Source organism: Halomonas sp. DP3Y7-2 (assembly GCF_019800795.1).
Lineage (GTDB): Bacteria > Pseudomonadota > Gammaproteobacteria > Pseudomonadales > Halomonadaceae > Halomonas > Halomonas litopenaei_A.
Genome location: NZ_JAHVKJ010000012.1, coordinates 1 through 51,916, shown reverse-complemented (window position 1 = coordinate 51,916; position 51,916 = coordinate 1). Strand labels below are relative to the sequence as shown.

The following is a 51,916-nucleotide window of genomic DNA, read 5'->3' as shown; positions in this document are numbered from 1 at the left end:
TCAAACGTCTCGTTTGACGAGTCGCTTGCCTTGATATTTCAGTGACATTGTCACTGACTCATCGGCAAGCGCCCACATGAATTACCTGATCAATTTTTAAAGAGCGTGCTCTTGACTCTAGTGAGTTCAATGAGCGCCTCGCTATTGCCGAGCGCTTTGCTCAGCACCCTGCGAGGAAGGCGCATTCTACAGAATCGAAGCGTTTCGTCAAGCGCTTTCTTTTGCGTCCTGCAAGCGATGCTCACAGACTTCAAAAGAGAGCGAAGCGTGCCTCAGCGCATCCTTCGATGCCCTGTCGGCGACTCCGATCAAGTGGCTAGCATTTTACCGATTTCTCGTTGCTCGTCAAGCAGTGATTTTTCCGAGAAGCTTAAAAAGCCTTTTCAAATCAACTACTTTTACCACTCTTTACCGCCTGTGACGTTTGCTCGTCGCCGGCAGCGGATGCGTACTTTACGGATCTACTACCGGCTTGGCAAGGGATTTTTTTAAAAAATGTCAGGCGCTGTCCGAGCCTTCTTCACGATGGCTGAACGCAGGCGAAAACTAGCCGCTACAACCTACTCGATGCGGTCCTGAGGCACGCGCACCAGACCTTCCATCAGGATGCGTGCGCTACGACTCATGGTGGCCTCCTCGGCGACCCACTCATTCTCCTGCTGCATGACGCCTGCCCCTACCCGCAGCGTGCCGGAGGGATGACCAAAGACAACCGAGGCTCGCTCATTGCCGCCTCCGGCAGCGCGATTGACCAAGGTGCCAGGCACGGCGGCAGCCACACCAATAGCGACGGCAGCGGTTCCCATCATGGCGTGGTGCAGTTTACCCATCGACATCGCCCTGACCAGAAGGTCGATATCGCCGGCCTCTATCGACTTACCGCTGGACGCCGCGTAGCTCCTGGGAGGGGCAACGAACGCAAGCTTAGGCGTGTGCTGCCGATTCGCCGCGTCCTCTAGCCGGTTGATAAGCCCCATCTTGAGCGCACCATGCGCACGCAACGCTTCAAGCCGGGCTAGCGCAGCAGGATCCTCATTGATGTCTTCCTGGAGCTCGTCTCCCCGGTAACCGAGATCCGCGGCATCGACAAAGATCGTCGGGATGCCTGCGTTGATCAGGGTAGCGTCGATCCTCCCTCCGGCCACGATATCGTCAGGCACGCTGAGCTCGTCGACGACGTGCCCCGTGGGAAACATGCTGCCCTCCCCATCGGCGGGATCCTTGAAGGCGAGGTGAATCTCAGCGGCGGGAAAGGCGACGCCGTCCAGCACGAACTCGCCGGTTTCCTGCACCCGGCCGTTGCACACCGGCACACGGGAGACGATCGTCTTGCCAATATTGGCCTGCCAGATTCGCACCTCGACCTCACCATCATGGGGAATGCGCTCGGGCGCAATCATTCCACTCTCGATGGCGAAGGGGCCGACGGCTGACGAAAGGTTGCCACAATTGCCGCTCCAGTCGACGAACGGCTTGTCGATGGACACCTGGCCGAACAGGTAGTCGACGTCATGATCTGGTGATTCGCTGGTACTGACGATGACAACCTTGCTGGTGCTTGAGGTGGCGCCCCCCATGCCATCAGTGTGCTTGCCGTAGGGATCCGGGCTACCCACCACCCGCATCAACAAAGCGTCTCGGCTTGGCCCAGGGCGACGTGCAGATTCAGGAAGGTCGTCCTGGCGGAAAAACGTTCCTTTGCTGGTACCACCACGCATGTAAACAGCGGGAATACGAAGCTGCGGCAGGTTCGCCATGGTCACGCTACCTCCGACTCAAGAAAATCCTGAGCAAACCGCTGCAAGACACCGCCAGCACTGTAGATCGACAGCTCTTCAAAGGTATCGATGCGGCAGGTGACAGCAACGTCCTCGACCTCTCCATTCCCTCGCTGAATCTTGAGCGTCAAGCGGGCACCGGGCTGGATATCACCGCTGACATCAAAGGTCTCGCTGCCATCGATTCCCAGCGTCTTGCGCGTCGTTCCCGGCAGGAACTCCAGGGGGAGCACTCCCATGCCGATCAAGTTGGTACGGTGAATACGCTCGAACCCTTCTGCCACGATCACCTCGACGCCGGCCAGCCTCACCCCTTTGGCTGCCCAGTCTCGAGAGGACCCCTGCCCATAGTCGGCGCCAGCAATCACGATCAGCGGCTGCTTTCTCGACATGTAGGTCTCGATCGCTTCCCACATCCGCATCACCTCACCTTCAGGCTCGAGCCGAGTCAGCGATCCCTGCTTGACCTCACCGTCTACCACCGCCATCTCGTTTACCAGCTTGGGGTTGGCAAAGGTCGCGCGCTGGGCGGTGAGATGGTCTCCTCGATGGGTCGCATAGGAGTTGAAGTCTTCTTCCGGCAAGCCCATCTTGGCGAGGTATTCGCCAGCGGCACTGGTCGGCAGGATGGCGTTTGACGGCGACAGGTGATCGGTCGTGATGTTGTCACCCAGTACTGCAAGCGCCCTCAGCCCCGTCAGGGACCGCTCGGCTGCCAGCGCGCCTTCCCAATAAGGAGGACGGCGAATGTAGGTACTCATCTCACGCCAGTCATACAGCGGGCTGATCTCCTTGGACCTGTCAAACGTGGTGTCGAACATCGGAATGTAGACATCGCGAAAGTGTTCCGGCTTGACGCTCTCGGCAATGATCGCGTCGATCTCTTCATCCGCTGGCCACAGCTCCTTCAAGGTGATGGGGTTGCCCTCGGAGTCATGACCCAGCACGCCTTTTTCAATATCAAAGCGCACACTGCCCGCGATGGCGTAGGCGACCACAAGAGGCGGCGAGGCAAGGAATGCCTGCTTGGCATAGGGATGTATCCTGCCATCGAAGTTACGATTGCCTGACAGCACGGCCGTTGCGTACAGGTCACGCTCGACCACTTCTCGCTGAATCTCGGGATCCAGTGCACCGCTCATGCCGTTGCAGGTGGTACAGGCAAAGCCGACGATGCCGAAACCAAGCTGCTCCAGCTCACTCAGCAGGCTGGATTCTTCCAGATAGAGCTGTACAGCCTTGGACCCAGGCGCCAGCGATGTCTTGACCCAAGGCTTGCGCGTCAGGCCCAGCTCATTGGCGCGCTTGGCGAGCAGACCCGCCGCGATCACGTTGCGTGGGTTCGAGGTGTTGGTACAGCTCGTGATGGCGGCAATGATGACCGCCCCATCCGGCATTTGGCCAGGCGTCTCTTCATAGGGCGCCACAATCCCCCGCGCTTCCAGCTCACGGGTGGATACCCGGTTATGGGGACTCGAAGGACCGGCAAGAGTGCGCTCGACCGTGGACAGGTCGAAGTGCAGCACGCGTTCGTACTGGGCATCGACCAGACTGTCCGCCCACAGCCCCGCTTCCTTGGCATAGGTTTCGACCAGGGCGACCTGTTCAGGCTCCCGTCCGGTCAACCTCAGATAGTCCAGCGTCTGGTCATCGATGTAGAACATGGCCGCGGTGGCACCATACTCCGGTGTCATGTTGGAGATAGTGGCCCGGTCACCCAAGGTCAGATGCGCGGCGCCTTCACCGAAAAACTCCAGATAGCTTGATACCACCCGCTCCGATCGCAGGTATTCAGTCAGGGCCAGCACAATGTCTGTCGCCGTGATACCCGGCTGTGGCTTGCCGCTAAGCTCTACCCCGACGATATCCGGTAGACGCATGTAAGAGGCTCGACCCAGCATCACGCTCTCGGCCTCCAGGCCGCCCACACCGACGGCAATGACGCCCAGTGCGTCTACATGGGGCGTATGACTGTCGGTGCCGACCAGCGTATCCGGGAAGGCAACGCCCTCCCGCGCCTGAATCACCGGCGACATCTTCTCCAGATTGATCTGGTGCATGATGCCGTTGCCCGGAGGAATGACGTCGACATTCTCGAAGGCCTCACGGGTCCAGTTGATAAAGTGGAAGCGGTCCTCGTTGCGCCGATCCTCGACAGCGCGATTCTTTTCGAAGGCGCCCTCCTCGAACCCCGGATGCTCCACCGCCAGCGAGTGATCGACGATCAGTTGGGTCGGCACCACAGGGTTGACCTTAGCCGGGTCACCGCCCTTTTCGGCGATGGCGTCGCGCAACCCTGCCAGGTCGACCAGGGCAGTCTGTCCCAGGATGTCATGACACACGACACGTGCCGGGAACCAGGGGAAGTCCAGATCCCGCTTGCGTTCGATGAGCTGTGACAGAGATGCCCTGAGATCCTCGGGAGGACAGCGCCTGACCAGGTTTTCCGCCAGCACTCGGGAGGTGTAAGGCAAACGCTCATAGGCGCCGTCGGCGATGGCATTCACCGCTTCCCGGGTGTCAAAGTAGTCCAGCTCAGTGCCGGGGAGCGGCTTTCGGAAATCGGTATTCATGGCAGGAGTTCACGGTCGCTTGCACCATCGAATGCGGCTCGATGACACATGTTGTTAGAAGAAGCGGCAGGCAGAGTGCCTGCCGCTGCTGGCCGATATGCGAGTGTTGCGTCAATCGCGCTGCTCGATCGGCACCCAGTCAGAGTGTGCAGGCCCGGTGTAGTCGGCGCTGGGACGAATGATGCGGTTATTGTCACGCTGTTCAAACACGTGAGCGCACCAGCCGGTCACCCGCGAGCACACAAAGATCGGTGTAAACAGCTTGGTCGGAATGTCCATGAAGTGGTAGGCGCTGGCATGGAAAAAATCGGCGTTGCAGAACAGCTTCTTCTCACGCCACATGACCGCTTCAACCCGCTCCGACACCGGATACAGGAAGCTGTCGCCCACGTCCTCCGAGAGCTTCTTGGACCACTGCTTGATGATGGCATTGCGGGGATCGGACTCGCGGTAGATGGCGTGGCCGAACCCCATGATCTTTTCCTTGCGCTCCAGCATGCCGAGGATTTCCTGCTCGGCCTCTTCCGGGCTCCGCCAGTTCTCGATCATCGCCATGGCTGCCTCGTTGGCACCGCCATGCAAGGGGCCGCGCAACGAACCAATCGCCCCGGTCACGCAGGAGTGCATGTCGGACAAGGTCGAGGCACAGACCCGCGCAGTAAAGGTGGAGGCGTTGAACTCGTGCTCTGCGTAAAGGATCAGCGAGACGTTCATCACTCTGGCATGCAGCTCTGACGCGGGCGCATCGCGCAGCAAGTGCAGAAAGTGACCGCCGATGGACGCATCGTCTGTCTCGGTCTCGATACGCACTCCATCGTGGCTGAAGCGGTACCAGTAGCAGATGATGGATGGCAGCGCCGCCAGCAGACGGTCGGCGACATCCTGCTGCTGGCCGAAATCGGCTTCCGTCTCGAGATTGCCGAGCATCGATGCGCCGGTACGCATGACGTCCATGGGGTGGGCATCCGCCGGGATCTGCTCCAGTACGGTCTTCAAGGCATCGGGCAGACCTCGCAAGCTCTTGAGCTTGGCAATGTAGTCGTCAAGTTCACGCTGGTTGGGCAGCTTTCCCTTCAACAGCAGGTAGGCGACCTCCTCGAAGCGGGCCTTGTCTGCCAGCTCCTTGATATCATAGCCGCGATAGGTCAGCCCCGACCCACTCTGTCCCACCGTGCACAATGCCGTGGCACCAGCACTTTGCCCGCGCAACCCAGCGCCTCCGATCGGTTTGTCAGCCATGGCGTAGCTCCTTATGTCATCGTTGGACGTTGTTATAAAAAATGATTAAGCGTGATTGAGCGCGAAAGCGCGTCACCGCATCATCTGGCGAGCCGATGTGATGTCAGTCCTTGCCCTCGGCGAACAGCGCATCCAGCTTGCGTTCGAACTCGTGGTAGCCCAGCACGTCGTAGAGCTCTTCACGGGTCTGCATCATGTCCACCACATCGCGCTGGTGACCGTTGCTTTGAATACTCTGATACACCTGAAGCGCTGCTGCGTTCATCGCCCTGAAGGCTGAAAGCGGATACAGGACCAGACGACAGCCCACTTCGGCCAACTCCTGCTGACTGAACAGCGGGGTCGCTCCGAACTCTGTGATATTGGCGAGAATCGGTGCATCAACCCGAGCACAAAACGCGCGGTAGTCATCCAGGGTATGCACGGCTTCAGCGAAGATGGCGTCAGCGCCAGCCTCGATGCACGCATTGGCGCGCTCGATGGCAGCATCCAGCCCCTCTTTCTGAAAGGCATCGGTACGCGCGATCAAGTAGAAATCCGGATCGATGCGGGCGTCCGCCGCCGCCTTGACGCGATCCACCATCTCCTGCTGGGAGACGATGGCCTTGTTGGGACGGTGGCCACAGCGCTTCTGCGCCACCTGGTCTTCCAGATGCACGGCCGCCACGCCTGCACGCTGCATTTCCTTGACCGTGCGCGCGATGTTGAAGGCCCCACCCCAGCCAGTATCGATATCCACCAGCAGTGGCAGGTCACTGGCACCGCAGATGCGGTGGGCATCTTCCACCACATCATTCATGGTGGTCATGCCCAGATCAGGCAGACCGAAGGACGCATTGGCAACCCCCCCGCCAGACAGGTAAATCGCCTGGTGGCCTGCACGTTCGGCCAGCATCGCGGTGTAGGCATTGATGGTGCCGACGATGGGTAACGGCGTATGGGCGGCAAGGGCTGCGCGGAAGCGAGCGCCCGGCGTCATTGAGCTAGGGGATGTCATGCAAGTCTCCAATCATGGTGGGGTCGAAAAATAGGCCATCAGCTACCGAGGTCAGCACCGATGACCACATCGGGCTCGTCACGGCCTTCGAGAGAGGCGGCATAGCGGGCCATGACGTTCTCGCGGGAAGCGCTGACATGGCGTCGCATCAGCAGCTCGGCAAGCTCGGCGTCCCCTGCCTCAATGGCGTCGACGATACGGTGGTGTTCGACAAACGCCTTCTGCGGTCTGGCACCGCTGGCACTGAACTGAGTGCGATACATGCGCACCAGGTAGTAGAGGTCATCACACAGCAACGCCATGAGCATCCGATTGTGGCTACCGAGCACGATGCGGTAGTGAAAATCCAGATCGCCCTCGCGCTGGTAATAGGCTTCACCGCTGGCCAGGTCCGCCTGCTTCTCGTGCACGGCCAGGACCTCTCTCAGCCCGGCTATCTCGCTGGCCGTCATGTGCTCGGCCGCGATTCTCGCCGCCATGCTCTCGAGCGCCTCGCGTACATCGAAAAGCTCCATCAGCTCTTTCATCGACAGCTTGACCACCCGCGCCCCGACGTGGGGCACGCGCTCGATCAAGCGGTGCGCTTCAAGGCGGCGCATGGCTTCTCGCAGTGGGCCACGGGATATGCCATAGGCCTTCGACAGGCCCGGCTCGGTGATCTTGCTGCCAGGCGCCAGCTCACCACGGACGATGGCGTCCTGCAGCTGGTGGAAAACACGCTCTGCCAGGGTCCTGACTTCGGGGGGTACCACTATCTCGTGTTCAGCGCTGGTCATGGCTTGATTGTCGACAATAAATGGATAACAGGAATGTAAGACAGGCCAAAGACTGGGTCAATGCCCGGTAAGGACCACAACCTTAGCCATTGGTTGTAGACAATACAACCCAAGGTGTCAGCACGGTGACAAATGCAGCGTTGAGGCAACGCCCGCGGCAACAACGACAAGTGTTTGCGTTGGCCGTAGAATACGCAGCCTGCACTACCCGAGGCCCCGCATGAACGCCCAGCTAGACATCACGCCAATGCCCTATCAGCCCACGCCACTCGGCTATTTCGAGTCACTCCGCTCGAGACCTGGTGCTGTGCTGCTGGACAGCGGCAGGCCTAAGGCTCCCGGCGGGAGGTTCGATATCTTGACCAGTGATCCGCTCGATCAACTGGAGATCGACCCGCTGGGCAAGGCGTGGGATGCGGAAGGCAACCTTGTGACGGGCTCTCCCTTCGCCGCTCAGCAACGCCTGCTGGACCGATTGCCAAAGACAGACCTGGTCTCCGAGCTGCCCTTTCTCGGAGGCTTGATCGGCTATTGGAGCTATGACCTGGGTCGTCTTATCGCCGGAGTCAAAGGCCCGGCACGCGCAAGCACCCGACTTCCCCTGGCACGACTGGGCCTTTACGACTGGGCCTTGATTCAGGACCACGAGCAACAACGCAGCTATCTCGTTGCCGACGCGGCGCGACGTCAGCAGGTCCTCGCCTGGCTGCTCGAGCCTGCCGAAGACAGTCACTTCACACTGACATCCCGCTTCACCTCCAACCTCGACGAAGCGTCCTACCGCGACCGCTTTGAGCGTGTTCAGCACTACATTCGGGCAGGAGACTGCTACCAGATCAATCTTGCCCAGCGCTACTCGGCACGCTACCAGGGCGATCTATGGGGAGCCTACCGGCGCCTTCGAGCGGCGACCCCAACGCCCTTTTCCGGATTCATGTCGTGGCAAGGCCGTCACGCTGAACAAGGTCTCCTGTCGGTGTCTCCAGAGCGCTTTATCGAATGCCGGGAAGGTACCGTGGAAGCACGACCCATCAAGGGCACTCGTCCTCGTGGACAGTCGCCGGCCGAAGACTTGGCCCTCGCTGAAGAACTACGGCAAAGCGTCAAGGACCAAGCCGAGAACGTCATGATCGTGGACCTGCTACGCAATGACCTGGGGCGAGTCTGCGAAACCGGCAGTGTGAACGTTCCCCAACTGTGTGGTCTGGAAAGCTACGCCAACGTGCATCACCTGGTCAGCATCGTGAGTGGAAAGCTACCGCCACACACGCCACCGCTGACCCTGATGGAGGCAGCGTTCCCTGGGGGATCCATCACCGGGGCACCCAAGATTCGCGCCATGCAGATCATCGACGAACTGGAGCCAGACAGACGCAGTGCCTACTGCGGCAGCCTCGGCTATGTCGATGTTCGTGGCCATATGGACACGTCCATCGCGATTCGCACGGTGGTGGCCGATGACAAGCACCTGCATATCTGGGGAGGCGGTGGTCTAGTGGCCGATTCCGAGGCAGACGCTGAGTACACTGAGACCCGGGACAAGATTCGCCACCTGATGTCAGCCCTGGGCGATAGCAGCCATCAGGACTGACCCGCCCAAACCAATGGGAATAAGAACCCTTATCGCTAATCGATAAACGCTATATAAGAACCGAACCAATCGATATTGGGGCCGGACTAGCGCCTTTTGGTAGGGTAGCGGCAAAACACACACTGGAGGTCGCCGTGACGCCCTTTGACCCCAATGCCTTCGTCCTGGAACATGACCAGGCGACGCCCAAGAACATCCTGAAAGCCGCCTATGAGGCCTTCGGCCAGCTGACAGTCTCCTTCTCCGGTGCCGAAGACGTGGTCCTGATCGACCTGGCCCTCAAGGTGGCGCCCAAGGATAAGGTGCACGTCTTCTGCCTGGATACCGGACGGCTGCATGCGGAAACCTACGAGTTTATCGAGCGGGTGCGTGAGCACTACGCCATCGAGATAGACATCCGCTTTCCTGATCAGCAGGCAGTTCAGGACCTGGTTCGCGAGAAGGGCCTGTTCAGCTTCTATCAGGATGGCCACCAGCAGTGCTGCGGCATTCGCAAGGTAGCACCATTGCGTGAACGCCTGGCCGGACTCCCCGTCTGGGTCACCGGGCAGCGTCGCGACCAAAGCCCAGGCACCCGCTCCCAGCTGCAGATCGCTGAACGCGACACCACCTTCGGCAGTGAGTCATCACCGCTGTACAAGATCAATCCATTGACCCACTGGTCCAGTGAAGACGTCTGGAACTACATCCGCTCCTTCGATGTGCCTTACAACCGTCTGCATGAGCAGGGCTACGTCAGCATTGGTTGCGCGCCCTGCACCAGGCCCATCCTTCCCGGGCAGCACGAACGTGAAGGACGCTGGTGGTGGGAAGACCAGGGCGGCAAGGAGTGCGGTCTGCACGTCCTCAACCTGCCCCCGGTGGCCGCCAAGGATTAAGCATCCACCGGCACGAGCGTCGAGCTGAATCAAAAAAAGCGCCCTTCGGGGCGCTTTTTGGTGTCCTGCGGCTACGCTTCTGCTGCTTACGTCAGCGTACTGGCAGCTCGATACCCTCGAACAGGGTGTGCTCATGCCGGGGCCCTGCCGCCAGCGCCGCATCCACCAGATCTCGATCAAGGTGGTCGGCAAACTGTTTCAGGAAGTCATACATGTAGCCACGCATGAAGGTTCCTCGACGAATGCCGATCTTGGTGGTGGAACTGTCGAACAGATGACTGGCATCCAGCGCCACAAGATCATGATCCAGCTCTTCATCCACCGCCATGTGCGCCACAATGCCTACGCCGAGTCCAAGCCGCACATAGGTCTTGATCACATCGGCATCAGCGGCCGTCAGCACCACATTGGGCGACAGGCCCCGAGCCCTGAAGGCATCGTCGAGCTGAGACCGACCGGTAAAGCCAAAAACGTAGGTCACCAGGGGGTGTTCGGCCAGCTCATCCAGGCCCAGTCGCTCTACCCCCGCCAACGGATGATCGCGCGGCACCAGCACACAGCGATTCCAGCGGTAGCAGGGCAACAGCACGAGATCATTGAAGAGTTCAAGGGATTCGGTGGCGATGGCAAAGTCCGACTGCCCTTCACTCACCATCTGAGCAATCTGCTTGGGCGTCCCCTGCTGCATGTGCAAGGCCACGTCAGGATATCGCTGAGTGAACGACTGAATCACGGGAGGCAGACAATATCGGGCTTGGGTGTGCGTAGTGGCAATGGCCAGGCTTCCACGTCGCTCATCCGAATGTTCCTGAGCCACATCCTTGATATTGGCCGTCAATCGCAGCACCTGACCGGCCAGCTCGATGATCGCTTCGCCAGCCGGGGTGACTCGGGTAAGGTGCTTGCCACTGCGCGCGAAAATCTCCACCCCCAGCTCGTCCTCGAGCAGGCGGATCTGCTTCGAGATCCCTGGCTGGGAGGTGAACAGACTCTGGGCGGTCGCCGATACATTGAGGTTGTGGCGGGAAACCTCCCAGATGTAGCGCAGCTGCTGTAATTTCATGGCCGGAGCTTACCTCGCCCGAAGTCGTCGGATTGGTGCAAGAGAGATGCGGCAAGGCGCTCAATGGAGGTATCAGCCATGTTCGGCATGGCGTAAATGCCTTTTACGTACAATAGTTGCCATGGCAACGGACTCGTTCGTAAGAGGGGCCACCGCCGCCCGGCACATGCCAAAGCGCCATAAAGAACCCTGCGGTGATTACTTTATAGCATAATGAGATCGATTGCAGCGGTTCGTAAGCTGACTAAGAAACTATCGACCCAATATTTGCCAGCGTATTGGCCGACCGCTACCATCGTGCCACCGGACATGGCGGACATGTCCCCCATTCCGCTCGATGAAGCGCAACATATATGGAGAAACACATGGCTAACAATGTCGATGTCACCAATGCCAACTTCGAGCAGGAAGTTCTGCAGGCCGATTCCCCGGTATTGCTGAAGTTCTGGGCTCCCTGGTGCGGTCCGTGCAAGGTGATGGCACCGGTGGTCGATGAAGTCGCCGAAGAGCGTGACGGCGCCCTCAAGGTGGTCAGCATCAATGTGGACGACGCCCCTGAGATCGCCGCCGAGCAGGGCGTGCGCGGTGTGCCCACCGTCATGCTGTTCAAGTCAGGCGCCAAGGTTGCTTCCTTGGTGGGCGCTCAGTCGAAGTCTCAGCTGACCCAGTTCATCGAACAGAACGCCTGAGCAGCATGACCTGACGAGCGCCCGGCACGACACCGCCTGTGCAGGGCAAGTCAGTGCTGATACACCGAACCCGACGCCTGTGAACAGGCGTCGGGTTCGGTGCTTTTAGGCCTTCATCCCGGCATGCTGCCAGGCCACTCGCGCGCTTACTTGCGCAGCACGTAGCGCAGGATCTCCACCACCTGACCAGTGGTGGTCGCCCAAGCCTGAGCGTCAGCGTCGACCTCCTTGAGAGGGTGCACGATCTCTTCTGCGTGCAGGGTGACATAGGGTTTGCCAAGCGCCGCACAGTACCCCGCGTCGAAGGCCGCATTCCATTGCTTGTACTTGTCACCAAAGCGTACGATGACCAGGTCGCTCTCGCCGATCAGGGTTCTGGTGCGAATCGCATTGACCCGCGATGACTGATGGTCCCGCCAAAAGCCATTCCCAGGCACGCCGAGCATATCACCAGCTGCATCACTGGCATCATGGTCGGTCACCGGCTGGGTGAAGACGACGTCGAGCCCCGCCTCCCGGGCGCCCTGCTTGATCTCTTCACGCCAATCGGTATGTATCTCTCCAGACAGGTAGACGGTAAAGCTCATTGCATCGTTTCCTTTGTAGGGTGAGACCGGCTGTTTCAAGAAGGACACTCACCGCCTCATCCGAGGCAGGCCTCGCGAGCACGGCGCGGCCCCTCTTCTCTCTGAGCCGGCCAGCTGTTAATTTTATTCGGGTGGTGATGACGGGACATGGAGCGCCCTCTGGCTCAGCCATGATACCTGGTGGTCTGAACCACACAACCACGTGCCGACCGCTGACACTGCCTTCTTCATGGCCAGCACCGATGAGAGACGGCGACAAGGAACCTAGATGCAAGACACGGACCCCACTGACAACGCAGCACCGATGTCCTCGGCAGATACGCGCGAGATCAATCGTCGTCAGGGCCACTTCGCCAGCCAGGACACCTTCTGGCTGTTTGGCTACGGTTCGCTCATCTGGAAGGCCGACATCGCTTATCGCAAGCGTCGTCCCGCCCTCATTCATGGCTACAGCCGACGCTTCTGGCAAGGATCCCACGATCATCGGGGGACACCAGACGCGCCCGGGAGGGTCGCCACCCTAGTGCGTGAGGAAGGCGCATCATGCCTGGGCATGGCCTACCTGATCGGCCCCGAAGCGCTCAGCCCACTGGATTTGCGCGAGAAGAATGGCTATCTGCGAGCCAGTGTCACCCTGCACTTCGTCGACCATGGGACGAATGGCGATCAGCCCCGGAACCAGCACCAGGTCTCGGCCACACCTCAGACAGCAACGGGCTTGGTGTATATCGCCAGTAGTGACAACCCGGCATACCTTGGTGATGCACCGGTCGATCACATCGTCCAGCAGATCGCCCGATCCCACGGACCCAGCGGCCCCAACAGCGATTATCTGCTGAACCTCGCGGATGCGCTGAACGGTCTTGGCGGCGACGATGCCCACGTCTTCCAACTGGCACAGCTGTTACGCCAGCGAATGCGCCAGGCGGCCCCTCAGTCGTCTTATCTTGAGTGAGCGCCGCCCTGCCCTGTTCTCAGCAATTCGTTCTCCGAAAACCGTTCTCGAAAAACTGCTCTCGAAGCGTAGGCCTTGACCTGTTATCGCTGATCGGATGCCGCTGAACTGTCTTCGATGACCTGTCTTACATGAGCTGTCTTACATGGCTTCTTTCGATGATCGTTGGCAGTACACCGTGCCTTGACCGCATGGACCCCTCGCGGTGATCTGATCGACAATGCGCTTTACAGCAGCCCGAGCCCTGTCAGCCGACAGGCCGCTTCTGCCCTTTACTCGCTGGAGATCCCAGATGAGCGTCACTCTTGAAGACGTCAGACACGCCGCTGACGCCATTGGTAGCCACATCGTGCGCACCCCGTTGCTGCACTCTGCCACCCTGTCGCGACTGACCGGTTGCGAGCTGTATATCAAGTTCGAGAATCACCAGTTCACCGCTGCCTTCAAGGAACGCGGTGCGCTCAACCACCTGCTCGCCCTGACCGAAGCGGAGCGCAAACGTGGCGTCATCGCCATGTCAGCCGGCAATCATGCTCAGGCCGTGGCTTATCACGCTTCGCGGCTGGGCATCCACGCCGTCATCGTCATGCCGCGTCACACCCCAAACCTGAAGGTCAGCAATACCCGTGCTCTGGGGGCCGAGGTCCATCTGCAGGGAGATGGCGTTGACGAGGCAGGTGCCTACGCGGCGCGCCTGGCCGCCGAACATGACTACGTCTTCGTCCATCCCTACGACGATGAGAAGGTGATTTCAGGCCAGGGCACTATCGCACTCGAAATGCTGGAGGACGAGCCGTCGCTCGAGGCGCTGGTCATCCCCATCGGCGGTGGTGGGCTTATGGCAGGCAACGCCGTCGCGGCCAAGGGACTTAACCCCTCCATCGATCTTCTTGGCGTGCAGACCGCACGATTCCCTGCCATGCAGCAGGCCCTGGCCGGCGAGCCGATTCACTGCGGGCGTGCCACCATTGCAGAAGGCATTGCGGTGAAGCAGCCCGGCCAGATCACGCGGGAGCTGATCCGACAGCACGTCGGTGACATCCTGCTGGTCGATGAAGCGGATATCGAGCGCGCCATCCTGATGCTGCTGGAAATCGAGAAGACGGTGGCAGAGGGCGCTGGTGCCGCAGGACTTGCCGCGGTGCTGAGCCAACCCGAGCGTTTCCGTGGTCGCAAGGTAGGACTGGTACTGTGCGGCGGCAATATCGACATGCAGGCGCTATCGTCTGTGATTCAACGAGGACTGGTCAGGTCCGGCAGGATCGTGCGCGTGCGGGTCGGCATATCGGATGTCCCGGGTTCCTTGTCGGAGCTCACGCAGCTGCTGGCTGAGCAGCGCGCCAATGTCATCAGCATCACCCACCAGCGCACCTTTACCGACCTTTCCCTGCGAGCGACAGAAGTGGAGGCCACCCTGGAAACCCTCGGCAGTGAGCACACCCGCGACGTCCTGGCAGCGCTTCGCCGCGAAGGCTACGACCCGGTGATGCCCGCCAACGAAGTCCACCCCGATGAACGCTACGCCAGCGCTGGCGAGCCAAAGGATACCTCCCAGCGCTGAGCACGCAGCACTGCGAGTGCTGAGTCACTCGCATGGCTCCAGTGGCATAGCAAGTTGAATCGCCAGATGAATCGCCACTGGGGCACCCCTAACATCCCTCTGCCAGCATCACTCTCGCAACAGCCCCGCGGAGCGCAGTGCATTGCCTGTCGCGGGCCCCAGCTGGGCCAGCACGTCGAGCTGGACAGCCAGTTCGGTGACCTGCCCCGCCTGTGCCAGCTGTTCGACACGGGCAGCCTGAGCCTCGACCGCCTGACATCCCAGCGAGGCAGAGATCCCCTTGATATCGTGGGCCAGCTGCGCCAGCTGCCCGTGGTCACGCTGCGCCAGTGCGTCACGCATCTCTCCCAGCCGGCCTGGAAAGCGCTGCAGATAGCTGGCGATCATGCGACTGAGGGCCTGCGGTGAGAGCACCTGACGCAGCTCCTCTACGGCATCGCCCGACAGCAAGGTCTCGTCCACGCTGATCTGGGTTTCCAGCATCGGGGCCACGACCGTCGGCGTAAGAGCCTCACCGCCTGCCGCTTCAGCAGCATCGGCGTCAGCGCTGTCTGGCTGACCGTACTGACGCAGCATCTCGGCCAGCTCTCTTCGGGAGAATGGCTTTCCGATGACATCATCCATCCCCGCATCCAGGCAGGCACGATGGTGCTCAGGCATCACGTTGGCGGTGACCGCAATGACCGGCAGCCGCCGGACCCGACGCCCCTGCTCAGCCTGAGACTGCTCGTGGGCGCGCCAGCGACGGGTCGTCTCCAACCCATCCATCACCGGCATCTGCATGTCCATCAGCACCAGGTCAAAATCACGCTGCATCAGCACTTCCAACGCTTGCTGACCATTGCCCACCAGCTCGCAGGTCTGGCCCAGCCGCGTCAACATTGCTGCCACCAGCTCCCGATTCAGAGCATTGTCCTCAACCACCAGGATGTGACGACAGGAAAGGGCCTGCTGGGAGGTAGAGCCAGCCACCTCTTCCACACCCTCTACCACCGGCAGGCTGAGATCGAACCAGAAACGGCTGCCTGACCCAGGCTGGCTTTCCACCTTGAGCTCTCCGCCCATGGCCGCCACCAGCTGAGAGCAGATGGCCAAGCCCAAGCCCGCCCCTTCGTGGCGCCGTGACAATGCGGAGTCGGTCTGCGCAAAGGGCTCGAAGATACGTTGCTGATCTTCCTCGGCGATCCCGCAGCCGGTGTCGTAGACCATGAAGGTCAGCACGTCATCGCCCTTGTCAGCAACCCTCAGCATGACGAAGCCACTCTCGGTGAACTTGAAGGCATTGTTGAGCAAGTTCATCAACACCTGGCGAAGCCGGTGCACGTCTCCGTCCACCCAGGCCGGAAGCTTCGGGGCCGCCCGCATAAGAAACTGGACACCGCTACTGCTCTGGGTTTGATATCCCGTGGCTAACTGGTCGAGCATTCTGGTCAGGTGGAAGGGCTGGCGCTCGACGGCCAGATGACCTGCCTCGATGCGGGTATAGTCCAGTACATCGTTAATGACTGATCGCAGCCCAGCAGCACTGTCCCGCAACCCTTCGATTTGCCGACGCCCCTGCTCACTGAGTGCTTCATCGTGCAGCAAGTCCGCCATGCCCAGCACTCCGTTGAGGGGCGTGCGGATCTCATGACTCATGATTGCCATGAAGTCGGACTTCGCACGGTTTGCCACCTCCATGCGATGGTAGGCTTCGCGCAACGCTTCAGACTGGGCTTCCAGCAACTGCGTCTTCTGCCGATGCTGGCGAGCCTCCTTGACCAGTGCCCAGATCAGTACACCACCGGCCAACAGGGATAGCAGAACAGCGACCAGCATCGCCACGTACAGCTGCCCAAGCACCTGCATGTCGCTGCTACGTTCTTCGGCGGACACTCTGCCATGCTGCAGCATCAGCCGGCGACTCAGCTCCTGAGCTTCGGCCAGGCGGTTGTTCAGGGTGCGCCTCAAGGGCTCGTCGTAGGCGACCTGGCCGTCGGCGATCGCGACAAAGCGATCGTCCAAGGACTGCATGATGCCCTCTATCTCGCTGATCAGGTCGCCTGCCGCCGCATGATCAGCCAGAAAATTCGCCGCCTGACCTTCGAGCAGGAAGACGAAGCGTCCGTAGAGCAGCTCGAACTCAAGCAGGGTCTCCTCCACCTCGGTGTCGCCCCGCTGCCACAGCGCCAGCCGCAGGTCCCTCAGCGCACGATCGTATTGGTAGAGCGTCCAGGTGACCGTATCGATATCGCGATGGTGAAGCGCGTTACTGCGGTCATAGATCAAGCCGCCCGTGATCACCACGGCAACGATGAAGACGATGGCGGCTACGGCGGGCGCCTTGATGCGCAGAAGCTGTGGCATGACCAATCAGCGCACCTCGATTCGAGCGACTTGCCAGACGGAACGGCTGAAATAGATATTGGTCTTGAGCTCAGGCTCATCATCGAAGGGGTACACAACGAACAACGGGCCCTTGTCGCGAATCCGCATGGGCTCGCCATCTCGGCGCATGGCCAGAATCACGTCATGCTGCTCGGCATCTTCTGCCGGAATCAACGACTCGTAATCCTTGATCGCAATCACACGCAGCTCACTGCCTTCGGCACCAGCAGCAGCGAGCACATCGCGCAGCAGAGGTCCGGAGAACCGCGACTGACCATCTATCCAGGGATTGCCTGTCGTCACATCGTGCTGGGGTAAGGACTCCAGCATGCGAGCATCGAAATGGGCTTCTTCGTCGACATTGGGAGACGTAAGCTGACCCGACAGCGTGAGAATGACACGCTCCTGTGGAGACTCCAGAGCCAGCGCGGGGACTGTCACCAGCAGCAACATCACCAGAGGTATGAGTCGCCATGTCAGTACTGCTTTGCTGCACCATCCCTGCTGCCGCTGCATAGTATGTCTCCGCTGAACACCGGGTTTCCCTACGAAACTTTGCCGTATCAGCGATATGCTACTGCCAGTGCTGCCTCAAGGGAAACTCTGGGTCAACCCTGAGCGCACCACAACCGGCCACGGACAGGCTTTCGTCGTCCTGATCGGCAAAGAGATTCGCAGACCGCGAACCCGTCACACAGCCCTGAGCCAATCGCAGAGCCCTGCGCCAGCCGCAGACGGAGCAACAACGGTGCAAAACAGTGAAAGCAGTGCCGTGGGCATCAGTCAGTCAAACACGCGGCCGAACGTGTCTAGCGCAAGCTGTCGAACACTCCTGCGTGTCGCCAGGCCAGGCCTGTCTGGGTACCCATCTCTTCTAGCTCGCGGATCAAGGACGCGACCGCCTCCAGCCGCTGCTCCCCAACGCAGTCCAGAAGTCGCTGCGCAACCTCGGCCACGGCAAGACACCCCAGGGTACGGGATGCATGCTGTAACTCGCTGGCCTCGGACACCAGCACCGACAGGTCACCTTCCTCACGGGCTTGAGACATACGCGCAATGCGGGCCGGAAAGCGCGCGAGATAGCCACGCACCATGCGCTCCAAAGCATCCGCGGAGACCATCGAACGCAACTCCTGAAGGGTGGTTGAGGCGATCACTGCTGGACGGTTGGCAGAGCCATCAGCGGGGCTGTGGAGAGAGCCATCAGCGGGGCTGTGGAGAGAGCCATCAGCGGGGCTGTGGAGAGAGCCATCAGCGGGGCTGTGGAGAGAGCCATCAGCGGGGCTGTGGAGAGAGCCATCAGCGGGGCTGTGGAGAGAGCCATCAGCGGGGCTGTGGAGAGAGCCATCAGCGGGGCTGTGGAGAGAGCCATCAGCGGGGCTGTGGAGAGAGCCATCAGCGGGGTTATTGAACGAGCCATCAGCGGGCTTGTGAACAACACCCTGTTGGACAATGCCCTTGCCGTCCAGGGAGGGGTAGACCCGTGAAGGATAGCGCTCCAGCACGCAGGCAAGGTCGTGGCGCGTGAAGGGCTTGCCGATCAAGTCGTCCATGCCCGCCTCCAGGCTCGCCCTGCGATGCTCAGGCAGCACGTTGGCCGTCACCGCAATGATCGGCAGGCGGTAGTCCTCATCGCCATCAACACCACGCCCAGAGCGTTCCTTGTCACGCCACCGCCGGGTCGTCTCCCAGCCGTCCATTACCGGCATCTGCAAATCCATCAAGACCAGATCAAACTCGCGTTCTGCCAAGACCAGCAGGGCTTCCTCGCCATTGGCGGCCCGCTCGCAGGACTGCCCCAGCCGGGCCAGCATGCTGGCCACCAGCTCGCTATTCAGGGGATTGTCATCCACCACCAGGACATGATGCGGTGCCAAGGCATCTGCCGCAGAGCTAACGGAGGGCTCGTCTTTCAGTGCCACTTCGTCGCAGGCAGGTAAAGGCAGCTCAAACCAGAAGCGGGAACCACTACCCAACTGGCTGTCCAGCTTGAGGTCTCCGCCCATGGCGCGAACCAGATTACGGGCGATGGGTAGTCCCAGGCCGGCCCCATCGTGGCGTCGGGCCATGACCGAGTCAGATTGCTCGAAGGGCTCGAAGACGCGGTCCACATCCTGCTTTGAGATGCCGCATCCCGTGTCATAGACCACAAACGAAATTCTCTCATCCTGAGCGCGGCTGACGCGCAGCATCACGAAGCCCTGGCGCGTGAACTTGAACGCATTGTTGAGCAGGTTCTGCAAGACCTGGCGCAGCCGATGCAGATCGCCAAGCACCCAATCCGGCAGGTCAGGGGCCAGTCGCATCAAGAACTGTACGTCGCTCTGATGGCGCGAACGATATCCAAGCGTCGCCTGCTCGAGCATCCCCCGCAGGGCAAAGGGTTCTTGCTCCACGTCGATGCGCCCGCTTTCCAGACGAGTGAAATCAAGCACATCGTTGATGACGCTTTTCAGCCCGGTCGCACTGGCCTCGAGCCCTTCGATGTGGCGCTTGCCCTGTTCACTCAGGGATTCGTCCCGCAGCAGGTCAGCCATACCCATGACGCCACTCAACGGTGTGCGCATCTCGTGACTCATGATCGCCATAAAGTCGGTCTTGGCGCGACTGGCGCTCTCGGCTCTTTCCACCGCATCCTTCAATGCGCGAGACTGCGCCTGAAGCAGCTCGGCCTTGAGCGTATGCGCACGCCCTTCACGCATCAGAGCCAGAACAAGTACGGTGCCAGCCCCCATGATCAACACGATACAGGCCAGCACCACGCCATAGAGGCGCAGTAACGACTGCGTGTCACGGGTGCGGATCTCAGCCACGCTCGCCTTATGCTGCAGCAACATGTCGAGACTTGAAGACTGCAGCTGCGTCAGTGTCTGACGCAGTGACGTTCTTGCCGCTTTATCCAGCGGCGCCCCGGCCACGAGATCACCCACCCGCACATCCAGCTCATCAATCAGCTGCTCACTCTGCAGATAGAGCGCTTGAGAGGCCTGGGTCTGATGCAGGAAGGCGCGGGTTTGCCCTTGTCGTAACAGGTCATTGCGCCCCTGCAGAATCTCGAAATCCAGCGCCAGCTCATCTATGGCATCAGCCGGCGCTTCGGCCACCAGGATGCGCATCTCTCGCACCATGCGGTCGAATTGATAGAGATTCCAGGTGACGGTATCCAGGATTCGGTGCTGAAGTTCCTGCTGACGATCAAAGGTCAAACCGCCCGCGACCAACGCGGCCACGAAGAACATTACGGTGGCCGTCGCGGCTACCCGCGAGCGATAGGGCAAGCTCAGCATGACTGGGCCCTTGGCCGCCAGACGTCAACGCACATCGATGGACTCCACTTGCCAGACCGAGCGCGTCAGGTATACCGCGTTATAGAGATGGGGCCGCTCATCAAAGGGATAGATGACGAACAGAGGGCCTTGATGGCGGACCTCGAGCGCATTGCCATCGCGAGACATCGCCAAGACAATGCCGAAATCCCTCGCGTCTTCCACGGGAATGGTCGCCGCAAAATCATTCAGTGCCGCGACCCGCAGTTCCATGCCGCGAGCGTCTACTGCCTCCAGCAAGGCCATCAGCAGTGGACCGTCGTAGACCGATGCTCCGTCGTACCAGGGAAGATGGGTGCTGATTTGCCCTTGATCCAGCGCAAGCAGCATATCGCGATCAAACCATGCCTGATCACCCACGTTGGTAATACCAATATCGCCGGATACCTTCAGCAAGGGTTTGCCAGCAGGCGGCTCAAGCGCCATCGCCAGGGAAGACACCAAGGTCAGCCCAAGAACCGCAAGATGCCAACGATATCGCACATTTCCCCCTTTGCCGAGTTCGATACTCGGAGGCGTTTCCGGCTTATCGTCTTCGCTTGTATGCTGATTCAGCCGTACCGAATGTTAAAATAGTAAATCATAGGACACAATTCGTCACGTGATGAAACGCAAGGTCTCCCATGCCACCTACCAGTGCTTTACGGCCCGACGACATGCCCACTTTTGCCCTCTGCCATGGCTCCAGCGGCGCCTTATGATCGGCCAAGTTCAGCCGCCAACCAATCCGCCAGATCATTGGCATGAGGATGACGCGGGCCGTGCGCCCCGGAGGCCAAATGCAGGGTCAGACAGGCCTCCGTGGTCACAAACCCCCAGGGAGCAAGCAAACGCCCAGCACGCACGTCGTCTTCCACCAGATAGTCCGGGGAGATGCCCACGCCCAGCCCCACCAGTGTCGCCTCGAGCATGTAGGTAAGATGCTCGAAGCCCTGTCCCATGGAGAGGCCCTCAACGCTCAACCCCTGCTGACAACACCAGTCACTCCAGGCTGACGGCCGCGAGCGAGTATGCAGTAAAGGGTGCCCCAGGAGTTCTTGCGGCTGCCGCCGGTCCTCCCCTCGAGTGGACGCGATCTGATAGTGCGGGCTGTGGACGGGGCCGATACGCTCCTTCCCCAGCACTCGAATAAGCGCACGCTCGTCGAGGCTATCGGGCAGGCGCTGGAACCGCAGCACACCGTCCGCTCCTGGCGGTACACCCTCCCCTTCTTCACTGGCACTCAGGTGCAGTTCCAACGTCGGAAGCGCCGTCTTCAGCGCCGCCAGGCGCGGGATAAACCAGCGCGCCAGAAATGAGCCAGGACAGTTCAGCACAAAGGGGCGCCCCTGTCCCCGCTGCGACACGTCACTGCACACTCTGGCTAGCGCTCCTAGATGAAAGCCGATGGCATCGGCCAGCTCCTGACCCGCGTCGGTCAGGCGCACTCCTCTGCCCTCTCTTTCCAGCAGGTGCACACCCAGCTGCTGCTCAAGGCCCTTGATCTGGCGGCTCACGGCCCCGTGGGTAAGGTGCAACGCGGTCGCGGCCCGGGACACGCTGCCCAGTTCCGCTACCGCCTCCAGAGCCCTCAGCGCTCGCATTGACGGCAGCCTGTCCCCTGCCAAGGTGACGGGCGCTCCCCGGCGTGCCTGATCTGTCATGATGCCCCTCCGCCCACGGCCAAATATGTGACTTTTTCTCACAGATTAGTGCAACGATATCGATTTTTCAGGTGCCCGTCAGCGGTTATTCTTGGCCTCGACACCCATGGCGCTGGTCGCGCCGCGACAGCTTTGGAGCTTCCGATGAGCCAACACGACACGACACAGAGCCTCCGCCAGGGGCCCGACTCAAGAGGGTTCTTTGGTGACTTCGGGGGACGCTTTGTCGCCGAGACACTGATGCCGTTGATTCTTGACCTGCAGCGGGAATATGACGCAGCTCGTCAGGACCCGCTGTTCGCCGACGAGCTGGCACGGCTTTCTGCCGACTACGTGGGCCGCAAGAGTCCGTTGTACTTTGCCGAACGTCTGACCGAGCATCTGGGTGGTGCACGCATCTACCTCAAGCGCGAGGACTTGATGCATACCGGCGCTCACAAGATCAACAACGCCCTTGGCCAGATTCTGCTGGCACGCCGCATGGGCAAGCGTCGCATCATCGCCGAAACCGGGGCAGGCATGCACGGTGTAGCGACCGCCACCGTGGCGGCACGCTTTGGCATGGAGTGCATCATCTACATGGGCAGCACCGACATCCACCGCCAGCAACCCAATGTACAGCGCATGCAGCTGCTTGGCGCCAAGGTGATTCCCGTGACCGCCGGCGATGGGACCCTGAAGGATGCCATGAACGAGGCCCTGCGAGACTGGGTCACCCACGTCGATACCACCTTCTACATCATCGGCACGGTGGCCGGCCCTCATCCCTACCCTGCCATGGTGCGTGACTTTCAGTCGGTCATCGGCCAGGAGGTTCGCGAGCAGCTGTTCGACAAGGAACAACGCTTGCCCGACTCCCTGGTGGCCTGCATCGGCGGTGGCTCCAACGCCATGGGACTGTTTCATCCCTTCCTGGATGATCCGGACGTGGCACTGATTGGCGTAGAGGCCGCTGGCGAGGGGCTCGACACTCCTCGTCACGCCGCCAGCCTGAAAGGAGGACGCTCAGGCGTGCTGCATGGCAATCGCACCTTCCTGCTGCAGGATGCGGAGGGACAGATCAGCGATGCGCACTCGATTTCCGCCGGCCTCGACTACCCCGGCATTGGTCCCGAACATGCATGGCTGCATGCCATTGAGCGTGCCGAGTACGTGGCCGCCAGTGACCGCGAGGCGCTGGACGCGTTCACCTTGCTGTGCCGTAAGGAAGGCATCATTCCTGCGCTGGAGTCGTCCCATGCCCTGGCAGAAGTGATCAAACGTGCGCCCGGCCTCCCCCAGGATCACCTGATGGTGGTGAACCTCAGCGGTCGCGGCGACAAGGACATGACCACCGCGACGCAATGCTTGGCTGAAGAGTTAGGGCTCGACACCGCCAATGGCCCGGTCTGACCTGCGCCCCTTATCCTCAGGAGAGACATGATGACATCCCCAGCCACTTCACAAGGACGCCTGGCTCAGCGCTTTGCCGCTACCCGCCAGCAAGGCCGCGCCGCCCTGGTGACCTATATCGCCGCCGGTGATCCCGACTACGCTACCAGCCTCGCGACCCTCAAGGGCCTGGGCGAGGCCGGGGCCGACGTGATCGAACTTGGCATGCCGTTCACCGACCCCATGGCAGATGGCCCTGCCATTCAGCACGCTACCCGGCGTGCGCTGGAGGGAGGTCAGACCATGGACCGCACCCTGGAGATGGTGCGCGAACTCCGCCGAGTCGACACGCTCACGCCGGTGGTGCTGATGGGCTACTACAACCCCATCTACGCTCGCGGCGTTGAGCGCTTCCTCGATCAGGCCAAGGCCGCCGGGGTCGATGGCCTTATCGTGGTGGACCTGCCGCCGGAGCACGATGACGAGCTGTGCCTGCCCGCCGCCAAGGCCGGTCTGAACTTTATTCGTCTGGCCACCCCGACGACCGACGCCGAACGTTTACCCAGCGTGCTCGCCAACACGTCAGGCTTTCTCTACTACGTCTCCAGCAATGGCGTGACGGGTGGTGCAGCGCCCAGTGCGGAGCGGGTCAAGCAGGAACTGGATCGCATCCGTACTCACAGCGACATTCCCGTCGCCGTCGGGTTTGGCATTCGCACCGCCGCCCAGGCCAAGGAGATTGGCGCCTTTGCCGATGGCGTGGTGGTCGGCTCCGCTCTGATAGATGCCCAGGCCAGCGGAGAGACGCCCCAGGCAGGCACTCAGGCGGTGCTGGAGCTGACGCGCGAGCTCGCCAACGCGCTGACCCAGGCAGGTCACGCTCCCTCCCGCTAACACGAGCACTTGTCATGTATCACTCGATCACTCCCGCGGAGTGGTCGAGTCTTTATGCCCTCTACCATGATGGGCCCAGAGCAACAATCACGGCGATTCCTCCCAGAAATCCGCGATATCGACGTCCAGTCCTCTGCCTGACGCCAGCTCCCGCGATATTCTTTCTGCCATTCTCATGCTTAAGTCGAACCCGTAATACGGGTCAGCGATGGTAGAATCCCGCCCCTTCCGGCCACAAGCCACCCCATCCGTCTGCGCGAGACGGTCGATGCACACACCACGCTTCGAGATCAGAGTCATGTCCAACACCCTGAGCGTCCCCTTCAAGGCACTGAACCGGTTGGGGCTGATACCCCAGATTGTGATCGGCATCCTGCTGGGTATTATTGTCGCCACCCTGTCCCCAGACCTTGCGGCATCGGTCTCGCTGCTCGGGCAGGTCTTTATCTCTGCCCTGAAGGCCGTTGCGCCTGTCCTGGTGTTTGTGCTGGTGATGGCCGCCATCGCCAACCACCAGCGAGGTCGTCAGACCCAGATCCACAGCGTACTCATGCTGTATCTTGCCGGCACCCTGGTGGCCGCTCTGGTGGCCGTCACCGCAAGCTTCCTGTTTCCCACAGAATTGACGCTGGATACCGCCCAGGCCAGCGGCAACCCTCCCGGCGGCGTGATCGAAATCCTACGCAACCTGTTGCTCAGTGCCGTCGCCAACCCGATTGCCGCGCTGATGGAAGCCAACTTCGTGGCGATTCTGGTCTGGGCCATCAGCCTCGGCCTGGTGCTGAGAAACGCCCAGTCCGCCACCAAGGGAATGATCAATGACCTGTCCGACGCGGTCTCTACCCTCGTCCGCTGGGTGATCCGCCTGGCACCGCTCGGCATCTTTGGCCTGGTCGCCGGCACCCTGGCCGAAGCCGGCATCGGCGCACTGATGGAATATGGCCGCCTGTTGTCCGTCATCGTGGGATGCATGGTATTCGTGGCGCTGGTCACGAACCCCTTGATCGTCTTCCTGACCACCCGCAAGAACCCCTACCCTCTGGTATTCAGCTGCCTTCGCGGTAGTGCCATCACCGCCTTCTTCACACGCTCAAGCGCCGCCAACATTCCGGTCAACATGGAGTTGTGCAAGCGCCTGGAGCTGGACGAGGACACCTATTCCATCTCGATCCCCTTGGGTGCCACCATCAACATGTCCGGTGCGGCCATCACGATCACGGTGATCACACTGGCGGCCGCCCACACCCTCGGCATCAGCGTCGATTTTGCCACCGCACTGCTGCTGTGCATCGTCTCGGCGCTTGCCGCTTGCGGAGTCTCGGGTGTCGCAGGTGGCTCACTACTGCTGATTCCCATGGCGGCCAGCCTGTTCGGCATATCCGCCGATGTGGCCATGCAGGTCGTCGCGATCGGCTTTGTCATCAGCGTGGTGCAGGACTCCACGGAGACCGCGCTTAACTCGTCCACCGATGTGCTGTTCACCGCCGCCGCCAGCCGCAGAGCCGAGCGCAGCACAGCCGTCGACTGATCCCCTCCTGCAGCTGCACGAACCAAGCCCCCGTCACCCTGCGGTGACGGGGGCTTTGCTTGGAAGGCTTGCTGACTGGGCGTTGCTTAGCGGGCTTGCTGGACAGGCTTGATGGAACGCATGACGCCGTCGCTCAGCCCGCCACCACCTGCGGATGATAGCGAGCGGCAATCGCCACCAGGCGCTCCATAGTCTCGCGACTCGGAGGTTCAAGTCCGGCCAGCGGATAGTGCTGTCCCAGCTCCTCCCACTTGTACTCGCCCAGACCATGGTAAGGCAGCAGCTCGACCCGCTCGATGTTATCCAGGGTCTGAATAAACTGGCCGAGTCGGTGCATCATCTCGTCGCTATCGGTATGGCCCGGCACGATCACCTGTCGAATCCAGGTCGGCTTGCCGATCGCCGCCAGATGGCGTGCGAAGGCGAAGGGTCGACGGGAGGAAATCCCCGTCAGTACGCGATGGGCCCCTTCCTCGATATGCTTGATGTCCAATAACACCAGATCGGTGGCATCAAGCAGTGCATCGAGCACATCGTCGTAATGGCAGGCGTAGCCGTTGGTATCGAGACAGGTGTGCATCCCCTCTGCCTTGGCGGCCACGAACAGATCCCGCACGAAAGCTGGCTGCAGCAGCGCCTCTCCCCCGCTGCAGGTGATGCCTCCTCCAGAGGCACGCATGAACGGTAGATAGGTTCGCGCTTCCGCCATGACCTCTTCCACGCAGACCTCGCGTCCTCCTTTCAGATCCCAGCTATCCCGGTTATGGCAGTACTGACAGCGCATCACGCAGCCCTGAAGAAAGACCAGAAAGCGGATGCCGGGGCCATCAACGGCACCGCAACTCTCGAGATGATGAAGACGGCCGATACGGGACATGGCGTCGCCTCGCAAGAAAAGGGCTCCGGGGAAAATTCCCGGAGCCAGAGGGAGGCCGCTGTCGCGGCCTCAGGGCGAGTCTTGGTCAGTGCGCCCTAGAGCGTCTCGGTGAAGGTACGGCTGATCACGTCCCGCTGCTGTTCTGCGGTGAGCGAGTTGAAGCGCACCGCGTAGCCGGACACCCGAATCGTCAACTGCGGGTACTTGTCGGGATGGACCACGGCGTCTTCCAGCATCTCGCGGTTGAGCACGTTGACGTTCAGGTGCTGGCCACCTTCCTGGCGATCACTGTGGTGGAAATAGCCGTCCATCAAGCCCGCAAGATTGCCACGCTGCGTGCCTTCGTCCTTGCCCAGCGCCTTGGGCACGATCGAGAAGGTGTACGAGATACCATCCTTGGCGTGGGCATAGGGCAGCTTGCCCACCGACGTCAGCGACGCCACGGCCCCCTTGGTGTCACGTCCATGCATCGGGTTTGCTCCCGGCGCGAAAGGCTCGCCGGCGCGACGCCCGTCCGGCGTAGTCCCGGTTTTCTTGCCGTAGACCACATTGGAGGTGATGGTCAGCACAGACTGGGTAGGCTCGGCGCCACGGTAGGTCTTGAGCTGGCGAATCTTGTTCATGAAGACTTCCACCAGCTGACAGGCGATATCATCAACCCGTGCATCGTTATTGCCAAAACACGGGTGGTCACCGTCGATCTTGAAGTCCACCGCCACACCGTCTTCGTCGCGCACTGGGCGCACGGTGGCATACTTGATCGCGGACAGTGAGTCCGCCGCCACCGATAGCCCGGCGATACCGCAGGCCATGGTGCGCTTGACGTCAAGATCATGCAGCGCCATCAGGGCCGCTTCGTAACTGTACTTGTCGTGCATGTAGTGGATGGCATTCAGCGCGGTGACGTATTGCCGTGCCAGCCAGTCCATCAGACCATCCATACGCTGCCAGACGTCATCGAAGTCCAGCACCTCATCACGGATCGGCTCGCTCTTTGGCCCCACCTGAATCTTGAGCTTCTCATCGACGCCACCGTTGATCGTGTACAGCAGCGTCTTGGCCAGGTTGGCACGAGCGCCAAAGAACTGCATCTGCTTGCCGATCACCATGGGGGACACGCAGCAGGCAATCGCGTAGTCATCGGAGGCAAAGTCCTGGCGCATCAGATCGTCGTTCTCGTACTGGATCGACGAGGTGTCGATAGACACCTTGGCGCAGTAGCGCTTGAACCCCTCTGGCAGCTGCTCTGACCACAGCACGGTCAGGTTGGGCTCAGGACTTGGGCCCATGGTGTACAGACTGTTGAGGAAACGGAAGCTGGTACGGGTGACCAGCGTGCGTCCGTCCTGGGCCATGCCCCCCAGGCACTCGGTCGCCCAGATGGGGTCGCCGGAAAACAGTTCGTCGTACTCAGGCGTGCGCAGGAAGCGCACCATGCGCAGCTTCATGATGAAGTGGTCGACCAGCTCCTGGGCCCCCACTTCATCGATCACTCCATGGCTCAGATCGCGCTCCAGGTAGATGTCGAGGAAGCTGGAGGTACGCCCCAGCGACATGGCCGCGCCATTCTGGGACTTCACCGCAGCCAGGTAGCCGAAGTAGGTCCACTGAATGGCTTCCTGAGCCGTGGTGGCCGGCACCGAGATATCGAAGCCGTACTTGGCCGCCATCTCTTTCAGCTGGTCCAGCGCACGATACTGCTCGGCGACCTCTTCACGCAGCTGAATGACCGCCTCCAGATCATCGCCCTGTTCAAAGCGTGACTGCAGAGAAGCAAACTGGGCCTGTTTGTCGGCCATCAGGAAGTCGACACCGTAAAGCGCGACCCGGCGATAGTCACCGATGATGCGGCCGCGTCCGTAGGCATCAGGGAGTCCTGTCAGCACGCCGGACTTGCGACACTTGAGGATGTCCGGGGTGTAGACATCGAACACGCCCTGGTTATGGGTCTTGCGAAACTCGGTGAAGATCTTCTTCACCTGCGGATCCAGCTCGCGGCCGTAGGCCTGACAGGACCCTTCCACCATCTTGATCCCACCATTGGGCATGATGGCCCGCTTCAAGGGTGCCTCGGTCTGCAGACCGACAATGGTCTCGAGAGACGCATCGATGTAGCCGGCGTCATGGGCGGTGATGGAGGACACCAGCGAGGTGTCGAAGTCCAGCGGCGCGTGGGTGGCATTCTCCTGCTTGATGCCCTCCATGACCCGGTCCCACAGTGCGCGGGTGCTCGTGGCGGGCTCTGCCACCAGAAAATGCTCGTCGCCTTCATAGGGCGTCACGTTGGCCAGCAGGAAGTCGCGTACGTTGACCCCCTCTTTCCACGCGGTGCCCGCAAACCCTTCCCACGCCTGTGCGAATTGCTCTTTCATCGACTTGCCCCTCAACAAAAGGAAATACGAAACTAGTGCAGATTCACTGCGCCCCTCTATCCATCGGAGGGGGCAGCAAAGCTTGAAGATCGGTGGCAGCGCGGTCGTCACTTCGATGGTGACGTGGATGCAGCGCTCTTGCTGGGCGAGACAACCTCTGACCCAGCGGGACCATTCGACTTTAGCAGTAGAGGGACAGCCCGGACTTGACCCGTATCAGCGTCCAATAAGGTCGCGGCGCAACTGGCGATTTAGCGCATCAGGGAGGATAAACAGGCGAGAGGGTCAGCGAGCAGAGCGCGCCATAAAAAGGCGACGCCACCCGAAGGTGGCGCCGCCCTGGCGCAACGATGGCGCTATGTACCCAGAGGTACGCCGATCAATCTGCCGGCCTGTTGTCAGGCGCTGAGCAAGGCATTCAGACGCTTGACGTAGGCAGCGGGATCATCGAGATGGCCGCCCTCGGCGATAATCGCCTGATCAAGCAGAATCCTGGCGAGATCGGCAAAGCCCTCGTCGCCGGCCGCTTCGAGACGCGCGACGAGCGCATGCTCCGGGTTGAGTTCGAGGATCGGCTTGACCTCCGGCAGGCTCTGGCCCGCCGCTTCCATGATGCGGCGCATCTGGAAGCCCATCTCGTGCTCAGGCAGGACCACACAGGCAGGAGAATCCGTCAGGCGATGGGTGACCTTGACCTCCTGGACCTCGTCTCCCAGTGCCTCTTTCACCCGCTTGACCAGGTCTTCCTTGGCCTTGGCGGTCTCCTCCTGGGCCTTCTTCTCTTCCTCGTTCTCGACATCACCAAGATCGAGGTCACCCTTGGCCACATCGACCAGCTTCTTGCCATCGAACTCGGTAAGGTGGCTCATCAGCCACTCATCGATCCGGTCGTGCAGCAGCAGTACCTCGATACCCTTCTTGCGGAAGATCTCCAGATGGGGGCTATTCTTGGTCGCATTGAAGCCGTCGGCGACGATGTAATAGATCTTGTCCTGACCCTCTTTCATCCGCTCGACATAGTCGGCCAGTGACTGGTCCTGGGTGGCGCTGTCGGTGTGAGTACTGGAGAAGCGCAGCAGGCCACTGATCTTGTCGCGGTTGGCGAAGTCTTCCGCCGGGCCTTCCTTCAACACGGCGCCAAAGGTGTTCCAGAAGCTCTGATAGGCCTCCTTGTCCTTCGACAGCTTCTTCAGCATGTCCAGCGCACGCTTGGTCAGCGCGGACTTGATCTTGTCGACCTTGGGATCCTGCTGCAGCAGTTCGCGGGACACGTTCAGCGACAGGTCGCGGGTATCCAGCACGCCCTTGATGAAGCGCAGGTAGAGCGGCAGGAACTGCTCAGCGTCGTCCATGATGAACACACGCTGCACATACAGTTTCACCCCACGGGCACCATCACGCTCGTACAGGTCGAAGGGAGCACGGCCCGGCACGTACAGCAGGCTGGTGTACTCCAGGTTGCCTTCGACCTTGTTATGGCTCCAGGCCAGCGGGTCGGAGAAGTCATGAGCCACATGCTTGTAGAAGGCCTTGTACTCATCATCCGACACCTCGCCCTTGGGACGAACCCACAGCGCTGTCGCCTCGTTGATGGTCTCCCAGGTGGTGACTTCACTACCGTCGACCTCATTGCCTTCGTCGTCGGTCGCCTTTTCCGTGCGCGGCATTTTCACCGGCACTTCGATGTGGTCGGAGTACTTGCGCACCAGACTCTGCAGGCGATAGTCATCGGCGAACTCGCTGGCATCATCCTTCAGGTGCAGGATGATCTCGGTACCGTGCTTCTCGCGCTCAAGCTCGGCCACCACAAACTCACCTTCGCCCTTCGAACGCCACTCGACGCCCGCATCCGCTGCGTCTCCCGCCTTGCGCGTGCGCACCGTGATCTCGTCGGCGACGATAAAGCCCGAGTAGAACCCGACACCGAACTGACCGATCAGCTTGGCGTCCTTCTGCTGCTCGCCGGATAGCTGATTCAGGAACTCCGCGGTGCCGCTCTTGGCGATCGTGCCGAGGTTGGCGATCACATCGTCGCGATTCATGCCGATACCGTTGTCACGAATCGTCACCGTCTTGGCGTCACTGTCGTGCTCGATCTCGACACGCAGTTCGCTGTCGCCTTCATACAGGGCGTCGTTGTCCAGAGCGGCGTAACGGAGCTTGTCGCAGGCATCCGCTGCGTTGGAAATCAGCTCCCGAAGAAAGATCTCGCGGTTGGAATACAGCGAGTGGATCATCAAGTTGAGAAGCTGCTTGACCTCGGTCTGAAAGCCCAGGGTTTCTTCGTGAGTAGCGGTGGTCATGGTAGGTCGAACCCCTTTCGACATAGCGTTTTCCGGACCAGTGCCGGGGCACTGGCGTTCCAGAGTGTGCGACGCGGGTAGCGAGGCGTCAGGGCATCCCCTGTCGGCGCTCGCTCAACGCCGTACGATCTTCAATTGATCATCGATATGGGGCTAGACGCTGTCTTTTCAAGCCCGCAGCGCACCCCTTGGCGCTGGTTCCGGCACATACGCTTCAGGATTCAGCACACGCTAGGCGGGATCTAACACATAGCTCATGCGCGCACGGGCGATGGGTGTCGCTTCGTCATCCTGCCACGCCCATGTGTCCACATTGACCATACGACGCCCCTCGCGTACCAGGCGACAGCGGGCACGGGTCGGTTTCACCGCAGCGGGTGCCAGGTAGTCCACGGTCACATTGACCAACCGAGGGAGGCGTGGCTGGCGGGACTGGCTGAGCGTATGCAGGGCCGCAGCCGTTTCCATGAATGCCGCCACGACACCACCGTGAAGCGCAGGCAGCATGGGGTTACCGATATTGGAAGACCGCGCCTCCAGCGCAAAACAGAGCCCCTCATCGTCGCGACAGGCCGACACCCCGAGCTGCCCTGCGTAAGGTATCTGCGCTATCCAGGGGGCGAGGTTATCATCGTTGATGCCCGCCTCTAACAGCAGTGGATCCAGGGCAACGCTGCTGCCACGGGCCGCCATCACCGGGGTCGGTGGTACAGCCGGCGATTCATCCGACTCCGCGAGACCGGCAAACATGGCATCGGCAAATCCAGGAGGCGTGTTGCGGGGTCCTAGCCTGGCGAAATGCCCGCTCGCTCGGGCCAGTGGCTGTCCATCCTGCTGCCATGCCTGAGCCTCGGTGAACACGACACTGGACGATACCGCATCGGCTCTGGCCTTGACCCACAGCGGCAATTCCTCGATACCGGGGCGGCGGTGGCTGATATGCAGGTCCAGGGTCGGGCATACCTCGGGCTGGGGCAACGCGGTCAGCACGGACGCGCCACAGGCGGTGTCAAGCAGCATGCTGAGGACACCCGTGTGCACCAGCCCTCGTTGGCGATCTCCCGACAACAGCGGATGCCAGGGCAGATACAGCGTAACGCCCTCCTCGTCCACCGAGGTGACCTGCATCTCCAGCATGTGGGTGTGCGGAATGACATCGATAAATCGCTGAAGAGCCTGGCGCCACAGCGAAAAGGAAGGTGAAGCGAAAGCATCTTCTTGTGCGGACATGACGAGCGCCATAGTCAAACGTTTGACTGACAGCCTAGTCAGAACCCTTCAGGTCCACCATTCGCCTTTTTACCTATGAACGATGGGTCTAGCTACCCATGACGACGTATCTATGAAGACGTATCTATGAAGACTTACCCAAGAACAGTGGGCCTGGCGGCGGCAGGGCTTTCCACCACCGCTCAGCGCTGCCGACGGGTCAACCGGGCAGACTACAGATCACTGATATCCCGCTCTTCCCGCTGCGCGTCCTCTTCGACGTCGCCACGCCAGGCCCGATAATCTGCCAGACTCGCGTCCACCTTGGTCAGCAACCACCCGACAATGACCACGTCATCGACGAGACCAAACAGCAGCAGCACGTCCGGAACAAGATCCAACGGAGACACCAGGTAGGCCAAGGCCGCCGCCATCCAGCCAAAGGCGGACCAGGGCACTGGGCGATAACGTCCGCCGAGCACATCCTGGAGCATCGGAATGAACAGCTTCAAGGCCCTCAAGATGTGCTTGAAGGCTCTCGAACGCTGGGAAAGACGTCCTATCACAGGGACACGGTCAAACAGGGACATCTCAACAACCTCCTGGACGCAGGTCTCGTCAAACGCCTGCAGCGGTGACAGCAGCCAGCCTTTGGGGACGATGTCCTGGGCTTCGGCCTCGACACTGTCAACATGGAGGCGGACCTGTTCTGGGTCAAGCTTCAGCGTCAGATAACATGACTGTTCAAGCTTCCCATGTTCGGTCACCATGGAGCCTCCAGGCGCACTCAGGCGCGCCCAGGCAATCGTGTCTTCACCTCAGGACCAGGAGGGTCTCAATGCCATTCGCCCTGTTTCGCCGCCTAGCGCCACTGCTGGCCGCGACGGCCCTTTGTACACCGTCGCTGGCCTCTGCCCAGGCCAGCGATGGCGCCATGCGCAGTGCCCTGGAAGCTGCTCGCAGCGGTAACTTCCAGCAGATCAACGACGCTGCCATACGTGGTCACGAACTAGAGGGCTACGTGGCGTACTATCGCCTGCGTGACCGTCTGCCCAACGCCTCCCCCCAGGAGGTGCTGGGCTACATCTCCGCCAATGCCGACGCTCCCCTCGGTGACTGGATGCGCGAACAGGCCATCCTGCGCTATGGCCGTGCCGGTCGCTACGGCGACCTGCTCGCCGTGGCCAACGGCGTCCCGGCGACCACGGCAGAGCAGTGTTACTACTACACCGCTCAACTCGGCCAGAACCCCTCCCAGGCCGCACAAGGGGGACGCGAGCTGTGGAACGTCGGCAGCTCCCAGCCAGATGCCTGCGACACGCTATTCTCGACGCTACGGGCCAGGGGCGACATCGGCGACCTGGAGATCTTCCAGCGCATGATGCTGGCTTGGGAAAACGGCGAAGACGGGTTGGTCAGCTATCTCGGCCGCCAGCTCGGGCCGGCCTGGAGCAGTGCAGTAGCTGCACAACAAAGCGTGGATATCAGCCCCTCCCGTCTGGCCAGCGTAGGCAGCTGTGTCGGGCCGAACTGCGCCGGCACAGAGGACTTTGTGCGTGCCGCCGTCATCGCTGGTGCGGAAACGTCGGCGGCCTCTGCGCTCAACGGCTGGCAACAGGTATCGACACGGGTGAACCTGTCCCCGCAAGCGCGCCAGTCCCTCGAGCGCGAGATCATGTATCACGCCCTACGGCGTGACCAGCGCGAACTGCTTGGCTGGATCGATGGCGCCTTGCCGGCGCAGCAGGATGCCGAAGTCTTTGAACTCAGGGCGCGCCTGGCCATCCGCGACCGCGACTGGGGGGCGCTGGAACGCACGGTCGCCGCCATGCCCGCGGAGGTGCAAGGCAAGGCCCGCTGGCAATACTGGCTTGGACGTGCGCTGACTCTGCGCGGCCAGCAGACCGCCGCACAGGCAGCCTTTACTCGCGCAGCCGGGCAGCGAGACTTCTTCGGTTTCGTCGCAGCAGACCGCCTGGGGCAGCCCTACAACCTCAATATGGAAAGCCATCACTCCAGCGATGCGGAACGCTCTCAGGTCGCGAACTGGCCCACGGTGCGCCGCACGGAAGCCCTGCTGCGCGTCGGGCAGGAGGGACTGGCGAACCTGGAGTGGTACCACGCGGTGCGCAAGGCCAGCCCCGCCGATGCGCGGCGCCTGGCTGACTATGCCGCCTCCAGGGGCTGGCACGTGCGCCTGGTGCAGACCACCATCGTCGGCAAGATGCTGGACGCCCTGCCCTGGCGTTTTCCGGAAGCCTATCGCGCTGACTTCCAGCGCTGGGGCCAGGCCAATGCGGTGGATCCCTACCTGTTGATGGGCATTGCCCGACGCGAGAGTGCCTACAACCCCGAGGCGCTGTCGCCGGCAGGCGCCCGTGGTCTGATGCAGCTGATGCCGGGTACCGCCGCACTGGTCGGACGGCAGGTGGGGATCGGCGACCCTGGCCCCTATGGGGTGCTGGATCCCGCCACCAATATTCGCCTCGGCAGCACCTATATCCGGGATATGATCGCTCGCTACTCGGGCAACCGCATTGCGGCGGCGGCTGCCTACAACGCGGGGCCCCACCGGGTCGACAACTGGCTGGCGCGGTCGCCTGGCGAGTTTGATCTGTTCGTCGAAGAAATCCCGTTCAAGGAAACGCGTCGCTATGTGCGCGCCGTGCTCGAATACCGCGTGGTGTTCGAGAGCCTTGCCAAGGGGTCGACCCAGGGCGTGCAGGTACTGACGCCGGCAGAGAAGACGGCACGCTACGATGCTGGCATGGTCAGGCGCTGAACCAGCATAGGCGTACCGTTACCTCCCCACAGAAAAGCCCCGGTCCAACTGGACTGGGGCTTTTCGTTACCCTGTTTGTTTGCCATGTCTCTCTACGCTGCCACCTTGCGCTAGCGCAAGCCGAACGCCTTCAGCGCAGGAATCGACCGGGCGGCCGCCTATTCGGCGCGGCCTTACGCCGGCGCCCTGGTCAGCGCCAACTTGATACCAAACGCCACCAGCACGCCCCCGGTCAAGCCATTGAGCACCCGGGAGAACGCGGGCCGTGCCAGCCAGTGGCTGGCGCTTCCCACCAGCACCGCGACCAGAATCTGCCAGACGTTCGCGATGATGAAGTGGATGCCCGCCAGCCACAGCGACTTGAGCAAGGCGGGATCCGTGGGCGCGATGAACTGCGGCAGAAAGGCCATGTAGAACACGACGGTCTTGGGGTTCAACACATTGGACAGAAGCCCTTCCCGCAGGGGGCGCCACATCGGAACCGCTTGCCGCGAGGTGCCGCTGACCGCCGCCACTTCCAGGCCGCCGCCCTTCCAGGCTTGACGCAAGCTAGCCACTCCGAGCCACGCCAGATAGGCAGCGCCCACCAGCTTCAGCGCAGAGAAGGCCCACGCCGACTGCAGCAGAATCAGTGACACACCCAGGGCCGAAACCGTGGCGTGGACAAACAGACCAGAGCAGATCCCCATGCTGGTAAGCACACCATCACGCAGGCCGCCCCGCGCCGTATTTCGAATCACCAACAGCGTATCGATGCCGGGCGTCACGCTCAGCAGCGTGATCGCCACGACAAACGCCAGCAATTGCCCGTCCATCCACTCCGCCATGGTCATTGCGCTCCGGGGTTCTCGGCGTGCTTGAGAGAAATCTGGTCGTTCAGGGTCCAGAAGTCATACAGAATGCCAACCAGAAACAGGCCGCCGGTCAGCAGATAGATGATTCCGGTCACCCATTTGCCCATGTAGAAGCGGTGAAGACCAAACACGCCAAGGAAGGTCAGCAGCACCCAGGCCACCGTGTAGTTGGTCGGTCCACCGCGAAAGCGCAGATCCGCCTCCCGATCCATGCTCGGAATCAAGAACAGATCAATGATCCACCCAATGAAGAATAGGCCAAGCGTCAAGAACCAGATGGTTCCCGTCACCGGCTTGCCGTAATAGAACCGGTGCGCACCGAGAAAACCGAACAACCACAGCAGGTAGCCCACTACCTTGGAATGGGTGTCGTCGTTGTACATCGCAGGAGCAGTCATGCAGATTCCTTTTACGTTGAATCCCTGTCGTCAGGTCCGTCGACACGCCATAACACGCGTGCCGCTGGACGCTGCAGACCTTTCGATCTACAGTAACTTGGCGGGTCGAGGTAGGCCATTCTCGCTTGTCTGAAGAAACCGTTCCAGCGGTGTCTCTCAAACACGTCGAGAATGTGCTGATTGAGTCGCAGCGTAGGACAGCAAGTGGAAACGTCGTCAGTGGTAGTTCGAACAATCTATTGTCGAAACACGCAATGCGCCCTTCTTTCTTGTCATGCCCACGCACTAGGGTTCAGACCACATGATGGGAGAAAAGCTCCCCTGTGGCTGCACCAGCACCATCATTTAGCGAGTTAAGGAAATCGACAATGGCAACTGGCACTGTCAAGTGGTTCAACGACACTAAGGGCTACGGCTTCATCTCTCCGGACGACGGCGGTGACGACCTGTTCGCCCACTTCTCCGAGATTCAGGCTGAAGGCTTCAAGTCCCTGCAGGACGGCCAGAAGGTCTCCTTCGAAGTGACCCAGGGCAAGAAAGGCCTTCAGGCCTCCAACATCAAGATCGCTGACTAAGCTTCGTGCAAGTCACATCTTGACGCGGGAATACTGTTCCCGCGATGCAGTACCGCGACATCGGAACAACCTGTCAGCATGATGGATTGGACCCGGCGTCGTAACGGAAAGGCCCACCGCGAGGTGGGCCTTTCTTATGAGCGTATGAGCCCAGAGACTAAGGTACGGGCGGCTACTGCTCGATCTCGCCTTCAGCGTTGACGTCCACCTTGTAGGTGGGGCCGCTCCCGCTGGTCTCGACAGGGGTCGTCTCCGGCACCTGTCGTTCGGCCTCTTCAAACGTCTCATCGATCTTGCGGCTGGCCTCTTCGAAACGCCGCTCGGTCTCTTGCAGGATGGCATCGACCTCGCTGGAGTCATTGCCAGGCGCACTGCTGGCGCCGCCTTGCCCATCACCATCTGCCAGCGGTGAAGCGCTGGCCGCCCCATCGCCGCTGTCATCGACGGCACTGGTCGGCTCAGGCGCCGAAGCATCGACGCTTGCCGCTTGCGTACCGGAGCTGTCCGGGGCCGACGCCTCCGCTTGCTTATACGCTTCATCGATCTTGCGGCTGGCCTCTTCAAACCGGCGCTCGGTTTCCTCGAGGATCGCGTCAACGTCGGAACGGCTGGCCTCACCAGGCACGGCCTGCTCGGACTGCAGGGTATCGGTTGCGCTGCTGCCCAGCTCCACGCTGGCACCCTCAGGCATATCTGAGCCTGCAGCAGCATTGCTGGACGCATCGTCTTCTGCCGATTCAGGGCGTTGCGATGCATCACCCTCAGACGCCGTATCCACGGCACTGTCCCCTTGAGACGCCAGCGTGTCGCCTGGCGCTTCATCTGTTGCCGCCTCAGGCGCTGACGAGGAGTCCTCACCAGCCACAGTTTCCGCACTGCTGGTCTGAGTCGTGGCCTCTGGGTCTTCACCCTCACACCCGCTCAACCACAGCGGGATGCTGAGGGCCACCACGGCCACCGCCACTCGCGGGGTCACTGCCATTGTCTTCTCTCCATGTCATGGGGCTCCTGTTGATACGACTGCGGGCAACATCCATCGATGTCACCTTGGACCGCAAACGTTCACAAATATTGCAGCAAAGGCGCTGATGAGGTGCAACGCTGACCGACCAACCGCCACCCCTTGCCGCGGGACGGCTCACTGAATGCTGGTCACATCAGGGCTCTCTACATCAATACCAGCTACATCAAGACTAACTACACCAAGGCTACTCGCCACGTGGTGATGCCATGCGACAGCTGTCCGGCATGGTCAGCCGCAGCGCCAATGGCATGACCTGGGCTTCAAAGGCCTGCTGGTAGCAGGCCTCGCCGTCCAGCGTCAGAGGCAAACGTGCCTCCCCATCCGCCTCGAAGCGCAGCCAGGCACTGCGAAAGGCATCGACATACTGACCGTGGTAGGGCCGCGCACGTAGCTCGCTCATCATGGCCTTGAGCTGTCGCAGAGAGCGAAAGTCCCGCACCAGCAGCACATCGAAAAGTCCGTCATCCAGCCGAGCTGCCGGGGTCAGCTGCTGGCCTCCTCCGGCCTGGATGCCATTGCCAATGCCCAGCAGAAAGATGCCCGCACGACTCTCGCCACCGTCCCAGGCCAGGTGCCCCTGATAGAGCTGATAGCGCCAGGCCTTGAAGGCACCAAATACCGAGTAGGCGCCGCCACCCATCAGCCTTTTCAGCGGCCGGGGGGTGGACGTGGTAATTTCCGCGCCGAACCCGCCGGTGGCCATGTTGATAAAGTAACGGTCGTTGAGACGCGGGATATCGATCCAGCGGCTGGGCAAGCGGCATGCCGCATCCAGTGACGCGGCCTGACCCAAAGGCAAGCCCAATGACTTGGCCAGGTCGTTGGCGCTACCTAAGGGCATGATGGCCAACTCGGGACGGTCCTTGCGGGGTAACTGCATCAGACCATTGACGACTTCATGTACGGTGCCATCGCCGCCCCCTGCGATCACTCGCTTGACGCCATCGCGACCGGCCTGGGTGGCCTGTCGCTCGCCGTCTCCTTTCTCCCAGGTGACGCGAACATCCACATCGAGTCCCCCGCGCCGGCACGCAAACACCGCACTGCGGACCTCCGGCAGCTGCGATGATTGTCCATTGAGGATCAGCCGATTGGTGCCCGGCGGCTGGGTCATCCTGACAGTTCCTTCTTCACAAGGGGTTCATGTAAATCGCACATCCTGGTGCGGTTTGCTCTCCACGTGGACAGGGCAACGCCTCTGCCACCGTTTATCTTGACTTGGCACCGCAGTCGCATTTTAGCTCGCAGAGGGGGACATGCATCAATGTGGCATCAACACGCACATATCCGCCACCATGCTGACAACGCATCCCTTACAATTGTCATCACTATCAGCCCCTTCTGACCGAGTGCCTGCATGATTGAACCTATTTTTGTGCTGACCGCCTTCTTGTCCGGCCTGGCCGCCATGGCCCTCAGACTACCACCCTTGGTCGGTTTTCTCGCCGGCGGCTTTCTTCTCAACGTGCTCGGCTACGATGAAACGCCTGTGCTCACGCTGGTGGCGCACCTAGGGGTAACCTTGATGCTGTTCACCATCGGGCTGAAACTCAACGTCAGGACCCTGCTGCGCCCAGACGTCTGGGGCGGGGCCAGCCTGCATATGCTAGCCTCAGTGGTACTTTTTGTTGTCATCTTGGGGCTCCTGAAGGGCATTGTCACCCTGGGCTGGCTGGCATCTCCCAACGGGTTGCTGGCGGGCCTGGATCTGACGACACTGCTGGTGCTGGCCTTCGCCATGTCATTCTCCAGTACGGTGTTCGTCGTCAAGGTGCTGGAGAAACGCAGTGAAACCCAGGCGGCTTACGGCCGCCTGGCCATCGGCATCCTGATCATGCAGGACCTGTTTGCGGTGATTTTTCTCACGGCATCCACCGGCAAGTTGCCCAGTCCCTGGGCGCTTGGGCTATTCGCTCTGATTCCCCTTGCGCCGCTGCTGCGTAAATTGCTGGATCGTATGGGTCACGGCGAGATGCAGATGCTGTGCGGCGTCGTCATGGCGCTGGTACTGGGTTACGGCCTGTTCGAGGCGGTAGGCGTCAAGGGCGATCTGGGCGCGCTGATCATCGGCATGCTGCTGGCGCCCCACCCCGCCGCCCAGACATTGTCGCGGTCCATGTTCAACATCAAGGAACTGCTGCTGGTCGGGTTCTTCCTGAGCATCGGTCTTACCGCCCTGCCTAGCTGGTCTCTGCTGGGGCTGGCGATGCTGCTGGTGGTGCTGCTGCCGCTCAAGAGTCTGCTCTATCAACTGATACTGATGCGCTTTGGCATGCGCCACCGCACATCCGTACTGGCGACGCTGAGCCTCAGCAACTATTCGGAATTTGGCTTGATCGTGGGCGCCATCGCAGTGTCTAGTGGCTGGCTTGCGCCAGAGTGGCTGGTGGTGGTGTCCCTGGCGGTAGCACTGAGCTTCGTCGCTTCAGCCATCCTCAATGCCTTCAGCGAACGCCTCTACCAATGGCTCGAACCGCGCCTGCCCAAGGTCGATGAATCGGCGCTGTCGCCCAGTGACAGGCCCATCGAAGTCGGAGATGCCGAGGCGGTGGTGTTGGGGATGGGTCGCATCGGTCGCAGCGTGTACCGGCGTCTGACAAAGGAATACGGGCTGAAGGTACTCGGGGTGGACTCCAACCCGAAAAGCGTGAAGACCCTGGCCGAAAAGGGCTTCAATATTGTCGAAGGCGACGCGGTAGACTCCGATTTCTGGGACAAGATGCTGATGTCTTCGCAGGTCGAGCTGGTCGTGCTGGCCATGCCCCATCATGCGGGTAACCTGTTCGCCCTGAAGCAGCTGAGAAGCCGCCACTTTCCCGGCAAGATCACCGCGGTGGTGGAATACCTGGAAGAGATCGATACCATCCGCGAGCTTGGCGCCCATGCGGTCTACCATGTCTACGACGAGGCGGGCCGTGCCCTGGCGGACAGTGCCGCCGAGGAAGCCGGTATCATCTCGCGTACCCAGCAGCTGGGCTAGCCGAGCCGAGGTGGCGTGGAGCGGGTGCACTGCAGCGGTAGTTGCCCCGCCTCCCCATGGCAAGGATACTCGTGTCTCTTACCTCCTCGACCGGCGTTGCGGAGCGGTACACGATCGATGACAAGGATGCATGGCGGTGGAAGATCTCTTTACCTGGCTGGGCGAAGCACTGGGCACCCTGATACGGGTGGTCGTCGATACCCTAGGAGGTTTTTTTACCGGCCTTGATGATGCGGCAGCAGGCTTCATCGATGGCTTGTCTCGCTCCCTCGGTATCGCTCCCTCGTTCTTCAGTCTGGCCTTGCTGGTGCTGGGTCTGTTCTTCCTGTGGCGAGCCCTGCGGGCGATTCTCGCACGCTCAGCTGTCGCGGCGTTGCTGTGGGCCCTGCTAGGCCTGTTGACCCTGGGCATGCTACTGCCGTAACCGCTGACACGGTTTAGATGTCGCCAACGCAAGACGCCGCCCACAGGGCGGCGTCTTTCTCGGCATCTTTCCGAGTCCGGGGTCAGGCCAGCGCCTTCTCCACGATCTCGTAGACATTGGGCGACAATGTCTCCTGACGAATCCGCTCGAGTTCAGCGCGCATCAGCTCCTGGCGCGCCTCGTCGAAGCGCTGCCAGCGCGTCAGCGGCGTGATGATGCGTGCCGCGATTTCCGGATTCAGGCGATTCAACTCGATCACCACCTCCGCCAGCAGACGGTATCCTTCCCCGTCCAGCCGATGGAAGTTGACCCGATTCTGCCCGGCAAAGGCGCCAATCAACGCTCGCACCTTGTTTGGGTTCTTGAGCGAAAAGGCCGGGTGCTCCATCAGGTATCGCACGCGATCCAGAGCGTCTGCCTGGGGGCGGGTCACCTGCAGGCTGAACCACTGATCCATCACCAGCGGATCATGGGACCACTTACGGCCAAAGGCCTTGAGGGCCGGGTCGGCAATGTCCGAACGACTGCTGTGCACCAGCAGGGTCAGTGCGTGGCGCACGTCGGTCATGTTGTGGTCGGCATCGAACTGAGCCTGGGCAAGCTCGATCGCGGCCTCGTCCTCGATGCTCATCAGGTAGGACAACGCCACGTTCTTGAGCGCCCGCTGCCCGATCTGCTCTGGCGTCGGGGCATAGGGAGCATCACTCTGGTTGGCGTGGTAGAGCGCCATCAGCTCGTCGCGAAGCTCCCGAGCCAATGACTGCTGCACGAACATCCGAGCGGCATGGATGGCATCCACATCCACCAGCGGCTGCTGCTCCGCGATGTAGGCCTCGCTCGGCAGCTGCAGCATCTCCGCCAATACCGCCTTGTCATCGTTGTCTTCTTCGATCAGCGCGCGGAAGGCGTCGACCAAGCGCCCGTCCATGACCTTCTCGACGCCATTGCGATGGGCCGCAATCAGGTCGTCCAGGGCCAGCAGGGTCAGACGCTGGCCAGCGTCCCAGCGATTAAAGCCATCGCTGTCATGAGCCATCAGGAACGCCAGGTCCTCCCGCGAGTAAGGGAACGACAGCTTCACCGGCGCTGAGAACCCACGCAGCAGGGAGGGCACCGGCGCTTCCTCGATGTCGGTGAAGATGAACTCCTGTTCGTCTTCACGCAGATGGATGACGGCGTCACGGCCCAGGGTTTCGCCGTCAAGCGTCATGCTCAGGTCTCTACCGCTCTTGGTACCGACAAGACCCAGGCGCACCGGAATATGCAGCGCCTGCTTGTCGGGCTGCCCCGGGGTTGACGGGGTACGCTGACGCAGGATCAAGCGATAGCGGGAGTTGGCGTAATCGTACTCGCCAAAGGCATCGATTTCCGGAGTGCCCGCCTGGGAGTACCAGCGCATGAACTGGCCCAGATCCAGACCGGACACTTCCGCCATGCAGTCGACAAAGTCTTCGATCGTCACTGCCTGACCATCAAACCGGGAGAAGTACAGGTCTGATCCCTCGCGGAAGGTCTCCGGCCCGACCAGGTTGGACAGCATCCGCACAATCTCTGCCCCTTTCTCGTAGATGGTCAGGGTATAGAAGTTGCCGATCTCGATGTAGGACTCAGGACGCACCGGGTGAGCGGTGGGACCCGCATCTTCCGCAAACTGAGCGGTACGAAAGAAGGACACTTCTTCGATACGCTTGACCGGCGCAGAGTTCACGTCAGCCGAGAAACACTGGTCACGGAAGACGGTAAAGCCCTCTTTCAGCGACAGCTGAAACCAGTCGCGGCAGGTCACCCTGTTGCCCGACCAGTTATGGAAGTACTCGTGGGCCACGATACCCTCGACGCGCTGGAAAGCGGCGTCGGTAGCGGTCTTCGGATGGGTCAGCACCGCCGCGGAGTTGAAGATGTTGAGGCCCTTGTTCTCCATGGCGCCCATGTTGAAATCATTGACCGCGACAATCATGAACAGGTCCAGGTCATATTCGCGACCGTAGGCCTGCTCGTCCCACGCCATGGAGCGCTTCAACGACGCCATGGCGTGCTCGGTCTTGTCGAGGTTTTCTTCTTCCACCCAGATCTGCAGGGTGACGTCACGCCCGCTCATGGTGGTGAAGTGATCTTCCACCTTCTCGAGGTCGCCGGCGACCAGGGCAAACAGGTAGGCAGGCTTGGGATGCGGGTCTTCCCAGGTGACAAAATGACGCCCATCCGGCAGTTCGCCACGCTCAACGGGGTTGCCATTGGACAACAGCACCGGCTCACGCGTGACATCCCCCACCACGGTGGTGGAGAAGGTAGCCATCACATCGGGACGATCGGGATAGAAGGTGATCCGGCGAAAGCCCTCCGCCTCACACTGGGTGCAGAACATGCCCCCGGAGCGATAGAGGCCTGACAGTGCCGTGTTGTCCTCAGGAGCAATCTCGACGTCAGTCTCCAGCACGAAGGAGGCAGGCACCTTGGCGATGGACAGCCCCTTGTCGCTCAGCTCGTACTCGTCATTGGACAGCGGCCGCCCATCGATAGCGATGGACACTAGTGATAGCTGCTCCCCATCCAGCCACAGCGCTTCGCCGGCCTCGCGCTCAGGATGGCGCTCAAGATGCAGCCTGGCCTTGACGCGGGTCGCGCCAGGCGCCAGATCAAAGGACAACTCGGTGCGCGTGACACGGTAAGCCGGGGGAAGATAGTCGCTGAGATGAATCGGCTGGGGGTCGGACATCGGGGATGCTCCAATCAGAAAAGTCGTCGCCATTGTACGGGCATGGAGGGGCCAGGCTCAAAGCGCCGGCAGCGCATTGAGCGGTTCAAGACGAGGACGCGGGCTCGGGTCGCGTGAAGATCCAGATGGCGATACCGGCCAGCATCGTCACCAGGCCCAGCTTCAACCACCAGAGGGATACCGTGAACAGCAGCACGATCACCGACAGCGACAGCATCACCAGGGCCATCCACTTGGCATGACGAGGGATCGCACCCGATTCTTCCCACGCCACCACCGCGGGGCCGAAGCGCGGGTGTTCCCGTATCCAACGGGCGAAGCGTGGCGACCCCTTGGATGCCGCCCACACCGCCACCAGCAAGAAGCAGGTGCTGGGCATAAGGGGGACGAAGGCCCCGATGACGCCAAGGGCAAAGCTGATCCAGGCAAGCATTTGCCACGCCACACGGCGCGTGGTGGTTATCAAGGGTAAGCTCCGATGGTGCGGCAGAGGGTGCGATGGAAAAAGCGGTTGACCGCCCCGCGCACACGGCCGTTGATCGCTGAGACTCCCATTGAACCGCAACGGACGAGCAGGGGCCAATTGCACGAGGCTATCGACATCTTAGAGCCTCTCGACACCTTAGCGGCGCTCGACACCCGGCAGGCTACCGATGCCCCGGATGCCGACCTCAGGCCGTCGCCCCTGCTCGCCATGGCGTTGCGCTCAATCTCGGAAGTTATCGAACTGCAGGGCGAGATCAGGCCCATCGTCACCACGCAGCAGCGCAATGACGCTCTGCAGGTCATCCCGTTTCTTGCCAGTGACGCGTACCTTGTCGCCCTGAATCTGCGCCTGCACCTTGAGCTTGGAGTCCTTGATCCGCTTGACGATATCCTTGGCTTCCTTCTGCTCCAGGCCTTGCTTGAGCAAGACGTTCTGGCGAGCCTTCACCCCGGACAGCTCGGCATCCTGCACGTCCATGGTGCGCGGATCGATGCTACGAGCAATCAGCTTGTTGCGCAGAACGTCGAGCATCTGCTGGAGCTGGAAGTCCACCTCGGCATGCAGTGCAACGGTCTCGTCGGACAGCTCGAACCCGGCGTCGACGCCACGGAAATCGAAGCGCCCCTGGACCTCACGGTTGGCCTGATCCACGGCGTTCTGTGCCTCGTGGCGATCAAATTCGGAAACAATATCGAAAGAGGGCATGCTCACTCCAAGGGGTAAAAGCGCTAGTCTACCACTGGAAGCGGTGCCTGCGAGGCACCTCGCGGACCAACCTCTTCAGCGTCGTGCTGAGGGTCCGTCGGATCCTGCGTCTGCTCTTGTGAAGAGACGCTCGCCGAGTCCGTCGCCGAGTCCGTCGCCGAGGCAGCCGCCAAGGCTCGAGGCGTCCTTTGCCTCACCACCGGTCCCCCTTCTGCTCCCCCCTCCTGTGTGGGGGCGCCTGTCGGTTCGCCCAGCGTCAGGATCATTTTCCAGGCGGCGCAGCCATCCTCGTAGTACTCGTCCAGCCAGGCATCCAGGCGGAACCCGGCACGTCGATACAGCCCGAGAGCCACGCGGTTATCGGCACGCACCTCTAGGCTCATGCCCGAGCAGCCTGACGCCCGGGCCTGCTGCTGCAAGGCCAGCAGCAGCGCCCGACCTACGCCATCACCGCGGGCCTCTGGCGCCACGCAAAGCGAGTAAAGCCGCGCTGTCTGACTGCCCTTACGCAGCAACAGGGTGCCGTATCCGAGCAACCTCCCCTCGGGCGGAACCGCCCCATCAGCGTCGCCGGCCTCCGCCGGGACAGCAAGCAGGGTGATTGCCCTGGCGCGGGTCAGCAGGTACCTGAGCTGACGACGATTGAAACGATCACCGCTGAAGCCACGACGTTCCAGCGACTCGAGAGCATCGAGATCGGCTGGGACCGCCGGGCGCAGGACAACAGACATCGAGAAAGACTTCCATGCAAGGCCACGAATTCCGTGTCGGCGACGACGGAGTATATCGCTCGATTCTGTCGCTCCCGAGGCCCGCTGTCAGCCGTCGATGAATGAATTTTTTTCACCCAGATAGCATATTGCTTTGCGGCTGGCTCAGGTGCATTCTTGCGCCACTCGACCAGACACTCCTCCTGCTCCCTCGCCGGCTGCCAGAACGATCGAGCCCCGCCCCTTCCCCCCTGCCCGAGGACCCATGACGATGTGCGCACTGCGTATCGTGGTTGACCGCCAGCGCGACTGGCAGCCCTATCACCCCAGCGACGATGTGATCGATGCCGAGACCTATCTTGCATCGGCGGCAACGTCCGGCAGCGAACAGGTCATCAACCTGTGCGCGGATCTCGGCTACCTGGGGACTGGCTACTATGTCTCGTTGCTTGCTCAGGCGCGTGGAGCGAGGGTGATCCCCACGGTGGATACCCTCAACACGCTGCGTCGCAAGTCCACCACCGACATGCAGCTCGAAGGCCTGGCGCCGCTGCTGGAGGATCTGGGCAAGGTGGCAGCCAGCCAGCAGCTTGGCGACACGATCGACGTCACCATCTTTTTTGGCGAGTGTGATGCGGCCCCGCTGGCAAAGATCGCCAGGCGACTTTTCGAGCGCCTGCCCTGCCCGCTGCTGGAAGCGCGCCTGACACGTCAGGGCCACAGCTACCGGCTGGCACGCCTTCGCCCCCTGGCGCTATCGCGACTCAAGGAGCACGAGCAGGACACCTTTGCCCGCGCCCTGAATCGTCACTCACTGAAGGTCTGGCGCACCCCACGGGCCAGGCGTCGCTATCGTTTTGACCTGGCCATGCTGGTCAACCCGGAAGAGCGACTGCCACCCAGCAACAAGGGTGCGCTCAAGCGCTTCATTCGCGCCGGGCGCCGCCAGGGAATCAATGTATCGCTGATCACCCATCGCGACAGCGCACGCCTGGCGGAATTCGACGGGCTGTTCCTGCGCGAAACCACGTCGCTTGACCACCCGACCTGGCGCATGGCCCGGCGTGCAGAACATGAAGGGCTGGTGGTAATCGACGCACCTCAGGATATTCTGCGTTGCACCAACAAGGTCTACCTGCATGAGCTGCTGCGCACTCGCAATGTGCCAGCGCCCGAAGGGCTTTTGCTGCGCCGCTCCAGTGCTGAGCGGCTGATCGAACAGGCTCGCGAGCTCAGTTTTCCAAGGGTGCTGAAGGTTCCCGATGGCGCGTTCTCCAAGGGCGTGGTGAAGGTGGCGTCGGCGGAGGCCCTGGCCCGGGAGGCCAGCATTCTGTTCGAAAGCTCGGACCTGTTGCTGCTGCAGGAATGGCTTCCCACCGACTACGACTGGCGCATCGGCGTGCTCGATGGTCAGCCACTGTTTGCCAGTCGCTACTACATGGCCCGTGGACATTGGCAGATCTACGACCATTCCGGCCCGCGGACTCGCAGCGGCGGCTTCACCAGCCATCCGATCAGTGATGTGCCTGCGGCGGTACTGCGCACTGCCCTCAAGGCATGCCGACTGATCGGCAACGGCCTCTACGGCGTTGACCTCAAGCAAGTCGGCGAGCGAGTTCTGGTCATCGAGGTCAACGACAATCCCAATATTGATGCGGGTATCGAGGACAACGTGCTGGGGGACGCCCTCTACGATCGCCTGCTGGACGTGTTTGCCCGGCGTATGGAAGCTGGCAAGCAGGATCCGTGACCGTCACGATGGCGCCGTGATGGCCCAGCGTGACGGCCTTCGGGCTGACGCCAGCGAGCGACTCGGCTACCCTGCGCATTCACGACCAGAAAATCGGAGCCAGCATGAGCGATCAGCAACGCAACGAGCGCCACAAGAAGGCCATGGAAAAGCTCAAGAGCCACGTCGATGCCAAGGTCGCCGCGGCAGAGGAAGAGCGCGGACTGATGCTGGTTTTCACGGGCAATGGCAAAGGCAAGACGACGGCGGCCTGGGGCACGGTGACTCGCGCGCTGGGCTACGGCTATCGGGTGGGCGTCGTGCAGTTCATCAAGGGTCTTTGGGAGTGTGGCGAGCGGGAACGGCTTGAGCAGGATGCCAACCTCGAAGTGGCTATCATGGCGACAGGCTTTACCTGGGACACCCAGAACCGCGAGTCGGACACCCAGGCCTGTCAAGAGGTATGGCAACAGGCCAGTCGCATGCTGGCGGACCCTGAGGTCTATCTGGTCGTGCTCGACGAGATCACCTATATGCTCAAGTTTGGCTACCTGGATATCGACACGGTGCGCACCGCGATCGCCAACCGCCCGCCAGAACAGACCGTGATCATCACCGGGCGCAACGCCCATAGGGAGCTGGTGGCCATGGCCGATACCGTCACCGAGATGCAGGAAGTCAAGCACGGCTTTGCGGCAGGGCTCAAGGCACGCCGCGGGATCGACTTCTGATCCTGCTGCCGATCGTGTAGCCCTGCTGCCGACAGACCGACCGCATTCCCTGTCACGCAGCAAAACAATCGGCCCGGGAGCATGCTCCCGGGCCGATTGTCTCAAGCTACTACCTACCTCTAAAACGACGTGCCGCTGGAACCTGTGCGCCGCTGACACCAAGCGCCGCTGACACCAAGCGCCGCTGCAACGACGAGGACTGACGGCTCGGCGACGTCTTGTCGCCCCGCGTCCCTCGGCTCGCATCACTCTACCTGCAGCTGGTCGTTGGCGATCATCTGCTGCAGGAAGGTGGCGGAGTCCTGCCCTCCCATGGTGACGCCATTGAGCACGATGGTCTGATCGGCATCGTTGCCATTAGCGGCAATTCCTCCACTGCTCTTGACGTGCAGCACCGTGTTCCCATTGCCATCTTCCTGAGCAAAGAGATAGTCGTTGACGCTGGCGTCAGTGGCACCATCCAGCAGATCAGCCACTTCCAGACGGTCTGCTTCTGGGTCCACCCCGAAGCCACCCACCGTGAAGCCGCTGATGATGTCGACGGCCGGGGCGCCGTTGGTGCCGGCATCGCCCTGATTCCAGGCCAGGATATCGGCGCCGCTTCCCAGGTCGATGATGTCGTTACCCTTGCCGCCAGCCAACACGTCATCACCGTCACCACCCTGCAAGGTGTCGTTGCCCTTGCCACCGATCAGCGTATCGTTGCCGACACCGCCAATCAGCGTATCGGCTCCTGCACCTCCGATCAGCAGATCATCACCGTCTCCGCCGTCCAGGATGTTGGCCGCACCGTCATCGCGACCATCCCCAAGGTTGTCGATCTCGGCACGAATGTAGGCACGAATTTCCTCATCGCTGGGGGCCGATCCAGTCGCATCGGCAATGCGATCCGCCACACCGCTGCCGCCTGGGTTCTCCTGTGTCCAGGTCAGGTAGGCGTACAGGCCTGCATAACCCAGACCGTCGTGGTCGCCCGCGGTGAAGGTTTCGCCGGTGGCCGCGTTGACCCATTCTAGATGATCACTGTTCAAGGTGTCGGCGACCAGAATGTCGTCCCCACCGCCACCACTGAGGGTATCGGCACCGACCGGCAGCAGGCTGGCGGCGGCTTCCTGCAGCGCCGCATCAAGATCGCCACCGCTCAAGACGATCTGAGGCTGGCCCACCGGCGCATCAAAGGCATCATTCGTACCGCCGCTCAGGTTGGTAGACGCTGTACCGACCGTATTGGTGTTATCAAAGAAGCGCAGCACATTGGAATTGATGCCCTCGCCGATCCCAATGGCGGCCACCTGGGCCACTGAGGCCAGCTCGCCAAAGGCATTGACCGACTCGTTCATCACCGTCTGGCTAAAGGTGCTGCCGTTGCCGCCGAGGCCACCAGTGGAGCCGCGGTAGTAGGTCGGCACACCATCCGTCAGGAAGAAGCCGATATTGGTGAAGCCGTTGCCTTGACTGGCCAACCAGTTGCGTGCCGCATCGAAGCCATCCTCATAATTGGTCCCCCCAGACGCGATCATGGCATTGATAAAGGCGATCGCTGCTGGCAGGTCTGCCGCGCTGAAATTGGTGAAGGTGATGGTGTCACCGCCATCCACCGCGCTATCGAAGTCGACAATCTGAAGGTTGATGGTGCCCTCGTGGCCGCTGAGCTGGGTCACCAGGTTCTGCAGGGCCTCCTTGGCCAGCTGCATGCGCGACTTGCCGTTGACCCCAGAGCTGTTGCCCATACTGCCAGAGCTGTCGACGATCAGGGTGATGTTGTAGTTGCCAGCGGGCTCATTGAGCGTGCCACCTGCATCGCCGATGATCACATCGTCACCACCACCGCCCGTCAGGGTCTGCTCTCCGTTGCCGCCCACCAGCAGCTTGTCCTTGGCATCCCCGTGCAAGGTCAGGCTAGCGGATAGCTCGTCGTCATCACCATCGCGACCAATCAGTCCAAGCTGGACATCGAAGTCGTCGCTGGGGCCGCCCAGACGATAGGACGCATCCTCAAGCAGCAGGTCATCGTTGCTGGTGTTGGCGCTATCCGCCGCGGTGATCTCCACCGCTTCAAAGGGCCGGTCGCTCGCGGTTTCCAGCGTCACCTGCCAGCCGTCCTTCAACCCGGTTACGCGCAGGCCGTTGCCGTCAGCGGTCACGCTGACCTGGCTGGTCACATCCACCCCAATGGCGTTGAAGACCTTGATGTCGGCGGGCGTCACGGCAAGATAGCCGCTGGATCCGGTGCTGGGATCGCCACTGCCGGCGCTGCCATCGGGCGAGTAGAGCAATGCCGCGATGACCAGTGCCGTGGTGGCACCTTCGCCGCCTGCCACCTGCACCCGCTGGGAGAAGCTGACCATGCCTTGATGGTCGGTCCAGCTCGGGCCGCCAGTTCCCGCGACAAGGTCCTTCAGGGCATCGAAGCGCACGCTAGCACCCGTGGCGACGGCGATCTTGCCATCGTCGACGACCACGGCTCCGCTGCTGCTGGACACCAGCAGGTCGTTATCACTGGCATTATCCAGGTGATTCAGCGCGAGATAGCCACCCGTCACGCTCTCGCCGTCCTCGAGTTCGGCAGCGACATCCACGCCATTACTGACGTCACCGACCACATCGATGGTATAGCCATCTCCGGTCTGCGCCAGGGTCACGCTAAAGCCATCTTCAGCCCCATTCGCAGACTCGGCATAAAGTGTGGTGCCATCGGCACTGAGTCGATAGGTCAGCGGCTTGCCGTCGACTCGCAGAGCGTTGCCTGAGCTATCCGTCGCCGGCTGGCCATCCAGACTGGCGTCGAACACCATCTCCTTGACCCCGTCTGCCCCTGCATTGGGTCCGAAGTCCAGGATGCCGCTTCCGTCCTCCAGCGCGTGCTCCGCCGGCGAGAACTGTTGTGGCACGTCATCCTTGATATCGATGGTCAGATTGGCCGGATCGCTGACGTCGCCGTCGGAGTCGGTCACCACCAGGCTGAACACGTCCTGGATGCCGTCGCTGCCAGTGCCCTGGCTGCTATGGTCGGTGGTGTTGTCGTCCAGGGTGTAGCTGTAGCTGTAGTCCCCATTCACCACGCTGACGACCAGGGTGCCGTAGGTACCTTGCACGGTGCCGCCATTGGTCACGTCCACGCCGCTGATCACCACCGAGCCCACGCTGTCGGAGCCGGTATCGATGGCGATGGTGCCACTGGTGGTCTCCAGGTCGGTGGCAGACTGGCTGCCGCCGTCGTCCAG

At 61.3% G+C, this 51,916-nt stretch carries 40 protein-coding genes; 14 read left to right on the top strand and 26 right to left on the bottom strand.

The genetic code is table 11. From position 1 onward, the window contains the following. Positions 1-560 precede the first annotated feature (560 nt). The 5 genes from prpF to KUV45_RS18085 all read right to left on the bottom strand — a co-directional run bounded on the left by prpF (position 561) and on the right by KUV45_RS18085 (position 7,363). Positions 561-1,757: a 2-methylaconitate cis-trans isomerase PrpF gene (gene prpF, locus KUV45_RS18105; protein WP_222164347.1), complete on the bottom strand. Its 1,197-nt coding sequence runs from the start codon at positions 1,755-1,757 to the stop codon at positions 561-563. Positions 1,758-1,759: 2 nt separating this feature from the next. Then, complete coding sequence (acnD, locus tag KUV45_RS18100; RefSeq protein ID WP_222164346.1) at positions 1,760-4,351, bottom strand: Fe/S-dependent 2-methylisocitrate dehydratase AcnD; 2,592 nt, start codon at positions 4,349-4,351, stop codon at positions 1,760-1,762. A 111-nt stretch (positions 4,352-4,462) separates the two neighbouring features. Next, a complete protein-coding gene (gene prpC / locus KUV45_RS18095; protein WP_222164345.1) occupies positions 4,463-5,590 on the bottom strand; it encodes a 2-methylcitrate synthase in 1,128 nt (375 codons plus the stop codon). Between the two features lie 103 nt (positions 5,591-5,693). Further along, positions 5,694-6,587, bottom strand: coding sequence for a methylisocitrate lyase (gene prpB, locus KUV45_RS18090; RefSeq protein WP_206944833.1), 894 nt, complete (start codon positions 6,585-6,587; stop codon positions 5,694-5,696). Between the two features lie 38 nt (positions 6,588-6,625). Then, positions 6,626-7,363 carry a GntR family transcriptional regulator gene (locus tag KUV45_RS18085; protein ID WP_206944834.1) on the bottom strand — a complete coding sequence of 246 codons (738 nt, stop codon included), beginning with the start codon at positions 7,361-7,363 and terminating at the stop codon, positions 6,626-6,628. Positions 7,364-7,583: 220 nt separating this feature from the next. On the opposite strand from KUV45_RS18085, the gene pabB reads away from it, so the two are divergent. Together pabB and KUV45_RS18075 are read left to right on the top strand one after the other, a co-directional pair. After that, the gene (gene pabB, locus KUV45_RS18080; protein WP_222164344.1) at positions 7,584-8,954 is read left to right on the top strand and encodes an aminodeoxychorismate synthase component I; all 1,371 of its coding nucleotides are present in this window, start codon (positions 7,584-7,586) and stop codon (positions 8,952-8,954) included. A 134-nt stretch (positions 8,955-9,088) separates the two neighbouring features. Next, positions 9,089-9,832: a phosphoadenylyl-sulfate reductase gene (locus KUV45_RS18075; RefSeq protein ID WP_206944836.1), complete on the top strand. Its 744-nt coding sequence runs from the start codon at positions 9,089-9,091 to the stop codon at positions 9,830-9,832. A gap of 91 nt (positions 9,833-9,923) precedes the next feature. Here KUV45_RS18075 and cysB read toward each other — a convergent pair whose 3' ends face one another. Beyond that, a complete protein-coding gene (gene cysB, locus KUV45_RS18070; protein ID WP_206944837.1) occupies positions 9,924-10,895 on the bottom strand; it encodes an HTH-type transcriptional regulator CysB in 972 nt (323 codons plus the stop codon). 365 nt (positions 10,896-11,260) lie between these two features. Between cysB and trxA the strand changes: the two genes are divergently transcribed. Beyond that, positions 11,261-11,584: a thioredoxin gene (gene trxA / locus KUV45_RS18065; protein ID WP_206944838.1), complete on the top strand. Its 324-nt coding sequence runs from the start codon at positions 11,261-11,263 to the stop codon at positions 11,582-11,584. Between the two features lie 146 nt (positions 11,585-11,730). Here trxA and KUV45_RS18060 read toward each other — a convergent pair whose 3' ends face one another. Next, positions 11,731-12,171: a YtoQ family protein gene (locus tag KUV45_RS18060; protein WP_222164343.1), complete on the bottom strand. Its 441-nt coding sequence runs from the start codon at positions 12,169-12,171 to the stop codon at positions 11,731-11,733. Positions 12,172-12,439: 268 nt separating this feature from the next. On the opposite strand from KUV45_RS18060, the gene KUV45_RS18055 reads away from it, so the two are divergent. After that, positions 12,440-13,126 (top strand): gamma-glutamylcyclotransferase, encoded by a 687-nt coding sequence (locus tag KUV45_RS18055; RefSeq protein WP_224852184.1) that lies wholly within the window; start codon positions 12,440-12,442, stop codon positions 13,124-13,126. A 292-nt stretch (positions 13,127-13,418) separates the two neighbouring features. Continuing rightward, positions 13,419-14,687, top strand: a complete 1,269-nt coding sequence (locus tag KUV45_RS18050; protein WP_222164342.1) for a threonine ammonia-lyase — start codon at positions 13,419-13,421, stop codon at positions 14,685-14,687. A 108-nt stretch (positions 14,688-14,795) separates the two neighbouring features. Here the strand turns inward: KUV45_RS18050 and KUV45_RS18045 are convergent, their stop codons facing one another. The 5 genes from KUV45_RS18045 to KUV45_RS18025 all read right to left on the bottom strand — a co-directional run bounded on the left by KUV45_RS18045 (position 14,796) and on the right by KUV45_RS18025 (position 22,023). Beyond that, positions 14,796-17,033, bottom strand: coding sequence for an ATP-binding protein (locus KUV45_RS18045; RefSeq protein WP_222164341.1), 2,238 nt, complete (start codon positions 17,031-17,033; stop codon positions 14,796-14,798). 6 nt (positions 17,034-17,039) lie between these two features. Continuing rightward, complete coding sequence (locus tag KUV45_RS18040; protein WP_224852182.1) at positions 17,040-17,570, bottom strand: molybdopterin-dependent oxidoreductase; 531 nt, start codon at positions 17,568-17,570, stop codon at positions 17,040-17,042. A gap of 293 nt (positions 17,571-17,863) precedes the next feature. Next, complete coding sequence (locus KUV45_RS18035; RefSeq protein WP_222164340.1) at positions 17,864-20,341, bottom strand: ATP-binding protein; 2,478 nt, start codon at positions 20,339-20,341, stop codon at positions 17,864-17,866. Between the two features lie 24 nt (positions 20,342-20,365). Continuing rightward, positions 20,366-20,863: a hypothetical protein gene (locus tag KUV45_RS18030; RefSeq protein ID WP_222164339.1), complete on the bottom strand. Its 498-nt coding sequence runs from the start codon at positions 20,861-20,863 to the stop codon at positions 20,366-20,368. Positions 20,864-21,075: 212 nt separating this feature from the next. Further along, positions 21,076-22,023 carry a LysR family transcriptional regulator gene (locus KUV45_RS18025; RefSeq protein WP_224852180.1) on the bottom strand — a complete coding sequence of 316 codons (948 nt, stop codon included), beginning with the start codon at positions 22,021-22,023 and terminating at the stop codon, positions 21,076-21,078. A gap of 144 nt (positions 22,024-22,167) precedes the next feature. Between KUV45_RS18025 and trpB the strand changes: the two genes are divergently transcribed. The 3 genes from trpB to sstT all read left to right on the top strand — a co-directional run bounded on the left by trpB (position 22,168) and on the right by sstT (position 25,816). Continuing rightward, positions 22,168-23,415 (top strand): tryptophan synthase subunit beta, encoded by a 1,248-nt coding sequence (gene trpB, locus KUV45_RS18020; protein WP_222164338.1) that lies wholly within the window; start codon positions 22,168-22,170, stop codon positions 23,413-23,415. A gap of 27 nt (positions 23,416-23,442) precedes the next feature. Beyond that, positions 23,443-24,288, top strand: coding sequence for a tryptophan synthase subunit alpha (trpA, locus tag KUV45_RS18015; RefSeq protein ID WP_224852179.1), 846 nt, complete (start codon positions 23,443-23,445; stop codon positions 24,286-24,288). 298 nt (positions 24,289-24,586) lie between these two features. After that, positions 24,587-25,816 (top strand): serine/threonine transporter SstT, encoded by a 1,230-nt coding sequence (sstT, locus tag KUV45_RS18010; RefSeq protein WP_206944865.1) that lies wholly within the window; start codon positions 24,587-24,589, stop codon positions 25,814-25,816. Positions 25,817-25,949: 133 nt separating this feature from the next. Here the strand turns inward: sstT and pflA are convergent, their stop codons facing one another. The 5 genes from pflA to KUV45_RS17980 all read right to left on the bottom strand — a co-directional run bounded on the left by pflA (position 25,950) and on the right by KUV45_RS17980 (position 33,347). Next, positions 25,950-26,693 (bottom strand): pyruvate formate-lyase-activating protein, encoded by a 744-nt coding sequence (gene pflA / locus KUV45_RS18005; protein WP_222164337.1) that lies wholly within the window; start codon positions 26,691-26,693, stop codon positions 25,950-25,952. A gap of 95 nt (positions 26,694-26,788) precedes the next feature. Further along, entirely contained in the window at positions 26,789-29,065 is a 2,277-nt protein-coding gene (gene pflB, locus KUV45_RS18000) for a formate C-acetyltransferase (RefSeq protein ID WP_222164336.1), read from the bottom strand. A gap of 398 nt (positions 29,066-29,463) precedes the next feature. Continuing rightward, positions 29,464-31,368 carry a molecular chaperone HtpG gene (gene htpG / locus KUV45_RS17995; RefSeq protein WP_222164335.1) on the bottom strand — a complete coding sequence of 635 codons (1,905 nt, stop codon included), beginning with the start codon at positions 31,366-31,368 and terminating at the stop codon, positions 29,464-29,466. 231 nt (positions 31,369-31,599) lie between these two features. After that, positions 31,600-32,598, bottom strand: coding sequence for a PaaI family thioesterase (locus tag KUV45_RS20345; protein ID WP_224852178.1), 999 nt, complete (start codon positions 32,596-32,598; stop codon positions 31,600-31,602). A gap of 212 nt (positions 32,599-32,810) precedes the next feature. Next, complete coding sequence (locus KUV45_RS17980) at positions 32,811-33,347, bottom strand: DUF1232 domain-containing protein (protein ID WP_308126725.1); 537 nt, start codon at positions 33,345-33,347, stop codon at positions 32,811-32,813. Between the two features lie 68 nt (positions 33,348-33,415). Here KUV45_RS17980 and KUV45_RS17975 point away from each other — a divergent pair, with 68 nt between their 5' ends. Next, a complete protein-coding gene (locus tag KUV45_RS17975) occupies positions 33,416-35,359 on the top strand; it encodes a transglycosylase SLT domain-containing protein (RefSeq protein ID WP_222164334.1) in 1,944 nt (647 codons plus the stop codon). A gap of 173 nt (positions 35,360-35,532) precedes the next feature. Here KUV45_RS17975 and KUV45_RS17970 read toward each other — a convergent pair whose 3' ends face one another. Both KUV45_RS17970 and KUV45_RS17965 read right to left on the bottom strand, forming a co-directional pair. Beyond that, positions 35,533-36,192 (bottom strand): LysE family translocator, encoded by a 660-nt coding sequence (locus tag KUV45_RS17970; RefSeq protein ID WP_374107046.1) that lies wholly within the window; start codon positions 36,190-36,192, stop codon positions 35,533-35,535. Further along, on the bottom strand, positions 36,189-36,611 hold the full coding sequence (locus KUV45_RS17965; RefSeq protein WP_224852177.1) for a TM2 domain-containing protein: 423 nt from the start codon (positions 36,609-36,611) through the stop codon (positions 36,189-36,191). Before KUV45_RS17965 ends, KUV45_RS17970 begins: the two co-directional genes overlap by 4 nt. 368 nt (positions 36,612-36,979) lie before the next feature. Here KUV45_RS17965 and KUV45_RS17960 point away from each other — a divergent pair, with 368 nt between their 5' ends. Beyond that, positions 36,980-37,186: a cold-shock protein gene (locus KUV45_RS17960; RefSeq protein WP_206944852.1), complete on the top strand. Its 207-nt coding sequence runs from the start codon at positions 36,980-36,982 to the stop codon at positions 37,184-37,186. Positions 37,187-37,358: 172 nt separating this feature from the next. On the opposite strand, the gene KUV45_RS17955 is transcribed toward KUV45_RS17960, so the two are convergent. Both KUV45_RS17955 and yegS read right to left on the bottom strand, forming a co-directional pair. Continuing rightward, the gene (locus KUV45_RS17955; RefSeq protein WP_222164332.1) at positions 37,359-38,168 is read right to left on the bottom strand and encodes a hypothetical protein; all 810 of its coding nucleotides are present in this window, start codon (positions 38,166-38,168) and stop codon (positions 37,359-37,361) included. Positions 38,169-38,394: 226 nt separating this feature from the next. Next, a complete protein-coding gene (gene yegS, locus KUV45_RS17950) occupies positions 38,395-39,324 on the bottom strand; it encodes a lipid kinase YegS (RefSeq protein WP_206944855.1) in 930 nt (309 codons plus the stop codon). A 243-nt stretch (positions 39,325-39,567) separates the two neighbouring features. Between yegS and KUV45_RS17945 the strand changes: the two genes are divergently transcribed. Both KUV45_RS17945 and KUV45_RS17940 read left to right on the top strand, forming a co-directional pair. Then, positions 39,568-41,190: a cation:proton antiporter family protein gene (locus KUV45_RS17945; RefSeq protein ID WP_222164331.1), complete on the top strand. Its 1,623-nt coding sequence runs from the start codon at positions 39,568-39,570 to the stop codon at positions 41,188-41,190. 136 nt (positions 41,191-41,326) lie between these two features. Then, the gene (locus KUV45_RS17940) at positions 41,327-41,614 is read left to right on the top strand and encodes a hypothetical protein (protein ID WP_224852176.1); all 288 of its coding nucleotides are present in this window, start codon (positions 41,327-41,329) and stop codon (positions 41,612-41,614) included. 82 nt (positions 41,615-41,696) lie between these two features. On the opposite strand, the gene pepN is transcribed toward KUV45_RS17940, so the two are convergent. From pepN to KUV45_RS17920, 4 genes are all read right to left on the bottom strand, one after another. After that, a complete protein-coding gene (gene pepN / locus KUV45_RS17935; RefSeq protein WP_222164330.1) occupies positions 41,697-44,330 on the bottom strand; it encodes an aminopeptidase N in 2,634 nt (877 codons plus the stop codon). Between the two features lie 85 nt (positions 44,331-44,415). Further along, the gene (locus KUV45_RS17930) at positions 44,416-44,796 is read right to left on the bottom strand and encodes a YbaN family protein (protein ID WP_224852175.1); all 381 of its coding nucleotides are present in this window, start codon (positions 44,794-44,796) and stop codon (positions 44,416-44,418) included. Between the two features lie 240 nt (positions 44,797-45,036). Continuing rightward, positions 45,037-45,522, bottom strand: coding sequence for a YajQ family cyclic di-GMP-binding protein (locus KUV45_RS17925; RefSeq protein ID WP_222164329.1), 486 nt, complete (start codon positions 45,520-45,522; stop codon positions 45,037-45,039). A 23-nt stretch (positions 45,523-45,545) separates the two neighbouring features. Then, entirely contained in the window at positions 45,546-46,253 is a 708-nt protein-coding gene (locus tag KUV45_RS17920; protein ID WP_206944860.1) for an N-acetyltransferase, read from the bottom strand. Between the two features lie 244 nt (positions 46,254-46,497). Here KUV45_RS17920 and KUV45_RS17915 point away from each other — a divergent pair, with 244 nt between their 5' ends. Together KUV45_RS17915 and cobO are read left to right on the top strand one after the other, a co-directional pair. Further along, positions 46,498-47,982: a RimK family protein gene (locus tag KUV45_RS17915; protein WP_308126724.1), complete on the top strand. Its 1,485-nt coding sequence runs from the start codon at positions 46,498-46,500 to the stop codon at positions 47,980-47,982. A 104-nt stretch (positions 47,983-48,086) separates the two neighbouring features. Then, positions 48,087-48,692, top strand: a complete 606-nt coding sequence (gene cobO / locus KUV45_RS17910; protein ID WP_222164328.1) for a cob(I)yrinic acid a,c-diamide adenosyltransferase — start codon at positions 48,087-48,089, stop codon at positions 48,690-48,692. 245 nt (positions 48,693-48,937) lie between these two features. Here the strand turns inward: cobO and KUV45_RS17905 are convergent. Continuing rightward, a partial coding sequence (locus KUV45_RS17905) for a type I secretion C-terminal target domain-containing protein (protein WP_222164327.1) occupies positions 48,938-51,916 on the bottom strand: 2,979 nt, incomplete at its 5' end.

Excerpts from the sequence above, each read along its gene's own strand:
- prpF (WP_222164347.1), bottom strand. The coding sequence starts at position 1,757 with ATGGCGAACCTGCCGCAGCTTCGTATTCCCGCTGTTTACATGCGTGGT.
- acnD (WP_222164346.1), bottom strand. The coding sequence starts at position 4,351 with ATGAATACCGATTTCCGAAAGCCGCTCCCCGGCACTGAGCTGGACTAC.
- prpC (WP_222164345.1), bottom strand. The coding sequence starts at position 5,590 with ATGGCTGACAAACCGATCGGAGGCGCTGGGTTGCGCGGGCAAAGTGCT.
- prpB (WP_206944833.1), bottom strand. The coding sequence starts at position 6,587 with ATGACATCCCCTAGCTCAATGACGCCGGGCGCTCGCTTCCGCGCAGCC.
- KUV45_RS18085 (WP_206944834.1), bottom strand. The coding sequence starts at position 7,363 with ATGACCAGCGCTGAACACGAGATAGTGGTACCCCCCGAAGTCAGGACC.
- pabB (WP_222164344.1), top strand. The coding sequence starts at position 7,584 with ATGAACGCCCAGCTAGACATCACGCCAATGCCCTATCAGCCCACGCCA.
- cysB (WP_206944837.1), bottom strand. The coding sequence starts at position 10,895 with ATGAAATTACAGCAGCTGCGCTACATCTGGGAGGTTTCCCGCCACAAC.
- trxA (WP_206944838.1), top strand. The coding sequence starts at position 11,261 with ATGGCTAACAATGTCGATGTCACCAATGCCAACTTCGAGCAGGAAGTT.
- KUV45_RS18060 (WP_222164343.1), bottom strand. The coding sequence starts at position 12,171 with ATGAGCTTTACCGTCTACCTGTCTGGAGAGATACATACCGATTGGCGT.
- KUV45_RS18055 (WP_224852184.1), top strand. The coding sequence starts at position 12,440 with ATGCAAGACACGGACCCCACTGACAACGCAGCACCGATGTCCTCGGCA.
- KUV45_RS18050 (WP_222164342.1), top strand. The coding sequence starts at position 13,419 with ATGAGCGTCACTCTTGAAGACGTCAGACACGCCGCTGACGCCATTGGT.
- KUV45_RS18045 (WP_222164341.1), bottom strand. The coding sequence starts at position 17,033 with ATGCCACAGCTTCTGCGCATCAAGGCGCCCGCCGTAGCCGCCATCGTC.
- KUV45_RS18040 (WP_224852182.1), bottom strand. The coding sequence starts at position 17,570 with ATGCAGCGGCAGCAGGGATGGTGCAGCAAAGCAGTACTGACATGGCGA.
- KUV45_RS18035 (WP_222164340.1), bottom strand. The coding sequence starts at position 20,341 with ATGCTGAGCTTGCCCTATCGCTCGCGGGTAGCCGCGACGGCCACCGTA.
- KUV45_RS18025 (WP_224852180.1), bottom strand. The coding sequence starts at position 22,023 with ATGACAGATCAGGCACGCCGGGGAGCGCCCGTCACCTTGGCAGGGGAC.
- trpB (WP_222164338.1), top strand. The coding sequence starts at position 22,168 with ATGAGCCAACACGACACGACACAGAGCCTCCGCCAGGGGCCCGACTCA.
- trpA (WP_224852179.1), top strand. The coding sequence starts at position 23,443 with ATGATGACATCCCCAGCCACTTCACAAGGACGCCTGGCTCAGCGCTTT.
- sstT (WP_206944865.1), top strand. The coding sequence starts at position 24,587 with ATGTCCAACACCCTGAGCGTCCCCTTCAAGGCACTGAACCGGTTGGGG.
- pflA (WP_222164337.1), bottom strand. The coding sequence starts at position 26,693 with ATGTCCCGTATCGGCCGTCTTCATCATCTCGAGAGTTGCGGTGCCGTT.
- pflB (WP_222164336.1), bottom strand. The coding sequence starts at position 29,065 with ATGAAAGAGCAATTCGCACAGGCGTGGGAAGGGTTTGCGGGCACCGCG.
- htpG (WP_222164335.1), bottom strand. The coding sequence starts at position 31,368 with ATGACCACCGCTACTCACGAAGAAACCCTGGGCTTTCAGACCGAGGTC.
- KUV45_RS20345 (WP_224852178.1), bottom strand. The coding sequence starts at position 32,598 with ATGTCCGCACAAGAAGATGCTTTCGCTTCACCTTCCTTTTCGCTGTGG.
- KUV45_RS17980 (WP_308126725.1), bottom strand. The coding sequence starts at position 33,347 with ATGGTGACCGAACATGGGAAGCTTGAACAGTCATGTTATCTGACGCTG.
- KUV45_RS17975 (WP_222164334.1), top strand. The coding sequence starts at position 33,416 with ATGCCATTCGCCCTGTTTCGCCGCCTAGCGCCACTGCTGGCCGCGACG.
- KUV45_RS17970 (WP_374107046.1), bottom strand. The coding sequence starts at position 36,192 with ATGACCATGGCGGAGTGGATGGACGGGCAATTGCTGGCGTTTGTCGTG.
- KUV45_RS17965 (WP_224852177.1), bottom strand. The coding sequence starts at position 36,611 with ATGACTGCTCCTGCGATGTACAACGACGACACCCATTCCAAGGTAGTG.
- KUV45_RS17960 (WP_206944852.1), top strand. The coding sequence starts at position 36,980 with ATGGCAACTGGCACTGTCAAGTGGTTCAACGACACTAAGGGCTACGGC.
- KUV45_RS17955 (WP_222164332.1), bottom strand. The coding sequence starts at position 38,168 with ATGGCAGTGACCCCGCGAGTGGCGGTGGCCGTGGTGGCCCTCAGCATC.
- yegS (WP_206944855.1), bottom strand. The coding sequence starts at position 39,324 with ATGACCCAGCCGCCGGGCACCAATCGGCTGATCCTCAATGGACAATCA.
- KUV45_RS17945 (WP_222164331.1), top strand. The coding sequence starts at position 39,568 with ATGATTGAACCTATTTTTGTGCTGACCGCCTTCTTGTCCGGCCTGGCC.
- pepN (WP_222164330.1), bottom strand. The coding sequence starts at position 44,330 with ATGTCCGACCCCCAGCCGATTCATCTCAGCGACTATCTTCCCCCGGCT.
- KUV45_RS17925 (WP_222164329.1), bottom strand. The coding sequence starts at position 45,522 with ATGCCCTCTTTCGATATTGTTTCCGAATTTGATCGCCACGAGGCACAG.
- KUV45_RS17920 (WP_206944860.1), bottom strand. The coding sequence starts at position 46,253 with ATGTCTGTTGTCCTGCGCCCGGCGGTCCCAGCCGATCTCGATGCTCTC.
- KUV45_RS17915 (WP_308126724.1), top strand. The coding sequence starts at position 46,498 with ATGACGATGTGCGCACTGCGTATCGTGGTTGACCGCCAGCGCGACTGG.
- cobO (WP_222164328.1), top strand. The coding sequence starts at position 48,087 with ATGAGCGATCAGCAACGCAACGAGCGCCACAAGAAGGCCATGGAAAAG.